Source organism: Stenotrophomonas sp. YJH_SMC_4 (assembly GCF_059371575.1).
The window spans coordinates 112,835-161,327 of the sequence record NZ_JCAFUR010000008.1; the positions used below are offsets into that span (position 1 = coordinate 112,835).

General features: G+C 67.1%; 46 protein-coding genes and 1 riboswitch (1 of these 47 only partly in view). Of the genes, 23 read left to right on the forward strand and 23 right to left on the reverse strand.

Translation table 11 applies throughout. The features are described 5' to 3' along the window. Together AC5P9F_RS13665 and AC5P9F_RS13670 are read right to left on the reverse strand one after the other, a co-directional pair. Nucleotides 1–43: the 5' end (the start) of a hypothetical protein gene (locus AC5P9F_RS13665; protein ID WP_005407606.1), read on the reverse strand. It extends 230 nt beyond the left edge of the window; the window shows 43 of its 273 coding nt (coding positions 1–43); its start codon is at nucleotides 41–43; its stop codon lies beyond the left edge, outside the window. Nucleotides 44–257: 214 nt separating this feature from the next. Next, a complete protein-coding gene (locus AC5P9F_RS13670) occupies nucleotides 258–1,208 on the reverse strand; it encodes a DUF2268 domain-containing putative Zn-dependent protease (protein WP_212561431.1) in 951 nt (316 codons plus the stop codon). Between the two features lie 206 nt (nucleotides 1,209–1,414). Between AC5P9F_RS13670 and AC5P9F_RS13675 the strand changes: the two genes are divergently transcribed. The 5 genes from AC5P9F_RS13675 (at nucleotide 1,415) to AC5P9F_RS13695 (ending at nucleotide 4,916) form a co-directional block, all read left to right on the forward strand. Beyond that, nucleotides 1,415–1,990, forward strand: a complete 576-nt coding sequence (locus tag AC5P9F_RS13675) for an OmpO family porin (RefSeq protein ID WP_005411880.1) — start codon at nucleotides 1,415–1,417, stop codon at nucleotides 1,988–1,990. Nucleotides 1,991–2,113: 123 nt separating this feature from the next. Next, nucleotides 2,114–2,881: a helix-turn-helix transcriptional regulator gene (locus tag AC5P9F_RS13680; RefSeq protein WP_329755562.1), complete on the forward strand. Its 768-nt coding sequence runs from the start codon at nucleotides 2,114–2,116 to the stop codon at nucleotides 2,879–2,881. Between the two features lie 67 nt (nucleotides 2,882–2,948). Further along, nucleotides 2,949–3,317: a VOC family protein gene (locus tag AC5P9F_RS13685; RefSeq protein ID WP_012478754.1), complete on the forward strand. Its 369-nt coding sequence runs from the start codon at nucleotides 2,949–2,951 to the stop codon at nucleotides 3,315–3,317. A gap of 123 nt (nucleotides 3,318–3,440) precedes the next feature. Further along, complete coding sequence (locus AC5P9F_RS13690) at nucleotides 3,441–4,415, forward strand: Dyp-type peroxidase (protein ID WP_012478755.1); 975 nt, start codon at nucleotides 3,441–3,443, stop codon at nucleotides 4,413–4,415. Nucleotides 4,416–4,499: 84 nt separating this feature from the next. Beyond that, nucleotides 4,500–4,916, forward strand: coding sequence for an energy transducer TonB (locus AC5P9F_RS13695; RefSeq protein ID WP_012478756.1), 417 nt, complete (start codon nucleotides 4,500–4,502; stop codon nucleotides 4,914–4,916). A gap of 104 nt (nucleotides 4,917–5,020) precedes the next feature. Here the strand turns inward: AC5P9F_RS13695 and pnuC are convergent, their stop codons facing one another. The 7 genes from pnuC to AC5P9F_RS13730 all read right to left on the reverse strand — a co-directional run bounded on the left by pnuC (nucleotide 5,021) and on the right by AC5P9F_RS13730 (nucleotide 13,873). Next, nucleotides 5,021–5,590, reverse strand: coding sequence for a nicotinamide riboside transporter PnuC (gene pnuC, locus AC5P9F_RS13700; protein WP_024956293.1), 570 nt, complete (start codon nucleotides 5,588–5,590; stop codon nucleotides 5,021–5,023). Nucleotides 5,591–5,598: 8 nt separating this feature from the next. Further along, nucleotides 5,599–7,788: a TonB-dependent receptor gene (locus AC5P9F_RS13705; protein ID WP_012478758.1), complete on the reverse strand. Its 2,190-nt coding sequence runs from the start codon at nucleotides 7,786–7,788 to the stop codon at nucleotides 5,599–5,601. Between the two features lie 71 nt (nucleotides 7,789–7,859). After that, a riboswitch (TPP riboswitch) is annotated at nucleotides 7,860–7,955 on the reverse strand. Nucleotides 7,956–8,078: 123 nt separating this feature from the next. Then, a complete protein-coding gene (locus AC5P9F_RS13710) occupies nucleotides 8,079–9,203 on the reverse strand; it encodes a phosphotransferase enzyme family protein (protein WP_154329132.1) in 1,125 nt (374 codons plus the stop codon). Nucleotides 9,204–9,328: 125 nt separating this feature from the next. Further along, nucleotides 9,329–9,736, reverse strand: coding sequence for a glycine zipper 2TM domain-containing protein (locus tag AC5P9F_RS13715; RefSeq protein WP_060380664.1), 408 nt, complete (start codon nucleotides 9,734–9,736; stop codon nucleotides 9,329–9,331). 245 nt (nucleotides 9,737–9,981) lie between these two features. Next, nucleotides 9,982–11,973, reverse strand: a complete 1,992-nt coding sequence (locus tag AC5P9F_RS13720; protein WP_495231988.1) for an XVIPCD domain-containing protein — start codon at nucleotides 11,971–11,973, stop codon at nucleotides 9,982–9,984. Between the two features lie 112 nt (nucleotides 11,974–12,085). Then, complete coding sequence (locus AC5P9F_RS13725; RefSeq protein WP_495231987.1) at nucleotides 12,086–12,856, reverse strand: hypothetical protein; 771 nt, start codon at nucleotides 12,854–12,856, stop codon at nucleotides 12,086–12,088. Nucleotides 12,857–13,234: 378 nt separating this feature from the next. Beyond that, nucleotides 13,235–13,873 carry a response regulator gene (locus AC5P9F_RS13730; protein WP_005407620.1) on the reverse strand — a complete coding sequence of 213 codons (639 nt, stop codon included), beginning with the start codon at nucleotides 13,871–13,873 and terminating at the stop codon, nucleotides 13,235–13,237. Nucleotides 13,874–13,948: 75 nt separating this feature from the next. Here AC5P9F_RS13730 and AC5P9F_RS13735 point away from each other — a divergent pair, with 75 nt between their 5' ends. Next, nucleotides 13,949–17,548, forward strand: a complete 3,600-nt coding sequence (locus tag AC5P9F_RS13735; RefSeq protein ID WP_274850008.1) for an ATP-binding protein — start codon at nucleotides 13,949–13,951, stop codon at nucleotides 17,546–17,548. On the opposite strand, the gene AC5P9F_RS13740 is transcribed toward AC5P9F_RS13735, so the two are convergent. Both AC5P9F_RS13740 and AC5P9F_RS13745 read right to left on the reverse strand, forming a co-directional pair. Next, entirely contained in the window at nucleotides 17,542–17,943 is a 402-nt protein-coding gene (locus tag AC5P9F_RS13740; protein ID WP_012478764.1) for a c-type cytochrome, read from the reverse strand. The two genes, AC5P9F_RS13735 and AC5P9F_RS13740, sit on opposite strands and share 7 nt — an antisense overlap. 65 nt (nucleotides 17,944–18,008) lie before the next feature. Then, nucleotides 18,009–19,685: an electron transfer flavoprotein-ubiquinone oxidoreductase gene (locus AC5P9F_RS13745; RefSeq protein WP_043034974.1), complete on the reverse strand. Its 1,677-nt coding sequence runs from the start codon at nucleotides 19,683–19,685 to the stop codon at nucleotides 18,009–18,011. Nucleotides 19,686–19,942: 257 nt separating this feature from the next. On the opposite strand from AC5P9F_RS13745, the gene AC5P9F_RS13750 reads away from it, so the two are divergent. Continuing rightward, entirely contained in the window at nucleotides 19,943–21,106 is a 1,164-nt protein-coding gene (locus tag AC5P9F_RS13750) for an acyl-CoA dehydrogenase family protein (RefSeq protein ID WP_049459756.1), read from the forward strand. Between the two features lie 407 nt (nucleotides 21,107–21,513). Here the strand turns inward: AC5P9F_RS13750 and AC5P9F_RS13755 are convergent, their stop codons facing one another. Both AC5P9F_RS13755 and AC5P9F_RS13760 read right to left on the reverse strand, forming a co-directional pair. Further along, entirely contained in the window at nucleotides 21,514–21,993 is a 480-nt protein-coding gene (locus AC5P9F_RS13755) for a tRNA (cytidine(34)-2'-O)-methyltransferase (protein ID WP_005407625.1), read from the reverse strand. Nucleotides 21,994–22,062: 69 nt separating this feature from the next. Further along, on the reverse strand, nucleotides 22,063–22,539 hold the full coding sequence (locus AC5P9F_RS13760; protein WP_043034977.1) for an XAC0231 family protein: 477 nt from the start codon (nucleotides 22,537–22,539) through the stop codon (nucleotides 22,063–22,065). 415 nt (nucleotides 22,540–22,954) lie between these two features. Here AC5P9F_RS13760 and AC5P9F_RS13765 point away from each other — a divergent pair, with 415 nt between their 5' ends. The 4 genes from AC5P9F_RS13765 (at nucleotide 22,955) to AC5P9F_RS13780 (ending at nucleotide 28,439) form a co-directional block, all read left to right on the forward strand. Continuing rightward, nucleotides 22,955–25,804 (forward strand): M16 family metallopeptidase, encoded by a 2,850-nt coding sequence (locus AC5P9F_RS13765; RefSeq protein ID WP_274850009.1) that lies wholly within the window; start codon nucleotides 22,955–22,957, stop codon nucleotides 25,802–25,804. Nucleotides 25,805–26,016: 212 nt separating this feature from the next. Next, nucleotides 26,017–26,334, forward strand: a complete 318-nt coding sequence (locus AC5P9F_RS13770) for a DUF4156 domain-containing protein (protein WP_005407628.1) — start codon at nucleotides 26,017–26,019, stop codon at nucleotides 26,332–26,334. A 103-nt stretch (nucleotides 26,335–26,437) separates the two neighbouring features. Further along, a complete protein-coding gene (locus tag AC5P9F_RS13775; RefSeq protein WP_043034981.1) occupies nucleotides 26,438–27,454 on the forward strand; it encodes a 3-oxoacyl-ACP synthase III in 1,017 nt (338 codons plus the stop codon). A 94-nt stretch (nucleotides 27,455–27,548) separates the two neighbouring features. Then, the gene (locus AC5P9F_RS13780) at nucleotides 27,549–28,439 is read left to right on the forward strand and encodes an alpha/beta fold hydrolase (protein WP_033835519.1); all 891 of its coding nucleotides are present in this window, start codon (nucleotides 27,549–27,551) and stop codon (nucleotides 28,437–28,439) included. Nucleotides 28,440–28,553: 114 nt separating this feature from the next. Here AC5P9F_RS13780 and AC5P9F_RS13785 read toward each other — a convergent pair whose 3' ends face one another. Further along, nucleotides 28,554–28,985, reverse strand: coding sequence for a YkgJ family cysteine cluster protein (locus AC5P9F_RS13785; protein WP_005407630.1), 432 nt, complete (start codon nucleotides 28,983–28,985; stop codon nucleotides 28,554–28,556). Nucleotides 28,986–29,089: 104 nt separating this feature from the next. Here AC5P9F_RS13785 and oleC point away from each other — a divergent pair, with 104 nt between their 5' ends. The 3 genes from oleC to AC5P9F_RS13800 all read left to right on the forward strand — a co-directional run bounded on the left by oleC (nucleotide 29,090) and on the right by AC5P9F_RS13800 (nucleotide 31,974). Beyond that, entirely contained in the window at nucleotides 29,090–30,748 is a 1,659-nt protein-coding gene (gene oleC, locus AC5P9F_RS13790; RefSeq protein WP_076739806.1) for an olefin beta-lactone synthetase, read from the forward strand. Beyond that, nucleotides 30,745–31,737 carry a 2-alkyl-3-oxoalkanoate reductase gene (gene oleD, locus AC5P9F_RS13795; protein ID WP_274850010.1) on the forward strand — a complete coding sequence of 331 codons (993 nt, stop codon included), beginning with the start codon at nucleotides 30,745–30,747 and terminating at the stop codon, nucleotides 31,735–31,737. Before oleC ends, oleD begins: the two co-directional genes overlap by 4 nt. Nucleotides 31,738–31,818: 81 nt before the next feature. After that, nucleotides 31,819–31,974 carry a DUF1328 domain-containing protein gene (locus tag AC5P9F_RS13800; RefSeq protein WP_005407633.1) on the forward strand — a complete coding sequence of 52 codons (156 nt, stop codon included), beginning with the start codon at nucleotides 31,819–31,821 and terminating at the stop codon, nucleotides 31,972–31,974. 76 nt (nucleotides 31,975–32,050) lie between these two features. On the opposite strand, the gene ddlA is transcribed toward AC5P9F_RS13800, so the two are convergent. Next, entirely contained in the window at nucleotides 32,051–33,145 is a 1,095-nt protein-coding gene (gene ddlA / locus AC5P9F_RS13805; RefSeq protein WP_059034202.1) for a D-alanine--D-alanine ligase, read from the reverse strand. Between the two features lie 427 nt (nucleotides 33,146–33,572). On the opposite strand from ddlA, the gene AC5P9F_RS13810 reads away from it, so the two are divergent. Continuing rightward, nucleotides 33,573–34,208, forward strand: coding sequence for a ubiquinone biosynthesis accessory factor UbiJ (locus AC5P9F_RS13810; RefSeq protein ID WP_005411902.1), 636 nt, complete (start codon nucleotides 33,573–33,575; stop codon nucleotides 34,206–34,208). Beyond that, the gene (ubiB, locus tag AC5P9F_RS13815; protein ID WP_012478774.1) at nucleotides 34,205–35,860 is read left to right on the forward strand and encodes a ubiquinone biosynthesis regulatory protein kinase UbiB; all 1,656 of its coding nucleotides are present in this window, start codon (nucleotides 34,205–34,207) and stop codon (nucleotides 35,858–35,860) included. Before AC5P9F_RS13810 ends, ubiB begins: the two co-directional genes overlap by 4 nt. Before the next feature lie 52 nt (nucleotides 35,861–35,912). Here the strand turns inward: ubiB and AC5P9F_RS13820 are convergent, their stop codons facing one another. Genes AC5P9F_RS13820 through AC5P9F_RS13835 form a run of 4 tightly spaced genes read right to left on the reverse strand, consistent with a single transcriptional unit; the run spans nucleotide 35,913 to nucleotide 39,045 of the window. Next, the gene (locus AC5P9F_RS13820) at nucleotides 35,913–36,698 is read right to left on the reverse strand and encodes a YaiO family outer membrane beta-barrel protein (protein WP_012478775.1); all 786 of its coding nucleotides are present in this window, start codon (nucleotides 36,696–36,698) and stop codon (nucleotides 35,913–35,915) included. 4 nt (nucleotides 36,699–36,702) lie between these two features. Continuing rightward, the gene (locus tag AC5P9F_RS13825; RefSeq protein ID WP_043035695.1) at nucleotides 36,703–37,308 is read right to left on the reverse strand and encodes an LbetaH domain-containing protein; all 606 of its coding nucleotides are present in this window, start codon (nucleotides 37,306–37,308) and stop codon (nucleotides 36,703–36,705) included. Further along, a complete protein-coding gene (locus AC5P9F_RS13830) occupies nucleotides 37,295–38,434 on the reverse strand; it encodes a glycosyltransferase family 2 protein (RefSeq protein WP_165711177.1) in 1,140 nt (379 codons plus the stop codon). Before AC5P9F_RS13830 ends, AC5P9F_RS13825 begins: the two co-directional genes overlap by 14 nt. Next, nucleotides 38,434–39,045 carry a PIG-L deacetylase family protein gene (locus AC5P9F_RS13835; protein ID WP_123959371.1) on the reverse strand — a complete coding sequence of 204 codons (612 nt, stop codon included), beginning with the start codon at nucleotides 39,043–39,045 and terminating at the stop codon, nucleotides 38,434–38,436. Before AC5P9F_RS13835 ends, AC5P9F_RS13830 begins: the two co-directional genes overlap by 1 nt. A gap of 165 nt (nucleotides 39,046–39,210) precedes the next feature. Here AC5P9F_RS13835 and AC5P9F_RS13840 point away from each other — a divergent pair, with 165 nt between their 5' ends. Together AC5P9F_RS13840 and AC5P9F_RS13845 are read left to right on the forward strand one after the other, a co-directional pair. After that, the gene (locus tag AC5P9F_RS13840) at nucleotides 39,211–39,798 is read left to right on the forward strand and encodes an O-methyltransferase (protein WP_005411908.1); all 588 of its coding nucleotides are present in this window, start codon (nucleotides 39,211–39,213) and stop codon (nucleotides 39,796–39,798) included. Nucleotides 39,799–39,953: 155 nt separating this feature from the next. Beyond that, on the forward strand, nucleotides 39,954–40,694 hold the full coding sequence (locus tag AC5P9F_RS13845; protein WP_012478780.1) for a pseudouridine synthase: 741 nt from the start codon (nucleotides 39,954–39,956) through the stop codon (nucleotides 40,692–40,694). Between the two features lie 76 nt (nucleotides 40,695–40,770). On the opposite strand, the gene AC5P9F_RS13850 is transcribed toward AC5P9F_RS13845, so the two are convergent. Further along, entirely contained in the window at nucleotides 40,771–41,298 is a 528-nt protein-coding gene (locus AC5P9F_RS13850; protein ID WP_126928911.1) for a DUF2059 domain-containing protein, read from the reverse strand. A gap of 133 nt (nucleotides 41,299–41,431) precedes the next feature. Between AC5P9F_RS13850 and arfB the strand changes: the two genes are divergently transcribed. The 3 genes from arfB to dcp all read left to right on the forward strand — a co-directional run bounded on the left by arfB (nucleotide 41,432) and on the right by dcp (nucleotide 44,738). Beyond that, nucleotides 41,432–41,863, forward strand: a complete 432-nt coding sequence (arfB, locus tag AC5P9F_RS13855) for an alternative ribosome rescue aminoacyl-tRNA hydrolase ArfB (protein WP_005407644.1) — start codon at nucleotides 41,432–41,434, stop codon at nucleotides 41,861–41,863. A 4-nt stretch (nucleotides 41,864–41,867) separates the two neighbouring features. Then, a complete protein-coding gene (locus AC5P9F_RS13860) occupies nucleotides 41,868–42,470 on the forward strand; it encodes a lysophospholipid acyltransferase family protein (protein WP_005407645.1) in 603 nt (200 codons plus the stop codon). Nucleotides 42,471–42,581: 111 nt separating this feature from the next. Continuing rightward, nucleotides 42,582–44,738: a peptidyl-dipeptidase Dcp gene (gene dcp / locus AC5P9F_RS13865; RefSeq protein WP_012478784.1), complete on the forward strand. Its 2,157-nt coding sequence runs from the start codon at nucleotides 42,582–42,584 to the stop codon at nucleotides 44,736–44,738. Nucleotides 44,739–45,113: 375 nt separating this feature from the next. Here dcp and AC5P9F_RS13870 read toward each other — a convergent pair whose 3' ends face one another. Beyond that, nucleotides 45,114–45,560, reverse strand: a complete 447-nt coding sequence (locus tag AC5P9F_RS13870) for a 3-dehydroquinate dehydratase (protein ID WP_004153636.1) — start codon at nucleotides 45,558–45,560, stop codon at nucleotides 45,114–45,116. Nucleotides 45,561–45,563: 3 nt separating this feature from the next. Further along, nucleotides 45,564–45,965, reverse strand: a complete 402-nt coding sequence (locus AC5P9F_RS13875; RefSeq protein WP_061480257.1) for a hypothetical protein — start codon at nucleotides 45,963–45,965, stop codon at nucleotides 45,564–45,566. A 257-nt stretch (nucleotides 45,966–46,222) separates the two neighbouring features. Between AC5P9F_RS13875 and lepB the strand changes: the two genes are divergently transcribed. Together lepB and AC5P9F_RS13885 are read left to right on the forward strand one after the other, a co-directional pair. Beyond that, nucleotides 46,223–46,849 (forward strand): signal peptidase I, encoded by a 627-nt coding sequence (gene lepB, locus AC5P9F_RS13880; RefSeq protein ID WP_274850011.1) that lies wholly within the window; start codon nucleotides 46,223–46,225, stop codon nucleotides 46,847–46,849. Between the two features lie 123 nt (nucleotides 46,850–46,972). Continuing rightward, entirely contained in the window at nucleotides 46,973–48,229 is a 1,257-nt protein-coding gene (locus AC5P9F_RS13885; protein ID WP_274850012.1) for an MFS transporter, read from the forward strand. A gap of 129 nt (nucleotides 48,230–48,358) precedes the next feature. Here AC5P9F_RS13885 and AC5P9F_RS13890 read toward each other — a convergent pair. After that, on the reverse strand, nucleotides 48,359–48,493 hold a 135-nt coding region (locus tag AC5P9F_RS13890; RefSeq protein ID WP_224481892.1), incomplete at its 5' end, for an integrase core domain-containing protein.

Here is a 48,493-nt window from a genome sequence, read left to right on the forward strand (position 1 = left end):
TGATGGCGCGTGCTGCGTTGATGTGCTGCTTGGTCAGTTTCATTTCCAACTCCCTCCTTCGTCTGGGGAAGCTGGAATATAGCGGCGTTTGTTCCCGGCGCCAGCCCGTGCTTTCAGCTGGAATTTGAGTACGTGGATGGGCTGTGAAGGCCTGTAGATCAACAAACCTTAACAAGCGGGATCAAGCGAACTGATCTGCATCGGCGAAGCGCCTTGTGCCTGTTAAACGTTACCCATTCACCTGCATGAAGCCGGCATCACGGCATGCGCGTCTGCGTGCTTCCGCCTGCTCCGCACGCAGGTTGCCATCCACTTGCTTCCAGCAGCGCTGCAGCGTTCCCAGGCTGGACATCCAGCAGTTCGGCGACGCCGCTGCGCGTGTCGGCCGCGCGCGCAACATAGGCATGGGCGATGCGGTAGCCGATCCAGTAGCCGAGATCTCCGCGGCGCGCATCGTCGCCGGGACCGTTGTACAGCCACCTCGAAAGATCGGTACCCATGCTGTCCTGCAGGAACGCGCGCTCCAGCGCACACTCGCGACCCTGTGTCCAACGTTGCAGATGCGCGTTGGCCGGTTGCCCGGAGATCCGTTCGGCCACGTATTCGGCGCCCCCTTCCAGCAGGGTCTGATAGAGCAGGGTGGGCTGCTCGATGTCCACGCGTGCACCGGGCTGTTGCACGTGCACATACTCATGCGCGATCAGATGCACGAAGCGGTCACCTACGTCGGTCTGCATCCAGTCGGCGTTGCACAGTGCTTCCAGTCCGATGACCACACCTGCTTCGGTAGTCACGCCACCACTGTTGCCGCGGCCCACCAGTACGGTGACCGGGGGAAAGCGCGCAGACGGCAACAGGGCGCCAAGTCGATCGACGGCAGCGGCGACGCGCGTGCGGATCGATGGCAATGCGGTCGCGCAGGTTCTCGCTTTCGCAAACAATGCCGGCTTGTCCTGGATGGCCCTGGCCAGCCGCTCCATCGAGCCGATACGGCGGTCGGTGAAGCTGCGCAGGGCATCCGTACCCGCATCCAGATAGCCGTGTTGCAGATCATCGGCGCTTGGGCGCCCTTGGTTGGCGTCCAGCACCTTGAAGAAGCGCGTGACATCGTCTGTCTGTACGACGATGTGCCCGGTAGCAACGATGCGCTCAGCCGCCTGTGCCTGCGGCAGCGCAACCGGCGAGGCGATCAGGATCAGTGCCCGCATCAAGCATCGAGCGTGGTGCGCGTAAGAAGCCGACAGCGGTCCCATGCGGAGTTCCCTGAACGCCAGCCTTATTTATACACCAGTCAGTTCAATATTCAGGGTTGATTAGACCCCCTAACGGATAATTCACACCTGTCGACCGCCTCTTCTCTCTCCCCCTCCCGGGAGGCGGCCGACGAAACCAAAATAATTAAAGGTGTGTCCCGATGAACAAGAATTCGCTGCTTGCCCTGGGTCTTCTGGCTGCTCTGCCGTTCGCTGCATCGGCAACCGATGGCCTGTCGTACAACTACGTTGAAGGCGGCTACGTGAACACCGATGCCAAGGGCGGCGACGCCGACGGCTGGAAGGTGAAGGGTTCCGTGGCGGTGCACCCGAACTTCCACATCTTCGGCGACTACAGCGCGCAGGAGACCGACAAGTTCAAGAATGACGTCGACCAGTGGCGCATCGGCGCCGGCTACAACTACGGCATCGCACCGAACACCGACCTGGTGGCTCGCGTTGCGTACCAGAAGTTCGACATGAAGCATGGCCTGGACTTCAACGGCTACTCGACCGAAGTTGGCGTGCGCACCGCGTTCAACCCGTACGTGGAAGGCTACGTGATGGCCGGCTACGAGGACTACACCAAGAAGCACGGCATCAACCCGGACGGCGAGTTCTATGGCCGTGTCGGCGCCACCGCCAAGTTCAACCAGAACTGGGGCCTGAGTGGCGAAGTGAAGCTGGCCAAGGCCGGCGACCGCGAGTGGTTCGTGGGCCCGCGCTTCACCTGGTAACAAACGCCTGTCGTTAGTGCGTGTTGTGCTGGCGTGTGACTCTCTCTCTCTCCCACACGCCAACCGAAGCCCGGCCTCGCGCCGGGCTTCACTTTTATGGGCCCCGTGGCGCCACAATGCGGCATGGGCGACCCTTCCTCTCTTGCAGGCACCGGCACGACCTACCAGGAGCATCTGGCGCCTGCGCCGCTGCGCGGCCACTTTGGCCAGCTGTGGCAGAGCCAGCTTCCTGCCGATGCCGATGGACACATCACCGTATTGCCCGATGGCTGCGTGGATATCCTCTGGCGCGACGGTGCGCTGTTCGTCGTCGGCCCGGACCGCGTGGCCGCGCACCCGGCGCTGGCACCCGGTGCGCAGGTGCTGGGCGCACGCTTCCGTCCCGGCCAGGCATTGGCCGCGCTGGGCCTGCCCTTGGCCGGGATCATCGGCCAGGCCGTGCCACTGGCCGACCTGAAGGGCGCGTGGGTGAACAAGGCGGCGGCCTCCATTGGCGACACCGCGCCTGCACAGCGCCTGCAGCGAATGGCGCACTGCCTGCAACAGCACATGGGTGCGGCCGCGCTCGATACGCCGGCGCGGCGCGCCCATGTCCTGTTCCAGGCGCTCGCCGCGGGTAATGCCACGCTGGATACGCTGGCGGCGCATTTGGGCCTGAGCCCGCGCAGCCTGCGGCGTTTCAGCCAGTCGCAGTTCGGCTACGGCGCCAAGACGCTGGAGCGGATCCTGCGGCTGCAACGTTTCCTGCGCCACAGCCGTGCGCTGCCGCAGCACTCGCTGGCGATGCTGGCCGCTGATGCCGGCTATGCCGACCAGGCCCATCTCAGCCGCGAGGCGCGTGAACTGGCGGGCATGACCGCCAGCGAGCTGCGCCTGGAGTGGGGACAATGATGGCCGTTTTGTTCAAGACCACTGTGCTGCATTGATCGATGCTGGGCTCCCACCACGGAGCCTCGCCATGAATCCTGCCGCGCCCCACGATGCCGAACGCCGCATCGACAACATCGAATTCAACGTCGCCGACATTGCCCGTAGCAAGCGCTTCTACGGCGAGGTGTTCGGCTGGCATTTCACGGACTACGGCACGGCCTACACCGAGTTCGACGACGGCCGTCTGAAAGGTGGCTTCGTGGCCGACGCGCCGGTGCGTGCCCACGGGGGGCCGCTGGTGATCCTCTACTGCGCGGACCTGGCCGATGCGCAGCAACGCGTAGTGGCCGCCGGTGGCGAGGTAGTGCAGGCGGTGTTCGCCTTCCCGGGTGGTCGCCGCTTCCACTTCCGCGATCTGGATGGCTACGAACTGGCGGTCTGGAGTGATGTGGACTGAGGCCTTCGTAGCTTCGCCGGTGGACGGAACGAGAACCGCTCCGTCCCCGGTCAGGCGGTTCCGCTATGATCGCCCGCACATCGCCACACGCGATGCGTCCGCCTCAAGCCAGCAGGAACCGCCGTGAACTCCCAGCCCGCACCGATCACCGCCGTCAACCATACGCTCGACAACGAGCCGCAGCAGATCACCGCGCCACTGACCCATTCGGCGGCGTTTCTGGTGCTGAAGGTGAAGGATGACGAGGCGTCGATCGCCAAGGCACGCGAGGTGCTGGCCAGCACCGACGACCTGATCAAGAACACCGCCATCCGCGAGATCGAACGCACCTTCACCTGCAACGTGGCCATCGGCCACCGCGTGTGGCAGCCGCTGGTGGGCACCACGCCGCCGCGCGAGTTGCAGCCGTTCCGCGAGATCAAGGGCGCGACCCACACGGCCGTGTCCACGCCGGGCGACCTGCTGTACCACATCCGTGCACGCACGATGGATCTGATCGTGGCGTTCGAGCGCAACCTGCTGATGGCCTTTGGCGATGCGGTGGAGACGGTCGATGACGTGGCCGGCTTCCGCTATTTCGATGGCCGCGACCTGCTCGATTTCGTCGACGGCACCGCCAACCCGGAAGGGCTGTCACTGCCGGAAGCCACCATCGTGGGTGAAGAGGATCCGGAACATGCCGGCGGCAGTTACGTGGTGGTGCAGAAGTACCTGCACAACCTCGATGCCTGGCGCGCGCAGAAGACCGAGGCGCAGGAAGCAATCATCGGTCGTACCAAGCACGACAACATCGAGCTGGACGATGCGCCGGCCGATGCGCAGAAGTCGCACAAGACGCTGTGCACCATCGAGGATGCCGACGGCGAGCACGAGATCCTGCGCGACAACATGCCGTTCGCCAACCCGGGTCGCGGCGAGTACGGCACCTACTTCATCGGCTACACGCGCCGCCTGTGGGTGATCGAGAAGATGCTCGAGCGCATGTTCATCGGCAATCCCGCACCGCTGCACGACCGCATCCTCGACTTCTCCACCGCCACCACCGGCGTGACCTTCTTCGCGCCCTCGCGCAAGGTGCTGGCCGACCTGGGCGACTGATCGCGCCGAGTAGCAGCGGCCGCCATCTGCCTGTCATCTACCGCGCCGACCATCAGCCGTTGGATGAGAGCGCAGGGGCGGGCGATGGCGATGGCAAGGAACACAACCGGTGCACGCCGCTGGTGGCGGCCACTGGCCGCGTTGTTCGGTGCGCTGGCACTGGGGAGCGCCGGGGTGTCCGCGCAGGAAGCTCCTGCACACTGGATGGCCTATGCCGCCGCCGTGGGGGGGCAGCTGCAGCAGCGCCTGCAGCAGGAGCAGGACCCGCAGGCGCAGCGCGTGCTGGAATGGCTGCAGGCACATCCGGACGCGCCGACGCCGTTGCCGGTGAGCGTGTGGATCGCGGCGGATGGCCGCATTTCGAAGCTGGAATTCGACAGCCTGGGTGATACCCAGGTCGACGCCGCCCTGCGCGCGACCCTGCAGAGTGCACCCCTGCAGGCCGCGCCACCGGCCGACATGCGCCAGCCGCTGCGGCTGGGTTTGGTGCTTACCCAGTAGATCCACGCCATGCGTGGATGTTCTGGGTAGATGCCGACCTTGGTCGGCACGCACGCCAACCAAGGTTGGCGACTACCGGTAGCCCAGCCACGTATGGCGTGGCTCTACCGGGTTGCCACCTGTGGCTCGCGAGCGGCGGCGCTCCATGCGCGCAGGCCGAACACGGCCAGGCCGAGGAAGAACACGTACAGCGCGGCGGTCACGTGCAGCGACTTGAACAGGTACGCACCCACATAGACCACGTCCACTGCGATCCACACCCACCAGCAGGCCACGTGGCGGCGTGCCTGCCACCATTGCCCGACCAGGCTCAGACCGGTCAGCAGCGCATCCAACCACGGCAGGGCAGCGTCGGTGAAGCTGTGCATGGCCGCACCCAGCGCCACGCCACCGCACAGGCCGATGGACAGGTCGCGCAGCAGCGTGCCGCGCGCCAGCGGCACGATGCGGATGCTGCCCTCATCGGCGGCATGCTGTCGCCAGTTGAGCCAGCCATAGACCAGGAAACCACCGAAGGCGACCTGCAGCAGGGTGTCCGAGTACAGCTTGGCCTCGGCGAACACCAGGCCATACAGCGCCACCGACAGCAGGCCCACCGGCCACGCCGCCAGCCGGCGCCGGGCCATCAGCCAGACGCCGAGGATGCTGCACAGTGCGGCGGTCCACTCGAGCATCACGCCGCTCACAGCGCGAACGTCACCGACAGGCGGGCCTGTCGCGGTGCGCCGGGGAACAGGTAGTAGTCACCGCCGCTGCTGCCGGTATCGCGCCAGTAGAAGCGGTTGAACACGTTGTCCACCGACAGGTTCCAGGTCACTGCGCGCTCGCGCAGGCGATGCTGGAAACGCAGGCCAGCGTCGAACACTGAATAGTCGGGTGCGCGCACGCCACCGTCGGCGCGGGCCACGTTGGCACCGGCATAGCGCCAGCCGCCGGTCACGTCCAGGCCTTGCACGAACGGCAGCGCATAGGCCAGGTGCACGCTGGCGCGCACCTTCGGCACGTTCACCAGCTGATGGCCTTCATAGGCCGGCGTGCCGGTGTCGCGCGCGCGCGCCTGCAGCACGCTGGCGCTGGCCACGATCTGCAGCGCATCGGTCAGCTGGCCGTTGGCGGTCAGCTCCAGGCCGGTGTGGGTCTGCGTGCCTTCCTCGACGAAGGTGTAGCCGACGTCGCTGCTGTCGGGCTTGGCGTACTGGTACGGCTGCGAAATGCGGAACACGGCCGCGCCCAGGGTCAGCGCTTCGACCGGCACGTACTTCACGCCCACTTCCAGCTGCCGCGACTGCACCGACGGCAGGAAGGTGTCGGCGTTGCTGGTCCAGAACGGCGCTTCCTGGCCCAGCGAAATGCCGCGCACGTAGCTGGCATAGGCATTGAGCTGGTCGGTGGCCTTCCACACCACCGCAGTCTGCGGCAGGAAGCGCGACAGGCGGCTGTGCCGCTGCGGGGTGCCACGCTTGTCGTAGGCGCGCTCATCGAGGCGCACGAAGCGGCCACCGGCCAGCCACTGCCAGTCATCGCCGAAGCTGATCCGGTCCAGCGCGAAGAACGCGGTCTGGCGGCTGTCCAGGCGCTGTGCGGACGGTCCCGGCATCTTCGGCGACGGCGCGAATACCGGCACCGGTGCTTCGTGGATGTTGCTGGTGCCGACGTACTCGTTGACGCTCGGGCGCTTGTCCACGGTGCGCCGGAAGTAGTCGGCACCGACGGTCAGCTCATGGCCGACGCTGCCGGTCTCGAAGCGGCCACGCAGCTCGGCACGGGCCTGCTGGTTGCGACGGGTGTCGTCCGGGCTGCGGTAGTCGTAGACGTCATAGTCGCCGTTGGGCGCGAAGTAGTTGCCCGGCACGCTGCCATCGGCGCACAGCACGGCGTAGTAGCAGCCGTAGGCGAAGGCGACGTTGTCATCGATCACCGAACGGCTGTGGCCGACCGAGATGCGCGACTGCCAGGCCTCGTTGAAGTCGTAGGTATGCAGCGCGGTGATGTTGGTGCTGGCGATATCCACCGGGCGCTGCCACGGCTGGTAACCCAGCAGGTGTTCGCGGTCGACGCCACGCGGCAGGTCGCGTGCGCCCAGCAGTTGGTAGCCGGACACCGAACGCTGCGAGCTGGTCTGGTAATTGGCATCCACTTCCAGCTTGCCGCGCTCGCCAATGAGCCAGTCGGCGGCCAGCGAGTAGAAGTTGCGGCGACCGTCGGCGTGCTCGACATAGGAGTTGCTGGAATCCCATGCGGCATTCAGGCGCAGGCCGAAACGCGGGGTGATCCAGTGGCCGACATCGACGGCGACGTAGCGCGAGCCTTCCGAATCGGTACCGAGCGTGGCGGTGCGCACTTCGGCCGGGCGCTTGCCGATGTAGTTGATGATGCCGCCCGGCGCCATCACGCCTGCGGCCAGGCCGGCTTCGCCCTTGAGGATTTCAACCGACTGCACGTTCTCCAGCGCCAGGCGCTGTTCGCCGGCGATGGACAGGCCGTTGAAGCGGTAGCCGGTGGCGGCGTCCAGGGCAAAGCCACGGATGGCGACGTTCTGGTAGTAACCCACCGGCGCATACGCATCACCCAGCGAGGCATCGTTGCTGGCCAGCTCGGACAGCGAACGCACCTGGCGACGGTCCAGGTAATCGCGCTCAAGCACGTTCACCGAGGCCGGCGTGTCCTTCCAGCTGCCGCCACCGAAGGCGTTCACGCGTGAGGTATCGGCCTTCGGTTTGCCGGCCTGCACGCGTACCGCCGCCAGTTCGGTGGGCGAGCGCTCGGCGCCGGTGGCAGCCGCATCAGGGGACGCATCGGCCTCGCTGGCGTGCAGTGGCAGCGCAGCGCAGAGGGCGAGGGAGAGCAGGGTGGGGCGCAGGCAGCGGTTCATTCGGTTCGTCTTCGGACAACAAGGGAGACGAAGCGACGGCGCGCAGGTGCACAGGGCCCATGATGGGGGTGTGGCTGCGGCTCAAAGCTCCCTACGCCGGTGCAAACCGGATCAGGTTCCAAGGGACTCTCTCAGCCTGGCAGATCCAGGCACCCCCGCTTCAGGTGACCATTTCACTACAAATGGTACGGATTTGCGAGCCGGCGTCCTTCAGGCTGCGGGGTCCAGGCTGCGGGGTCAGATCCCTTTCCGCAGGAAAGGGATCTGACCCCAATGGTGCGCCAACCGGGTCACGCCGCCGCGTGCAGCGCCTGCAGCAGTGCCTGTCCCGGCGCGCTGTGGAACCACGCCGGATGCCCCAGCATGAAGGGCTGCCACGCGACGTCGGCATTGGCGGTCGAGCCGGTGACGCCTTCGAAGTACTCCACTTCGGACAGTGCGAAGTCGAAATGAACCATCGGCAGCAGGTCGGCCAGCAGGTGCACGCGTGCCGCCGACAGCGGCAGCACCTGGCGATAGCCGTCGAGCAGGGCCAGCGCGATATCGATGCGCACCGTCTCCATGCCGCGCTCCAGTTCCAGCCACGCCACCGCGTTGCGCTCGATCGCCGTGGCGAGGTCGAACAGCGCACTGGTGGGCGAGGCCAGGCCAAAATCCAGCACGGTACTGATCTGCCCATCGCGCCACAGCAGGTTGGAAACGTGCCAGTCGTTGTGCGCCCACAATCGTGGCTCATCGCGCAGGCGCTCGGCCAGGCCGGCATGCCACGGCAGCACGTCGCGCTGCAGCTGCGCTTCCCATGGAATGCGCGCGAGATAGCGGGCCAGCCCGGGACGCTCGTGCAGCCCTGCCTTGATGGCCGCGATCGGATCGTCGGCACGGATCAGATCGTCGCGCGCGACCAGCACATGGGTGCTGCGTTGGGGCGCGTGGTAGCTGGCGGCGGCCCGGTGCAGCTGCGCGAGTGTGCGCCCGGCTCCGCGGGCCTGCGCGACATCGGTCAGCAGCGACCACGACACGGCGTCGCGGTACAGGTCCTCGCCGACGCCGATCGCATGCAGCTCGAACGTCCATTCGCCATGTTCGGCCGCAGTGTGGCCATCGGCCGCTGGCAGCACCTGCACCACCGGTACGCCCGCTGCGGCGAGATGGGCGATGAAGTGGTGCTCTTCTTCCAGGCAGGCCGCACTGCGCACGCTGTGGTGATGGCGCTTGACGAACACCGCGCCGTTCGCGCCGTTGACGATGGCGGCAGCCGACAGCGGCCGCGGGCTGTGCCAGCGCGGTTCGCTGCCGATGTGCAGCTGCGGGTAGCGCTGGCGCAGCCACGCGATGTCCGCCGCGCTGATCGGTGGCCAGTCGGCAGCGACCTCGTCGTTGTTGAGGCCCTGCACGCGGTGGGAGGAAGAAGTCATGCCGCAGCCCCAGTGGGGAAAGTCACATCCAAGGCTGCGCATTCAACGCCATGCACGCGGCCAACGCAAACGGGCGGGTCATCGACCCGCCCGTCCGTGCATCGGCATGGAAGATGCCGCGCTGCTTACCAGCCGCGATGGCGACCGCGGTCGTGGTAGTAGCGGTTGTCGTAGTAGCGCTCGCGTTGCCAGCGACGGTCATCACCGCGGTCGTAGTAGCCGCTGCGGTAGTAGCCACGGTCGTAACGGCGATCGTAGCGGTCGTCGTAACGGTGATTGTCGTAGTAACGGCGGTCGCGGCGGTCGGAGGTGGTCAGGTTGCCGATCGCGCCGCCGGCCACGGCGCCGCCGACGGTGGCAGCCGGATCACCGTTGGAGAGCAGGTTGCCGGCCACGCCACCGACCACGGCGCCGACCAGGGTGCGCTTGTCCTTCCTCGACATCGCGCTGGCATCGCTGACCACGGCGATACCGGCCACCAGTGCCAGGGCCATCGCCAGACCACGGAAGCTGAGTGTGGAAGTACTGAGCATGTTCGTTCTCCTGTGAGGTGCATGCCACGCTGGGCAGGGAGGGCGCGGGCGCCCCGGCTGCCGTGGAGACCACGCTGGCGTTCCAACATTGCCGGAACATTGCCTGGTCCACCGTGCGGCTTGCGCATTCATCTAGCGGCAGGCGGCATGAAGCAAGGCTGAAAGCGGCCTCGGCCGCTCAGCTGGCAGAATGGGAAAAGGCCACGCGGACGTGGCCCTCCCTTCTCTGCCAAGGCGTTGCGGGCTTAGACGCCCATCGCCTTCTGTGCCTGCCGGGCCTGCTCCTGCTGGGCGTCCTGCTGCTGGTGCAGCACGTTAGGCGCGCCCTGCACGGCACCGCTGCTGAGCGCGATGCTCTGCTCGCTGGCGGCTCGGGCCTCCACCGCCACGCGGCTGGCCGCCGGGTCACCGATCGTGCCCTGCACGGCAAACAGGCGTTCACCGTTCGGGCTGGGCACCACCGTGTCGATGCGCTGCAGGCCGGCGGCATGCGCCTCCTTGGTCAGGGCCGCCGCGGCGCTTTCCAGCGCGTGGCGATCCTTGAAGGTGCCGGCCGGCAACAGTTCCAGACCCTTGCTGGCCTGGATGAAGAGCGGATTGCGCGGGTGCCGTTCGTCGTTCAGCAGCGGGCGCTCGCGGGCTTCCTTGATGGCCTCCAGCGTCTTCGCCCCGACAATGCCGTCGGCCACCAGGCCGTTGTCCTTCTGCAGCTGGCGCACCGCCGCGTCGGTGTTGCGGCCGAAGCGGCCATCCTCGACCAGCGGCTTGCCGTCGGCACCGACGTAGCCCAGGTGGCCCAGCTGTTCCTGCACTTTGCGCACGCCTTCGCTGTGCGCGCCCTGCTTGTACAGTTCGGCGTGCGGCGTGGCAGCGGCCTTGTGCTCGGCGGCAGGCTTGCCCTGGGTCTGCTCGTGCGACGGGGTGCGGTTTTCCAGCAGGTCGCGCGCCTTGGACAGCGGATCGGAGGCGTACAGCTTCCAGTTCGGGTGGTCCTTCACCTGCTTGAGGTAGTCCTCGACCGGCATGGTGTGCACGCCCTTGCTGCCGGAGGACTGGCTGATCAGCAGCTTGTCGGTGTTGGGGTCGCGCACCACCATCACGATGTGGTCGATGCCGTTCCAGTGCTCGTGGCGGGTCCTGGCCGTATCCAGACCGATGATCATGCCTTCCTTCAGCGCACCGGGCTTGAGGATCGCGTCGCGGTCAAGCAGCACGCCGGACTGGTCGAATGCCTTGCGCACGATGCCGCCGGAACCGAGGTTGCCCAGGTCGATGCGATCGGCCTTGCTGAAGACCGCATGCCCGGCCTTCTGGTTGATCTCGTCCATGGTGCGGTTCTGCAGCGTGCCGACCCAGCCGGAGCAGTCGATGTAACCCTGCTCCACGTTCTTGCCGGTCTTGCCCGGTACGTACAGCGCGTGACCCGGAATGTTGATGGCGTACTTCACGTGGTCGTACTTCACGCCGGCCTCGTAGGCGGCGTGCAGTTCGATGCCCGGCTTCGGCGCGGTAGCCGCCGCTGTGGTTGCCGCCAGCGTGGCTGCACCCGCCGCCACGGCTGCGCTGGCCTGTGCAGGCGCTGCCGGGGCCTGGCTTTGGCCCGGCGCCACTGTCTGCGGGGCGATGTTCTTTTCCGGAATGCTGATCGCCGCGTACTTGTGGATGTAGTAGCTGGAGAACGCCCGCGCCAGTTCGCCATCGTTCATGCCGCGCATCTCGGCCAGGGTGTGGCCGGTCAGCGCCTTCGCGTCGGAACCGATCTGGTTCAGCACGTTGCGGCGCATGTTGATCTCTTCGCCGTGGCCGTTGCGGACCACGCCGAAGGTGCCGGTGGCAATCGCGGTCTGCACCGAGCCATAGCCGGCGCTGCCCTGCTGGTGGGCCAGGTACAGGTCCAGGCCGGTCGGCGTACTGCCTCCGGACAGGTACGGGTGGCCGGTGCGCTCGTTGCGGCGTGCCATCGAGTCCAGGTTGTCCTGGTACATCTTTGCGGCCGCTTCGGTGTTGCGGGTCGGGTCGAACTCGTGGCCGGTCAGGTGGTACTGGCGCGCGGAGCCGGGCACGAACTGGAACAGGCCCTTGGCGCCGGACGAGGTGTTGTGGGCGCGCTCGTTGAAGGTGCCGCCGGTCTCGATGTGCGCGAAGCGCATGAAGTCATCGACCGGAAGGCCTTTCTGCCGGGCGACCTGCTCGACGATGTCCAGGACTTCCTTTCTGCTGTAGTCATGCTGTGCCATGACGTTTTCCTCGGGGTTGATGGAGCGGCGCATGCCGCGAATCGCCAACCGGACTCATCCGTGAGTCAAGAACATGTCGGTCAACAGGAAACCCGCGCGTGGGCGGGTGCTATCAGGGCGCGACGTACTGCTGGGTCGCGCTGTCGAAGGTGTAGTGCACGGCGTCGCCGGCACCCAGCGCACGGGTCTTGCCGGGGCCTTCGATGGTGGTGCCCTTGAAGGTCACGGTCAGTCGCGGCAGGCCGTTGCCGTCGGCAGCGAAGGCCAGTTCGCCATCGCGGTCGGTGCAGGGCATTACGTTGCCTTCGTCGCAGGCGGCGCTGTTGTCCTCGCCCGTACGCACCGAGCCGACATAGCGCCAGACCTTGCTGTCCACGTCGTCTTCGCTGCGCTTGGGGTTGAACAGCAGCAGTGCATAGCCGGTGCTGCTGATGCCGCGGTCGAAGCTGCTGGTCGGCACCGCCAGCAGCAGGCGACCGTCGGCGGTGCGATGTTCAAGCGGCTTGCGCCGGGTATCGACATCGTCGGCCTTGTCGTACGCGCCCAGCGCGCCGATGGTCCATTCCTGGCCGCGGAACTTCCATGGCTTCTTCGCGTCGGCGCCGGCCAGCACGAAAGTGGCCTCGGCGAGGTTGGCGCGATCATCCGGACCGGCCGGCGACTGCTCGCCCGGCTTGCCGTAGTGCTCGCGGGTATCCCAGGAGAAACCCGTGTAATACGTGGTGCCATCGAGGGTGAAGGTGTGGCCGAACCAGAAGGTCGCCACGCTGCCGTTCTGGACCTCGTAGGAGGTCGCGCCATCACCGTCCACCTGGTAGGTGAAATACATCACGGTCGGCGCGTCGGGCGGGGTGACGGCGGTGTCGGGAGAGGTGTTCTGCATCGGGGCAACATCCTGTCGGGGCGCATCGGCAGCCTGCACGGGGGCGCCAGGCTGGGAGGACGAGGGGGCCGGATCGGCGGCGCTGCAGGCCGCAGCGGAAAGAGAGACGAGCAGGCACGCCGCGAATGCGCGCAGGGGCCGCAACGGCAGGGTCCAACATGGCTCGGGGGGGTGATGCATGCGCCTCTCCATGGTCAGCGTTGCCGGGCCAGACGGCCGGCAGGAAACCGCACCCCATCCACCTGGGACGGGAGCGAGGACATGAGCCGGTCGATTCCTTCGACCTCGCATTGAAAACCCATGCCGGGTCATCTTGGCACAGAACGGCGGCCGGTCAAAGAGGGCGGTGACAGATGCCCTTACAGTGTGATCTGGTTCTCAGATCTTGCCGTCGCGCAGGTAGTCGAACAATTCGGCGTCGCCCTTCAGGCCCAGTTTGAGCATGGCGTCGCCTTTCTGCCGGCTGATGGTGCTGACGCTCTTGTGCAGCTGCAGCGAGATCTCCTTCACCGTCATGCCGGTGCCGAGCAGCCGCAGCACTTCCACCTCGCGTGGCGACAACGGCTTGCCGTCGCCCTCGCGCATGCGCCAGCTGCCCGCAGCCTCGACCCGCTCACGCAGGCTCCGGCTGATGTAGGGCTGGCCCCGATAGACCGCCTGGATGGCCTGCGGCAGTTCGTCCATCGACGAGCTCTTGTCGACCAGGCCGAGCACGCCGCTGTCGAGCACCATGCGCAGGATCGCCAGGTTGTTGGAGACGCTGAGCATCAGCACCGGCAGGTCGGGGAAGCGGCGGCGGATCATGCCGATCATGGCGAAGCCGTCGGCCTGTGGGCTGCCCGGCATGGAATAGTCGGTCACCAGCAGGTCGCAGGGTTGGCTGCCGAGCAGGGCCATCAGCGCCTGCGCGCTGTCAGCCTCGCCGACCACGCGGCCGACCCCGCTCGATTCGATGACGGCGCGGGTACCGATACGGACCACAGGGTGGTCGTCTGCGATGATGATGCGCAAGCTCATTGCTCTAGTATGGCCACCGGGCAAGCCGGGCCGCGACCATCGCGGCCCTGTCAGGATTCTAGGAGATCGACGCCGATGCGTAGCTGGGCTGTTCGCGGGCTGGTCCTGCTGCTGGCCGTGCTGGTGCTGCCCGTGGCGCTGGCACAGGCAGTGCCCGGGCTGTTGCCGCTCAGTCCCCTGCAGCGCGAGTACCTCGCCGCCCATCCAAGCATCGTCGTGGGCCAGTATGACAGCGGCTGGCCGCCGTTCGAGTCCCTCCGTGATGGCCAGCAGGTTGGCCTGGGGCCGGATTATCTGTCGCTTCTCGCCCGTCAGCTGGGTGTGAAGGTCGAGGCGAGGCGTTATTCCGACTGGACATCCGTGCTGGATGCGGCCTGTCGTGGCGAGATCGACGTGGTAATGAATGTCGGTCTCAGTGCCGACCGCACCCGGTGCATGGTCTATACCGCTGCCTATGGCGAGGCGCCGTTGGCGCTGGTGGGGAGGCCGGGCGATCTGCGTGCTTCGAACATGCCCGACCTGGACGGATTGCGGGTGGTCATCGAGCAGGATTTCCTGACCGGACCGCAGGTGCGGGCACGTTTCCCGCGTGCGGTGCAGCTTGTCGCAAACAGCTCATTGGCTGCGCTGCAGATGGTCAGAGACGACAAAGCTGATGTCTACATAGGCAATGCCTACGTTGCCACCGAACTGATCGTACGCCAGCACCTGCAGGGTGTCGTCCTGCTGCGTCCGAGCGACCTGCCTCCCGAACGGATGCACTTCGGCGTTCCCAACAGCAAGCAACCGCTGGCCGAAGCGCTGGACCTGGCGCTGGCCGCGACCAGCCAGGCCCAGCGCGATGCACTGGCACAACGCTGGCTGCCCCTGCCGCAGTGGTCGGCATCGGCGCAGCTGGCGCTCAGCCAGGCCGAGAAGCGGGTTCTGCAACAGCCGTTGAAGATCGGCTTCGCGCCAAACGCCGCCCCACTGTCGTTCGCCGACGAGGATGGCAGGCCCAGCGGCCTGGCCAGCGAGTACCTGGCGCGGCTGATGCAGGCCGGTGCCAACCTGCAGGCGCAGAACAGCCATGACTGGTACGAGGTGCGCGAGAAGGCGCGCCGCGGCGAGCTGCAGGCGGTGATGGGCATTCCGGTCGATTCGCACTATCTGGGCCCGGACTGGGTGTACAGCCAACCCTTCATCAGCGTGCCGAACGTGATCGTCAGCCGCCACGACAGCCCGGCGCTGCTGGGCCTGTCCGACCTCCAGGACAAGCGCGTACTGCTGTCGGATCCGGAGCGCGTACGCGGTTACGTGCTGCAGCAGGCGCCGCAGGCCAGGATCGTCGCCGCGCGCAGCGCCGAACAGGCCATGCAACGCCTGATCGATGGCGAGGCCGACGCCTACGTGGGCAATCTGGCCCTGGTCGACCACCTGCTGCGCACGCGTTTCCCGGGGCGCCTGCAGGTTGCCGCGCCCGCGGGCTTCAACGACCAGCTGGCACTGGCCGTGGAGCGCCGGCATGCGGCGCTCGCCACGACCTTCGATCGCTTGCTGCTGCAGATGACGCCACGCGAGCGCGAAGCGCTGCGCGGCGACTGGCTGGCGGTGGAGTACCACAACGGCATCGACTGGCGAAGCACGCTGCGCTGGGGTGTACCGCTGCTGCTGGTGCTGCTGACCGCGCTGCTGGTGCATGGCATCGGCTACTGGCGCCTGCGCCGCGAGGTGGCCGGGCGCCGCCAGCTGGAGCAGCGCCTGGCCGAAGTGACCGACAACCTGCCTGCCGTGGTCTACCAGGCCCGTCGCGAGGTTGATGGCACGCTCCGCTTCCCGTTCATTGCCGGTGACCTCCAGGCGCTGTTCGGGATCACCCGACAGCAGGCTGAGCAGGACGCCACGATGTTGCTGGAGCGCGTCGAAGAGGACGATCGCGCGCGCATCCTGCAGGCGGTCGAACAGGCCGCGCACCAGTTCGCACCGCTCATGCTGGAATTCCGCCTGCGGGGCAATGGAGCAGGCCCGCGTTGGGTGCGCACCCAGGCGCAACCCTATGCCGCCGAAGCCGGTGTGGTGACCTGGAGTGGCTACTGGGTGGATGCCAGCGAGGCTCGTGCACAAGCGGATGCCCTGACCGCAGCCAAGGCCGAGGCCGAGCAGGCGGCCGAGGCGAAATCCCGCTTCCTGGCCACCATGAGCCATGAGATCCGCACGCCGATGAGTGGCGTGCTGGGGATGCTGGAAGTGCTGGCGCACTCACCGCTGGATGCAGAACAGAAACGCATCCTTGGCGTGATCGAGGATTCGGCGCAGATGCTCCGGCAGATCCTTGACGACATCCTTGACTACTCGCGGCTGGAGGCCAACGCATTGCGGCTGGAGCCGGTACCGCAGCCGCTGCGGCCGTTGCTGGAAAGCGTGTGCCGGTTGTTGTCGGCGCAGGCCAGTGCACGTGGGCTGGACCTGCACGTGCAGATTGATCCGCAGCTGGCAGCCGCGCACGAAGTGGATGGCGTGCGCCTGCGCCAGATCGTGTTCAACCTGCTCAGCAACGCCATCAAGTTCACCGTGCGCGGCGAAGTGCGGCTGCAGCTGGAAGTGCTGGGGCCGACCGCCGAAGACGGCAGCCAGCCGCTGTGCCTGAGCGTCACCGATACCGGCATCGGCATCGCACCGGAACAGCTGCAGCACCTGTTTGCGCCGTTTGCCCAGGCCGGTGCGTACATCCAGCGCGACCATGGTGGAACCGGCCTGGGCCTGAGCATCTGCCAGCGCTTGGTGCAGATGATGGACGGCGAGCTGGAACTGCACAGCACGCTGGGCGAGGGCACCCGCGCCGAGGTGCGGCTGTCGCTGGTGGAAGCCGGCAGCAGTGATGTTGAAGCGCTGGTCGCCGAGCAGGAACAGGCGGCGCTGCTGCCGCCGGCGCTGCGCCAGGCACGCGTGCTGGTGATCGAAGATCATCCGACCAACCAGGCGATGATGGCCTGGCGGCTGCAGCAGCTGGGTGTACCGCATGTGCTGGTCGGCGATGGCCAGCAGGGGCTGGATCGCCTGGCATCGGAGCACTTTGATCTGGTCATTACCGATTGCCGGATGCCGGTACTGGATGGTTTCGCCTTCACCCGCCTGCTGCGCGAACGCGAAGGCCGCAACGGCCAGCCGCGGCTGACCGTACTGGCGCTGACCGCCAGCGTGCTGGACGACGATGCACGTCGTTGCCGTGAAGCCGGGATGGATGAGGTGCTGGCCAAGCCATTGTCATTGGCGACACTGCGCGCGGCACTGCTGCGCTGGTTGCCGCAGGCGCAGGGGCAACGGTTCGAGGAGCCGCTGGCCGAGTCCGCTGCCGTCGATGACAGGACGCTGCCCGATCTGGACAGCCTGCAGCGGCGCTTCGGCTCACGCGCGGTCGCCGAGCAGTTGCGCGACAGCCTGCTGCAGGCCAGTGCAGGTGACCTGGCCGCTGTGCAGCGCGCGCTGGAGGCCGGCGACCGTGAGGCTGCCGCGCTGCACCTGCATCGCCAGGCCGGTGGCTTGGGCGCGGTGGGAGCGACGGTGCTGGCTGCGCAGGCCAATGCCCTGGTCGAGCGCCTGCAGGATGCGGCCGAGACCGATCCGGTGCCGTTGTTCACCGCGGTGGCGGCATTCGTGGCGCGGCTGCAACAGCAGTTGCAGCGCCTGGCTCACTGAGCCGACTGCTGCTGCAGGTAGGCGATCACCAGCGCACGGCGTTCGGCGCTGGGGAAGGCGTTGTACATGCGTGTGCCCGGTACAACATGGGTGGGTGACTGCAGGAACGCATCCAGGGTCTGCGCGGACCAGGTGATGTCGGCGCGGCGCATGCCGTCGGAATAGCCGTAGTCGGGCAGGCTGCCGGCGCGACGGCCGATCACGCCGTGCAGGTTCGGGCCGAAGCGGTGGATGCCGCCAGGCTGCACGGTGTGGCAGCCGGCACACAACTCGAACGCGCGTTGCATGGCCTGCTGCTGCGCCTGTTCCGGCGGGGCGGGCGCTGCAGGCGGGCGCTGGCAGGCCGTGGCGGCCAGGGCCACGGCAACAGCGATGAGCAGGAATGATGCACGCATGGGCGGGCAGGATAGCGGTGTGTGGCAAGCGACGGGCTGCGACGCTCGGTCGCAGCCTGTGGCGTTCACATGCCCGAGTAGTTCGGGCCGCCGCCGCCCTGCGGGGTCACCCACACGATGTTCTGGCTGGGGTCCTTGATGTCGCAGGTCTTGCAGTGCACGCAGTTCTGCGCGTTGATCTGCAGGCGCGCGCTGTCGGCTTCGCCGACGAACTCGTACACGCCGGCCGGGCAGTAGCGCGCTTCCGGGCCTGCGTACTCGGCCAGGTTCACCTTCACCGGAATGCTCGGGTCCTTCAGCGTCAGGTGGCTGGGCTGGTTCTCGTCGTGGTTGGTGCTGCTCAGGAACACCGAGCTGAGCCGGTCGAAGGTCAGCACGCCATCCGGCTTCGGGTAGGCGATGCGGGTGTGCTTGGCGGCCGGTTCCAGGCAGGCGTGGTCGGGCTGGGTGCGGTGCAGGGTCCACGGCGGGTTGCGCACGCCCAGCTTGGGAAGCAGCCACTGCTCCACGCCGGTCATCAGCGTGGCCACGGTCTGGCCCTTCTTGAACCACTGCTTGAAGTTCTTGGCCTGCTGCAGTTCGGTGAACAGCCAGCTGGCTTCGAACGCCGTCGGGTAGGCACTCAGTTCATCGTGCTGGCGGTCGGCGGCCAGTGCATCGAACGCGGCGTCGGCGCACAGCATGCCGGTCTTGATCGCGGCGTGGCTGCCCTTGATGCGGCTGGCGTTGAGGTAGCCGGCCTCGCAGCCGACCAGCGCGCCACCGGGGAACACCGTCTTCGGCAGCGACAACAGGCCACCGGCGGTGATCGCACGCGCGCCGTAACCGATGCGGGTGCCACCCTCCAGGTGCTTGCGGATGGACGGATGGGTCTTGAAACGCTGGAACTCTTCAAACGGGCTCAGCCACGGGTTCCTGTAGTCCAGGCCGACCACGTAGCCGATGGCGACCTTGCCGCCGTCGGCGTGGTACAGGAACGCGCCGCCGTAGGTGTCGCTGTCCAGCGGCCAGCCAGCAGCATGCACCACCAGGCCCGGCTCATGCTTGGCCGGGTCGATCTGCCACAGTTCCTTGATGCCGATGCCGTAGGCCTGCGGGTCCTTGCCTTCGTCAAGTTTGTAGCGAGCGATCAGCTGGCGGCCCAGGTGGCCGCGTGCGCCTTCGGCGAAGATTGTGTACCTGGCGTGCAGCGCCATGCCGCGCTCGAAGGCCGGGCCGATGCTGCCGTCCTTCTCGATGCCCATGTCGCCGGTCGCCACGCCGATCACTTCACCGTTGTCGCCATACAGCACTTCGGCGGCGGCGAAGCCCGGGAAGATCGCCACTTCCAGCGCCTCGGCCTGCTGCGCCAGCCAGCGGGTCACTTCGCCCAGGCTGATGATGTAGTTGCCTTCGTTGTGGAAGCACTCCGGCAGCAGCGCGTTGGGCGTGCTGCGTGCGCCGGTTTCGCTGAGGAACAGGAATTCGTCGCGGGTGACCTTCTGCTTCAGCGGTGCGCCACGCTCGGCCCAGTCCGGGAACAGTTCGGTCAGCGCGCGCGGATCCATCACCGCGCCGGACAGCACGTGCGCGCCTGGTTCGGACCCCTTCTCCAGCACGCACACCGACAACTCGCGGCCGGCTTCGATCGCGCGCTGGCGCAGGCGGATCGCGGTGGCCAGGCCGGCGGGGCCGGCGCCGACGATCACCACGTCGAATTCCATTACTTCACGCGGGGGCAGGGCGTTGGCTTCAGCGCTCATCGATTGCATGACTCGTGGGTAGGGCCGGCATCGGGGCCACCGGCGGTGCCTGGGAATCGCGCGTGCAGCCACGGGCGAAACGGTTGTTTGAATGTGTCAGGGTACCGGGACGCGCGTGATCGAGCTAGATCGCCGATGTTCACACCCGGATTGCTGCAATGCAGCGTAGGGCCGCGGCTCTGGTGGGTGCCGACCTTGGTCGGCACGCTCTGCCCGGATGACCGACAATGGCCCGGTCCTGACTGCGCGTGAGTGCCATGGCTTTGCATCCGTACGATCTGTTCGATGTCCGTTCCCTGCTCAACGAGGAAGAGCGCGCGGTGCAGGAGAGCGTCGCCCGTTTCACCAACGAGTGCGTGCTGCCGATCATCGGCGATGCCTTCGACCAGGCCCGCTTCCCCGATGAACTGGTGCCGGAGATCGCGTCACTGGGCCTGCTCGGTGCCACCCTGCCGACCGAGTACGGCGGTGGTGGCCTCGGCGCGGTCAGCTACGGCCTGATCTGCCAGGAGCTGGAGCGCGGCGATTCGGGCCTGCGCAGCTTCGTCTCGGTGCAGAGCTCGCTGTGCATGTACCCGATCTACGCCTATGGCAGCGAGGAACAGCGCCAGCAGTGGCTGCCGGCGATGGCGCGCGGCGAACTGATCGGCTGCTTCGGCCTGACCGAGGCGCATGGGGGTTCCGATCCGGCCAGCATGAAGACCCGCGCGGTGCGCGACGGCAGCGACTGGCGCATCAGCGGCAGCAAGATGTGGATCACCAGCGGCCCGGTGGCCGACCTGGCCATCGTCTGGGCGCAGACCGAGGACGGCATCCAGGGTTTCGTGCTGGAAAAGGGCATGGCCGGCTTCACCACGCAGGAGATCAAGCACAAGATGAGCCTGCGCGCATCGCTGACCGGGGCGCTGTTCTTCGATGACGTGCGCGTGCCTGACAGCCACCGGCTGCCGAACGTGAAGGGCCTGAAGGGGCCGCTGGGCTGCCTGACCCAGGCCCGCTATGGCATCAGCTGGGGCCCCATCGGTGCGGCGATTGCCTGCCTGGATGAAGCACTGGGTTATGCCAAGGAGCGCGTATTGTTCGGTCGCCCGCTGGCGGCCACGCAGAGCGCGCAGATCAAGCTGGCCGAGATGGCCCGCCGCATCACCACCGCGCAGCTGCTGGCCCTGCAGCTGGGCCGCCTGAAGGAAGCCGGCCAGCTGCAGCCGCAGCAGGTCAGCCTGGCCAAGTGGAACAACTGCCGCATGGCGATCGACATCGCCCGCGAATGCCGTGACCTGCTGGGTGGCGCCGGCATCACCACCGAACACGTGGCGATCCGCCACGCGCTGAACCTCGAATCGGTGATCACGTATGAAGGCACCGAGACCGTGCACCAGCTGGTGATCGGCCGCGAACTGACCGGCATCAACGCGTTCTGAGTGCACCGGTAGTGCCGGCCGCTGGCCGGCATTGAGTTGGTAGTGCCGGCCGCTGGCCGGCATTGCCCAGTAGCGTATTCGCAGGCGAGCGATCGGTGTACCGAACCGCGCACCGTACCGAGATGGGTTCAAGGACAGCCTGTACCGCGCGGCTGTTGGGTCCGCCTTGAAGCGAGCCGAGCACCGCAGGTCCGGCGGGGGCGAAGAGGCGCGGGTGTCTGAGCGCAGCGAGTTCCGCGCCGTCCCCCGGCGGGCCGAGGAGCGCAGGGCACCGGTGCGCAGCACCGGCTCGCGGATGGCGGCGCGTTTCTTTTGGTTACTTTTCTTTCCGCGCGGAAAGAAAAGTAACGCCCATGAACGCATGCGCCCGCCACAGCAACGACCAGGCAGAAGAGAGACGCGTGGCGTTACGCCCCGCCGGCAAACCCGTGCTGCCGCCACGCCTCGTACATCACCACGGCAACGGTGTTGGAAAGGTTGAGACTGCGGTTGTCCGGCCGCATCGGCAGGCGCAGGCGGCGGCCATCGGGCAAGGCATCGAGCACGTCCTGCGGCAGGCCGCGGCTTTCCGGGCCGAACAGGAAGGCATCCCCGTCTTCGAACGCCACGCTGTCATAGCGGACGCTGGCACGCGTACTGAGGGCGAACAACCGCTTCGGTGCGATCCGCGCCAGCGCGGTGTCCAGGTCGGGGTGCACCTGCAGGCGCGAATACTCGTGGTAGTCCAGGCCGGCGCGCTTGAGCTGCTTGTCTTCCAGTGCGAAGCCGAGCGGCTCGACCAGGTGCAGCTGCGCGCCGGTGTTGGCGCAGAGCCGGATCACATTGCCCGTGTTGGGCGGGATTTCCGGTTGGAACAGGATCACGTGGAACTGGGGCGCGGCATTCATCGGCGCAGTGTACCTGCGACGACCGCCGCCTTTACGGCGCACGCCCTGCGCGAGGCAGGGCGGCACCGCTTACGGGCGCAGCAGGACCTGGGCGGTTTCGGTGGCCAGGGCCTGCAGGTCTGCAGTGCTCGGACGCACCTGCAGGGCCGGCAGGTTGACGATCACCTGGTTGGCGACGCTGGTGGCGGCGGCAGCCAGGGTCGCGGCGTAGCGCTGGGCTTCCAGCTCGGCGGCCAGGGCGACGCGCTGCTCCAGGCTCGGGCGCACTTCCACCGAGGCCAGGGTGGTGATCGGCATCGCGGCGGCGACCGGGGCGGCGACGTAGCCGCTGCGCTCGGCCAGCTGGTCGGCACTTGGGCGCACTTCCACGGTGGCCAGGGTCGGGATGCCGCTGGCCTGTTCCCAGGCCTGCTGGGCCAGCTGGTCGGCGGCCGGGCGAACCTGCACGGTGGCCAGGGTCTTGATGGATTCGGAGGCCTGCACCGACGAAACAACCGCGGTGCCGGCGATCAGGGCGATGGCGATGGCAATGGTCTTGGCGTTCATGACGGGGCCTGTTTAGTGTTGGTGATCAGTGGTGTGGTAGTAAGGTAGTACACCAATTCTGGGCTTGCAAGGAAAATTTTCGATTTCCTGCGTTTGTTCAGTCTTCAGTCAGCTTTTGTCTGAAGCCCTTCCTGGTGCAGGAACTACCAAGCAATCCCCGTGCCAACTTTTAATTATTGATTTGCAAGGGTTTTATGGTCATCGAAAAGTGTCCGGCGGGCGGACACCTGTCCATTCGATGTGTTGCGGACACTGTCCGGACGTTGCTGGCGGGTGCTTGTGACGGCTCGGACAGGGCAGATCGGCGCTGCGGATGGCGCACAGGGGCAAACACCCCCAGTGACTGGCGACCGATTCCTGCCGTTGCGCGCGCACGCTAGGATCGGGGTTCACCTATGTGACCAAGGATCCGGATATGTATCTCGCCCTTCGCCCGCGCACTGCGCTGCTGGCCGTTGCCCTCAGCACCGCCCTGGGCACGCTTGTGCCTTCCCATGCGTTGGCGGCAAAGCCGGCCGCACCGGCCAAGGTCGATATCCCGTATGAGCAGTTCACCCTGCCCAACGGCCTGCGCGTGATCGTGCACACCGATCGCAAGGCGCCGATCGTCGCGGTCAACGTCTGGTATCACGTCGGCAGCAAGGACGAACCGGCCGGCCGCACCGGCTTCGCGCACCTGTTCGAACACCTGATGTTCCAGGGCAGCGAAAACCACGACGGCGAATTCTTCGAGCCGTTCAAGCAGGTCGGCGCCACCAACCAGAACGGCACCACCAATACCGATCGCACCAACTACTTCGAGAACGTGCCCACCACTGCGCTGGACATGGCGCTGTGGATGGAATCGGACCGCATGGGCCATCTGGTCGGTGCGATCGACCAGGCGGCGCTGGACGAGCAGCGTGGCGTGGTGCAGAACGAGAAGCGCCAGGGCGAGAACCAGCCCTACGGCCAGGCCTGGGACCAGCTCAACAAGGCGCTGTATCCAGTTGGCCACCCGTACCACCACGGCGTGATCGGTTCGATGAACGATCTGAACGCGGCGTCGCTGGATGACGTGAAGACCTGGTTCCGCACCTGGTACGGCCCGAACAACGCCGTGCTGGTACTGGCTGGCGACATCGACCTGGCCACCGCCAAGGAAAAGGTTGGCAAGTACTTCGGCAGCATCCCGGCCGGCCCGACCATGGCGCAGCCGGCGGTGAACGTGGCCAAGCGCAGCGCCGACACGCGCGAGACGATGACCGACAAGGTGCCGCAGGCGCGTATCTACCGCGCCTGGAACGTGCCGCAGGTCGGTACCACCGAGGTCGATCAGCTGCAGCTGTTCGCGCAGGTACTGGGCGGTGCCAAGTCCTCGCGGCTGAGCCAGCGCCTGCAGCACCAGGACAAGCTGGTGGACAGCATCGCGGCAGGCCTGTCGACGTCGCAGCTGGGTTCGAACTTCGTGATCATGGCGACGGTCAAGCAGGGCCAGGACCCTGCCAAGGTCGAGAAGATCATCGACGAGGAACTGGACCGGCTGATCAAGCAGGGCCCGACCGCGGCCGAGCTGGAACGCGCCAAGACCGGTGCCCGCGCCGGTTTCATCCGCGGCATCGAACGCATCGGCGGCTTCGGCGGCAAGGCCGACGCACTGGCCGAGTGCGCGGTGTTCACCGGCGACCCGGGCTGCTTCCGCACCTCGCTGGCCAACATCGAGAAGGCCAGTGCTGCTGATCTGAGCCGTCTGGGCGCGCAGTGGCTGGACAAGGGCAGCCACACCCTGGTGATTGCACCGGGTGAGCGCGTGGCGCTGAAGGAAGACCCGAGCCAGGCGCCGAAGCCGTTCAGCGTGCCGGCGGTGGATCCCAAGTACAGCACGCTGCCCGAGCAGGTCGACCGCAAGGCCGGCGTACCGCAGACCCGCGAGTTCCCGCAGCTGAAGTTCCCTGCGCTGCAGCGCGCCACGCTGAAGAACGGCACCCAGGTGATCCTGGCCGAGCGCCACGAGATTCCGGTGGTGCAGTTCAGCTACCAGTTCCCGGGTGGCTTCAGCGCCGACCAGGGCCGCAAGCCGGGCACCGCCAACTTCACCATGAGCCTGATGACCGAAGGCGCCGGCAAGCTCGGCTCGCTGGCATTCGCCGATGCTGCTGACGCACTGGGCGCCAGCCTGGATGCCTCGGCCGGCCTGGACTCCATGAGCGTGGACCTGTCGGCGCTGAAGGAAAACCTGGCACCGTCGCTGGCGCTGTATCGGGACCTGCTGCGCGAACCGCGCTTCGAGCAGGGTGAGATCGACCGGGTCAAGGCGAGCTGGATTGCCGGCATCCAGCAGGAGAAGGTCAACCCGGGTGCGGTGGCGATGCGCGTGCTGCCGCCGCTGCTGTACGGCAAGGGCCACCCGTATGCCATTCCGTTCACCGGCAGCGGTGACGAAGCAGCGATCAACGGCCTGACCCGCGAAGACCTGGTCGACTTCCACCGCGACTGGCTGCGCCCGCAGAACGGAACCCTGATCGTAGTCGGTGACACCACCCTGGCCGAGATCGTGCCGCTGCTGGACAAGCAGCTGGGCGACTGGAAGGCTGCGGGCGACGCCCCGCAGGTGAAGGCCGCCACCGACGTGGCATTGCCGAAGGGCCCGCGCGTGTTCCTGATCGACCAGCCGGGTGCGGTGCAGGCCAACCTGTTCGCAGGGCAGGTGGTGGCGCCGTCCAGCGCCACCAGCTCGACCCGCTTCGATATTGCCAACGGCGTAATCGGCGGCGACTTCACCTCGCGCCTGAACATGAACCTGCGTGAGGACAAGCACTGGTCGTACGGTGCGCGCAGCAGCGCGATCAACTCGGTGGGCCAGCGCCCGTGGATGGCCAGCGCGCCGGTGCAGATCGACAAGACCGGCCCGGCGATGGCGGAAATGCGCAAGGAAATCGCCGCGTTCGCCGATGGCAGCAAGCCGGCCACCGCCGCCGAGGTCAACCGCATCCGCAACATCCAGACCCTGAGCCTGCCCGGTGCCTACGAGACCGCCAGCGCGGTCGCCTCGACCATCGGTTCGATCGTGCAGTTCAAGCGTCCGGACGACTACGTGCTGCGTCGCAAGGCCGAGATCGAGGCGATGACCCCGGCGCAGGTGCAGCAGGCCGCCGCCGAGATCAAGCCACAGGCGCTGACCTGGGTGGTGGTGGGTGATCTCAAGCAGACCGAAGCGGCCGTGCGTGCGCTGAACCTGGGCGAGGTGACGGTGATCGACGCCGAAGGCAACCCGGTCAAGAAATAAGGGATGCGCCTGCCCGCCCCCGCGGGCAGGCCTCCCCAGGTAGTGCCGGCCGCTGGCCGGCAACCTTGCCGTGGTAGTGCCGGCCGCTGGCCGGCAACGCCGTGACCCGAAGGCGGGGTCACAACCCCCTGCGGGGGATCCGTCCCCCCACCGGCTACCCCCGATTCAGGCGGTTCAGGCAGAATCCCTCCATACCCTTCCAGGATCTGCCCATGCGCGTTCTGCTGCTTTCCTCCCTGCTGCTCACCGTCACCGCCTGTACCTGGGTGCCGATCGAACCGGCCGGCAAGGCGACCCGCGTGCTGCCGGCAGGCCCGGTTCCCGCAGGCTGCATCGCCAAGGGCGAGGTGGTGGTGACCGTGAAGAGCAAGGTCGGCTTCTACAACCGCAACCCGCTGCGCGTGCAGGAAGAGCTGGAAACCCTGGCCCGCAACGAGGCCCCGAGCGCCGGCGCCAATGCCGTGCAGGCCGCCGCGGCCCCGGCCGATGGCAGCCAGCGCTTCGCCGCATTCCAGTGCCCGCCGCGCTGAACGCTTCACCATACGGCCAAGGCTGAATTCGTAAAGATGCGGTGAAGGCCCCGGGGGTTATAGAATAGCGCCCCCTTTTGCCTGAGCCTTGGCGCTAACCTCGATGCTCTTCAAGAATGTCTCGATCGCCGGCCTGGCACACGTCGACGCGCCGCATACGCTGACCACCAAGGAAATCAACGAACGCCTGCAGCCGACGTTGGATCGCCTGGGTATCCGCACCGACGTGCTCGGCGACATCGCCGGCATCCACGCGCGCCGCCTGTGGGACAACGGCGTGCTGGCGTCCGACGCTGCCACCATGGCAGGCAGCAAGGCACTGGAAGACGCAGGCATCAATGCGACGCAGGTTGGCCTGCTGGTCAACACCTCGGTCAGCCGCGACTACCTGGAGCCGTCCACGGCTTCCATCGTCTCGGGCAACCTCGGCGTCAGCGACGAGTGCATGACCTTCGACGTCGCCAATGCCTGCCTGGCCTTCATCAACGGCATGGACATCGCCGCGCGCATGATCGAGCGCGGTGACATCGACTACGCGCTGGTGGTGGACGGCGAGACCGCCAACCTGGTGTACGAGAAGACCCTGGAGCGCATGACCGCCCCGGACGTCACCGCCGACGATTTCCGCAACGAGCTGGCCGCCCTGACCACCGGTTCGGGTGCCGCGGCGATGGTGATGGCGCGCTCGGAGCTGGTGCCGGACGCGCCGCGCTACAAGGGCGGCGTGACGCGCTCGGCCACCGAGTGGAACCAGCTGTGCCTGGGCAACCTGGACCGCATGGTCACCGACACCCGCCTGCTGCTGATCGAAGGCATCAAGCTGGCCCAGAAGACCTTCAGCGCCGCCAAGATCGCCCTGGGCTGGGCCGTGGAAGAGCTGGACCAGTTCGTGATCCACCAGGTCAGCCAGCCGCACACCGCCGCGTTCATCAAGAACTTCGGCATCGACCCGAAGAAGGTCATGACCATCTTCGGCGAGCACGGCAACATCGGCCCGGCCTCGGTGCCGATCGTGCTGAGCAAGCTCAAGCAGCTGGGCAAGCTGAAGAAGGGCGATCGCATCGCGCTTCTGGGTATCGGCTCGGGCCTGAACTGCTCGATGGCTGAAGTGGTCTGGTAAAAGAGTCACCGCTGACCTGCTGCACGACGGGCAGCGATGATTTTTCCAAGTGTTCAAGGGCCGGTTTACCGGCCCTTTCTACAGGTGCGATCCGATGTCCCAGCTTCCCGGTTACCCCGCCCACCCGCAGCGCTTCGAGGTACGCCCCGGCCTGTCGATGAACTATCTCGACGAAGGCCCGCGCGACGGCGAAGTGGTGGTGATGGTGCACGGCAACCCGTCGTGGAGCTATTACTGGCGCACGCTTGTCGCCGGCCTGTCGGACACGTACCGCTGCATCGTGCCGGACCACATCGGCATGGGCCTGTCGGACAAGCCCGATGACAGCCGCTACGAGTACACGCTGCAGTCGCGCGTTGACGACCTCGATGCGCTGCTCAAGCATCTGGGCATCACCGGCCCGGTGACCCTGGCGGTGCACGACTGGGGCGGCATGATCGGTTTCGGCTGGGCGCTGTCGCATCACGACCAGGTGAAGCGCCTGGTGGTGCTCAACACCGCCGCGTTCCCGATGCCGGCGGCGAAGAAGATGCCGTGGCAGATCGCGCTGGGCCGCCACTGGAAGATCGGCGAGTGGATCATCCGCACCTTCAACGCGTTCTCGTCAGGTGCCTCGTGGCTGGGCGTGGAGCGGAAGATGCCGGCCGACGTGCGCCGCGCCTACGTGTCGCCGTACAACAGCTACGCCAACCGCATCAGCACCATCCGCTTCATGCAGGACATCCCGCTGTCGCCGGCCGACAAGGCGTGGTCGCTGCTGGAACGTGCCGGCAAGGCGCTGCCGTCGTTCGCCGACCGGCCGGCCTTCCTCGGCTGGGGCCTGCGCGACTTCGTGTTCGACCACCACTTCCTGAAGGGCTTCCAGGCCGCGCTGCCGCAGGCCCAGGTACATGCGTTCGAGGACGCCGGCCACTACGTGCTGGAAGACAAGCACGAAGTGCTGGTGCCGGAGATCCGCGCCTTTCTGGACAAGAACCCGATCTGATCGGTGTGCCGACCAACGGTCGGCATCCACCCCTTCCTCTTCCGGTGGGTGCCGACCGTTGGTCGGCACACCCGAAGGGTTGATGAGGTTGCCGGCCAGCGGCCGGCACTACCATTACGCGGCGACCGGCGCCTGCGGCGGCGAGGAAGGGCTGTTGCCGTTGTCGTCCGGATGGTCGTCGTCATTGTCGGCGTCATCGCGCCAGCGCCAGTCGGCCGGCGTCAACGGATCCAGGCCATAGGCGATGCGCGCCTTGTCGCACTGCGGGCTGGCCTTGCCGTACTCCCACGATGCATCCACCTCGCGGCACACGCTGGGCCGGTTGGGATGGATGGTGCAGCGTGAATACACGCCGATCTGCGCATCCAGCGCCACGCAGCGCACCGGCTTGGAATGGGTGCCGCGCATGCACAGGCGGTGCGGGTCCAGCACCTCGGTGAGCTGGTGCGGCACGCCGCCGGGGGTGACCTCGTCTGATTCCATCCAGTGGAAGGCCACGCGGTACTGGGTGCAGCAGGCGCCGCAGGTCATGCAGGGATGTTGCATGGGCAAGCCGCCTCGGGCGGCAGTCGGAATCAGGAACGAGGGTGCGGATTTTCCACGAAGTGGGCCGCCGCGCAAGAAATTCCGTAAGCGGCGACAATGAACGGATGAACCGACCCTGCAATATTGCCGCCCGCTTGCCTGAACTGGCGCGTGAACGGCCTGATCAGATCGCCATCCGCTGCCCTGGCCGCCGTGGCGCCGGCAACGGCATGGCCGCCTACGACGTGACCCTGGATTACCGCCAGCTGGACGCCCGCAGCAACGCCATGGCGGCCGGCCTGGCCGGCTACGGGATCGGCCGTGGAGTGCGCACGGTGGTGATGGTGCGGCCGTCGCCGGAGTTCTTCCTGCTGATGTTTGCCCTGTTCAAGCTGGGCGCGGTGCCGGTGCTGGTCGACCCGGGCATCGACAGGCGCGCGCTGAAGCAGTGCTTGGACGAGGCGCAGCCGGAGGCCTTCATCGGCATTCCGCTGGCGCATGTGGCGCGGCTGGTGCTGCGCTGGGCCCCCTCGGCGGCGCGCCTGGTGACCGTGGGCCGCCGCCTCGGCTGGGGCGGGACCACGCTGGCCGCGCTGGAGCGCGCCGGCGCCAAGGGTGGGCCGATGCTGGCCGCCACCGACGGCGAGGACATGGCCGCGATCCTGTTCACCAGCGGCTCCACCGGCGTGCCCAAGGGCGTGGTCTACCGCCATCGCCACTTCGTCGGCCAGATCCAGCTGCTGGGCAGCGCCTTCGGCATGGAAGCGGGCGGGGTGGACCTGCCGACCTTCCCGCCGTTTGCCCTGTTCGATCCTGCGCTGGGCCTGACCTCGGTCATCCCGGACATGGACCCGACCCGGCCGGCACAGGCCGACCCGGCCCGCCTGCATGACGCCATCCAGCGCTTCGGCGTGACCCAGCTGTTCGGCTCGCCGGCGCTGATGCGGGTGCTGGCGAAGCATGGCCGGCCGCTGCCGACGGTGACCCGGGTGACCTCGGCGGGTGCGCCGGTGCCGCCGGACGTAGTCGCCACCATCCGCAGCCTGCTGCCGGCCGACGCGCAGTTCTGGACGCCGTATGGCGCTACCGAGTGCCTGCCGGTAGCGGTGGTCGAAGGCCGCGAGCTGGAACGCACGCGCGCCGCCACCGAGGCCGGCGCCGGCACCTGCGTGGGCAGCGTGGTGGCGCCGAACGAAGTGCGCATCATCGCCATCGATGACGCGCCGCTGGCCGACTGGTCGCAGGCGCGCGTGCTGGCGGTCGGCGAAGTGGGTGAAATCACGGTGGCTGGCCCGACCGCCACCGACAGCTACTTCAACCGCCCGCAGGCCACGGCCGCAGCGAAGATCCGCGAGACGCTGGCCGATGGCAGCACCCGCGTGGTGCATCGCATGGGCGACGTCGGTTACTTCGATGCGCAGGGTCGCCTGTGGTTCTGCGGGCGCAAGACGCAGCGCGTGGAAACCGCGCGCGGACCGCTGTACACCGAACAGGTCGAGCCGGTGTTCAACACCGTCGCAGGCGTGGCGCGCACCGCGCTGGTCGGTGTCGGCGCCGCCGGTGCGCAGGTGCCGGTGCTGTGCGTGGAACTGCTGCGCGGCCAGTCCGACAGCCCGGCGCTGCAGGAAGCGCTGCGTGCGCATGCCGCAGCGCGCACGCCTGAGGCCGGCCTGCAGCACTTCCTGGTGCATCCGGCGTTCCCCGTCGATATCCGTCACAACGCCAAGATCGGCCGCGAGAAGCTCGCCGTCTGGGCCAGCGCCGAACTGGAGAAGCGCGCATGAAGATCCTGGTCACCGGTGGTGGTGGGTTCCTTGGCCAGGCGCTGTGCCGCGGGCTGGTCGAACGTGGCCACCAGGTACTGGCGTTCAACCGCAGCCATTACCCGGAGCTGCAGGTGATGGGCGTGGGCCAGATCCGTGGCGACCTGGCCGACCCGCAGGCGGTCCTGCATGCGGTGGCCGGCGTCGATGCGGTATTCCACAACGGTGCCAAGGCCGGTGCGTGGGGCAGCTATGACAGCTACCACCAGGCCAATGTGGTCGGCACCGACAACGTCATCGCAGCCTGTCGCGTGCACGGTATCGGCCGGCTGGTCTACACCTCCACGCCCAGCGTGACGCACCGGGCCACCCACCCGGTGGAAGGCCTCGGCGCCGACGAAGTGCCGTACGGCGAAGATTTCCAGGCGCCCTATGCGGCCACCAAGGCGATTGCCGAACAGCGCGTGCTGGCGGCCAATGACGCGTCGCTGGCGACGGTGGCGCTGCGTCCGCGCCTGATCTGGGGCCCTGGCGACCAGCAGCTGGTACCGCGCCTGGCCGAACGTGCACGACAGGGCCGCCTGCGCCTGGTGGGCGATGGCAGCAACAAGGTCGATACCACCTACATCGACAACGCCGCGCTTGCCCACTTCCTCGCCTTCGAGGCACTGGCGCCCGGTGCCGCATGTGCAGGCAAGGCCTACTTCATTTCCAACGGCGAACCGCTGCCGATGCGCGAGCTGGTCAACAAGCTGCTGCAGGCGGTGGGTGCACCGACCGTGGACAAGGCGATCAGCTTCAAGATCGCGTACCGTATCGGCGCCATCTGCGAGCGGCTGTGGCCGCTGCTGCGCCTGCGCGGCGAACCGCCGTTGACCCGGTTCCTGGCCGAACAGCTGTGCACGCCGCACTGGTACAGCATGGAGCCGGCCCGCCGTGACTTCGGCTATGTGCCGCAGGTCAGCATCGAAGAAGGGCTGCGCAGGCTGAAGGCTTCATCTGCTGCATAGATCGCCATCACTGGTTGCACACCGCAGGATCGGGAGGATGGACCCACGCCATCCAAGGCTCGACCACCCGCGAGGAGCGCCATGCTGCATTACGCCATCATTTTCTTTGTCATCGCCATCATCGCCGCCGTTCTGGGTTTCTCCGGTATCGCCGGCGCCGCAACGAACATCGCCTGGATCCTGTTCGTGGTGTTCCTGATCCTTGCGGTGATCTCGATGTTCCGCAAGCGAGGCTAGCCGGTAGTGCCGGCCGCTGGCCGGCATCGCTTTCCGCAGAGTCGAGCCATGCTCGACTCTGCGGGCGATCACCACGTTACACAGCGCTCTGCAGCCCGCGATCGGCCTCATGGCGTTCCAGCGCCAGTTCGATCAGGCGCGTGATCAGCGTGGTGTAGTCAACACCGCTGGCGCCCCAAAGCTTCGGGTACATGCTGATGCGGGTGAAGCCCGGCAGCGTGTTGACCTCGTTGATGACGATCTCGCCGTCTGCGGTGAGGAACACATCCACGCGCGCCATGCCCGCACACTCCAGCGCCTGGTAGGCCTGCCGCGCGATCTGCTGGATGCGCGCCTGGGTGGCGGCGTCGATGTCGGCCGGCACCACCACGTCAGCGCCATTGGCATTGATGTACTTGGTGTCGTAGGCGTAGAACTCGTCGTGCACCACCACCTCGCCGCATACGCTGGCCTGCGGGTGCTCGTTGCCCAGCACCGCGCATTCGATCTCGCGGCCGACCACCGCCGATTCCACCAGCACCTTGTGGTCGTAGCGCAGCGCCAATGCCAGTGCCTCGGCAAAGCCCGCCGCATCCTTGACCTTGCTCACACCCACCGACGAACCCTGGTTGGCCGGCTTCACGAACAGCGGCAGGCCGAGCTGGGCGATCACCGCATCGGCATCGACCTCCGCGGCCTGATGGCGACGGATGCACAGCCACGGCGCCACCTGCAGCCCCGCGTCGCGCAGCAGGCGCTTGGTCACGTCCTTGTCCATCGCCACCGCCGAGCCCAGTACCGGCGAACCGACGAAGGGCAGGTTCGCCATGCGCAGCAGGCCCTGCAGCGCACCGTCCTCGCCCAGTGGCCCGTGCACGATCGGAAGCACCACATCGATCTGGCCCAGCGCACTGGCCGTATCGGACGGCTGCAGCTGCGCCTGCTCGGCGCCCGGGCGCACCGCCAGCGACTGGCCCGAGCGATGCAGCGCGATGCGCGATGGATCATCGGCATTGATCAGGAAGGTATCCGGCTGGCTCAGATGCCACTGGCCCTGCTTGTCGATGCCGACCAGCACCGGCTCGAAGCGCTCGCGATCAAGCGCATCGAGGATGTTCTTCGCCGACTGCAGCGAAACTTCGTGCTCGGAAGACTTGCCCCCGAAAATGATGCCAACCCGGGTCCGTGCCATGGGGAATGCGATGTCCTGTGCGTTGCGTGGCCCCATAGCATGAACCTTCATCGGCCCTCCGCGTGAGGCACAGATGAACCAGAAATCCATCCACGCATGGCGTGGATCTACCGTCCTCATGGCCCATCAACAGGGGTCGGAGCCCGTTGCGCTACAACGGGATCCGACCCCACGGACGACAGGAAACTGTCGAAGGCGGGGTGGGTCCGGTTGTGGGGGCGTGAGCCGCATGGATGCGGCGACCGAGCTTACATGGACGTACTTGCAGCGTCCCCCGCAACCGGACCCACCCCGCCATCCCACGGATAGCCAGCTTTTGATGTTGATCTTGCCGGCCAGCGGCCGGCACTACCACGGGTGCCGGGCGGCAGCCCGGCAGCCCGGCAGCCCGGCCCAAGCTCCCCACCCACGCAGGTAGAATGCGCACATGGCTCTCTCCCTGCTCAAGTCCCTCAAGCCGGTCGCTGGCCGCGCCCTGCAGATCGCCCTGAACCGCGCGCTGGCGCTGGATCCGGATACCCGCCATGCATTGGCCAGCCTCGACGGCCGGCATATCGACCTGACCCTGGAAGCGCCGTCGCTGGCGATGCGCATCAGCGTCGACGGCGACCAGCTGCGGGTCGGCCCGGTGGATGCACAGGAAGCCGACCTGGCCGTGCGCAGCAGCCTGGCCGGCGTGCTGGCGCAGCTGCCGCTGCTGGCCAACGCGCGGCGCGGCGACAACAACGGCAAGGGCCGTGTGCGCGTGGCCGGCGATGCCGAGCTGGCGCGCCGCCTGCAGCAGCTGGCCAAGGGCTTCGATCCGGACTGGCAGCAGCCTTTCGTCAGCGTATTCGGCGAAGTACTGGGCGTGCAGGTCGCCAACACCCTGCGCAGCGCCCTGCAGCACGCGCGCCAGGGGGCGATCGATCTGGCCCACAGCGCCGCTGAGTTCATCACCGAGGAGTCGCGCGATGTGGTGCCGCGCGCCGAGCTGGATGCCTTCCACGACGACGTGGATGTGCTGCGCGATGACGTGGAGCGCCTTGGTGCACGCGTGCAGCGCCTGCGGGGTGCCGCATGAAGGCCGTGCTGCGGGCCAGCCGCATTGGCCGGGTGATCCTGCGTTACCGCCTCGACGATCTGCTGCAGGGCACGCCGGCCGAACGCTGGCTGCGCCTGGCCAAGCCGTTCGTGCCGCGCGCCTCGGCCAGCATCGCCTCGCAGTCGCGCGGTGCGCGCCTGCGCCTGGCGCTGCAGGACCTCGGCCCGATCTTCGTCAAGTTCGGCCAGATCCTGTCCACCCGCCGCGACCTGGTGCCGCCGGACGTGGCCAACGAGCTGACCCTGCTGCAGGACCGGGTCAAGCCGTTCGATGGCGAGACCGCGCGCCGCATCGTCGAGGACGCGCTCGGCCTGCCGGTCAGCGAGGCCTTCGCCAGCTTCGACACCGAACCGCTGGCCTCGGCCTCGATCGCGCAGGTGCATGCGGCCACGCTGGCCGATGGCCGCCAGGTGGTGGTCAAGGTACTTCGCCCGGGCATCGAGAAGCAGATCGACGCCGACATCGCCCTGCTCAATTCGCTGGCCGCCCTGGTCGAGCGCACCCATCCGCGCGCCGACAAGATCCGGCCGCGCGAAGTGGTGGCCGAGGTCGAGAACACCCTGGCCGCCGAGCTGGACCTGCAGCGCGAAGGCGCCAATGCCAGCGTGCTGCGCCGCTTCTGGGAAAACAGCGACGACCTGTACGTGCCGGAAGTGATCTGGAGCCATACCGCCGAGCGCGCGCTGACCCTGGAGCGCGTTTGGGGCATTCCGTCCGATGACATCGCTGCACTGGACAAGGCCGGCATCGACCGCAAGGCGCTGGCCGCCAAGGGCGTGCGGGTGTTCTATACCCAGGTGTTCCGCGACAACTTCTTCCACGCCGATGCGCACGCCGGCAACATCTGGGTCGACACCGATCCGGCGCGCCGTGCCAATCCGCGCTTCATCGCGCTGGACTTCGGCATCATGGGCCAGCTCTCGCAGGAAGATCAGTACTACCTGGCCGAGAACTTCATGGCCATCTTCAACCGCGATTACCGCCGCATCGCCGAACTGCACGTGCAGGCACGCTGGATGCCCGACCACGTACGCATCGACGATCTGGAAGCGGCCGTGCGTTCAGTGTGCGAGCCGTACTTCACCCGTCCGCTGTCGCAGATCTCGCTGGCCGAAGTGCTGATGAAGCTGTTCCGGGTGGCGCAGCGCTACCAGCTGACGCTGCAGCCGCAGCTGATCCTGCTGCAGAAGACCCTGCTGAACATCGAGGGCGTCGGCCGCCAGCTGGACCCGCAGATCGACATCTGGGCGGTGGCCAAGCCGGTGCTGGCGAAGATCCTGCGCGAGCGCTACAGCCCGCGCCGGGTGGTGCGCGAGCTGGGCAAGCGCCTGCCGGAAATCATGACCCATGCGCCGGACATGCCGCGGCTGGTGCACGCCTGGCTGACCCAGCAGGTGGAAGGCCGCCACGAACTGGCGATGCGTTCGCGCGATCTGGTCGCGCTCGATGCCAGCCTGCAGCGCCTGCAGAAGCGCGCCGTGGGCGCGATCACCGGTGTGGGCCTGCTCGCCATCGCTGCACTGATGTATGTGCTGCAGCCGCCGGGCTGGTACTGGGGCGACGTGCCGGCGTGGAGCTGGCTGTCCGGTGCGGTCGGCGTGGTGGCGCTGGCGCGCGCGTGGTGGCGCTGACCCCGGCAGATTGAAGATCGGCGGCACGGTACGCCGCCGATCAATTACAGGCTCACCAGTGGTAGCCCAGGCCCAGGTGCGATTGCACACTCTGGAAGCTGTCCAGGCGCGTCCTGTGCCAGGTCTTGCCGATACCCACGTCCAGCACCAGATGCTCACCCAATGGCTGGCTGCGGCGCAGGAAGGCACGCCGTGCATCGTGCTCGCGCAGCAGCAGCGGATCGGACTCGGCGGTATAGCCGGACGTGCCGCTGCCCAGCCACAGCTGGGTCGAGCCACGGCCTTGCCCATCCTTCAGCCGCAGCGACAGTGTGGTGCCATGCCCATCCGGTCCATTGGACTGGCGGTGCCGCTCGTGGCGCAGTGAGGCAGTCACGCGCGGAAAGTAATGCGAGGCACCCACCGACCAGCCGCTCACATGGGCGCCGGCATGGTACTGGGCGTATTTGCCGCCCACGCTCAGTACGGTCTGCGGTGTCACTTTCCACTGGATGTCCTGGTTGACCTGGCGGTTGACGAACACCGGATCATCGTTGGATGCCGTGACAGCGGTGCGGGTGGACAGGCGCGGGCTCCAGCGATGGTGCAGCGAGCCCTGCATGCGGTTGCCGCTGAATCGCCTGCTGCCGTAGTCACGCTCGCCATGGGCCAACCCCAGGTGCCAGCGGCTGCCGCCACTGCGGCCGGCCACGTCCACGGTCTGTACGTCGCGCTTGCCGAAGCCATCGCTGTAGTCGGCATGGTCCAGCTGCACCGTGACACGGTCGACGCCGGCGTGGGCGCTGCAGACAGCCAGCAGCAGGGCGCATGGCAGTGCGCCACGGATGATCAATCGCATGGGGTTACTCCAGGGGTTGGGAATGCAATGACTGCAGCAGCCGGTAGCGGCCGGGCGGCAGGTTTCGTTCCACGGTGATGCGCGGCCCGAACTGGCTTCCCGGCGCGACGATGCGGCCGGGCAGGATGATCACGGCGACGCCCAGCGCGGCACCTTCGCCGATCCAGGCGCCGAGCTTGTCGCGCTGGCTGTCGATGACGGTGTCGCCGATGTGGACGGTGACCATTGCCCCATCCAGGCGATGGTTGCTGGTACGCACCAGGGCGCCGAGATAGACCCGGTCATCGATGCGGCTGTCGGCGATGAAGCACTGCGGGCCGATGCTGACCTGGTTGCCCAACCGTGCGTTCTTCAGTTCGCTGGCAAAGCCGATACGCGTGCCGTCACCGATGCACAGCGGGCCGCGCAGCAGTGCGTTGTTGCCGATCAGGCAGTCGCGGCCGATCGACACCGGACCCTGGACATGGGCGCCGTCGCAGATGCGACTGCCGGCACCGATCCGTACGGCGCCCTGCAGGGTGGCCCGTGGCGAGACCCTTGCGTCGGGATCAGTGTGGGGCGCAAGTGTCGACAGTGCCTCGGCCATCGCGGCGAGGTCATTCCACCACATGCGGGTACCTCGTCGGCTTGTCGCGCACGGGTTCGCGGCCGGTGAACAGCCCCGCCAGGCCATGAAACAGCCAGATCGCATAGGCGAGCAGTACATACAGCATCGAGAAGGCCGCCGCCGGCACCAGCCACGCGCGTCGGTGGTGGATGGCACTGATCACTGCCAGCAGCATGACGATGCCGGTCCAGAACAGCGGCATCACCGACAGGGCAAGGCCACCCGGTCCGTGCAGCCGGGCCGCGCCGAACCATACCTGCAGCGACAGCATGATGCCGGCCAGGGCGAGCAGCATCATCGGCAGGATGCTGAAAATGCCGAAGCGTGTCAGCAGCAGGCGGCGATGCAGGCGCATGCATACCGCATAGCCGACGATCCAGCGTCGCCAGCGCCGCCATTCCTCCACCAGCGTGTTGCATTCCTGCGGGTAGACCACGCAGCGGATGCTCTGGCGAACCCGATAGCCCTGCGCAACCAGCGACCAGGACATGTCGAGGTCTTCCACGCGGGTGCGATCGGAAAATCCGACCTTGCGCAGCACCGAAGTACGGAACAGGCCACATGAGCCGGAAACGATGAACGGTGCGCCGCCCAGCCATTGCTGGAAGCTGCGCTTGATCACGATCATCGGCAGTTTCAGGCTGGCGCGTACATGGGGGAGGAAGCCGGCGCCCTGCAGGCTGGACGAGGGGACCCCGCCAACCGCATCGGCGCCGCGCTCGATCTCGGCCAGCAGATAACCCAGGCCATGGCTGCGCGGATCGATATGGGTATCTGCATCGGTCAGGAACACCTGCTCGGCGGTTGCGTGCTGCAGCCCGTGCATCAGCGCACCGCCCTTGCCGGTGTTGGTCTGGTGCACGGCCACCAGGCGCCCGGGCCAGCGCGCCTGCAGCGCATCAAGCACCTGAGCCGTGTTGTCGGTGGAACCATCGTTGACACAGATCACCCGCGCCACGTACGGGTTTTCCAGCAGGCTGGCCAGCGAGCGCTCCAGGCATGGGGCTTCGTTGTAGGCCGGCACGATCGCGTCGATGCTGTACAGGCGGGTGCTGGGCCGGCGCGAGGCCTGCACGCAGATTCGTACCAGGATGAAAGCGCACATGGCCAGGAACAACAGCGTCTTCATCAAAGCACCAGACGGTAGGGCAGGAAGCCCTCGCTGGGACCGATGCCGATCTGCTGGCCACGGAACTGCGCATGGCAGCGGAGGTGGCTTTCCTGCATGTAGTGGCGATCGCCCTGGCTGGCATGCTCGCGCAGCGCGTGGATCTTCAGCTCCAGCTGCGCGCTGATGTCCTCGAACACCTGCGGCGCGAACTGCGGCAGGGTGCTGGGGCTCTCATAACAGAGGATCTGCGGAATGTGGCGGCAGGCGATGATCGACGCTTCGTGAACGGTGCGATGGTCCTGGTGATGATCCTCACCACACATCGTGTAGATGCGGCCTGGTTCGATCAGCGTGCAGACCTGTTCGATCGACGCAATGATGTCGTTGCGGCAGGTGGGGAATCGTGTGTCCGGGAAATCCTGCTGGATCACCTCGGCCACCCCGAGCCGGTGCAGGGCGCGATGCGATTCATCGCTGCGGTCGATGCCGGCGTGGCAGCCCCGGCCGCCACGGCTGAGTACCAGTGCATGGATGCGTGAGCCGGCGCGGGCGAGCTTTGCCAGGCTGCCACCGCAACCGAGTTCGATGTCATCTGGATGGGCACCGATTGCCAGAATGTTCAATGTCATGGCCGTGTCCTAGCGGAAGCCGGGTGCGCGGCGGCCAGGCATGCTGTCCCCGCGCGAAGGAGGCGGGAACTATCTCAGCGTGAAAATGCAGCGGCTCTAGGATTCATACGAAATTCCGGAATTCGGGTAAGAATGGACGCTGCGTCATGGCGAGCTCAGCGGAAAATGGCCCTGGAACTGTCGGAACTGAAGAACGAACTGGCCCACTTCGGTGCCGAAAACGACGCCCGTGAAGTCGAACGCGGCCGCCGCATGCTCAACATCACGCCAGATACGGGCGAATTCCTCGCGGTGCTGGTGCGCTTCGGCACTGCGCGCCGCGTACTGGAGATCGGCACCTCCAACGGCTATTCGACGCTGTGGCTGGCCGAGGCCGCCGCCGCCATCGACGGCCACGTGACTACGCTGGAATACGCCGAGGACAAGGCGGCGATGGCGCGTGACACCTTCGCGCGCAGTGGCCTGGCCGATCGCATCACGCTGGTCCACGACGATGCCGGGCCGTGGCTTGCAGAGGCCGCCGATGCCAGCATTGACCTGCTGTTCCTCGATTCGGACCGCGGGCAATACGCCGGCTGGTGGCCGCAGCTGCGCCGCGTGCTGCGGCCGGGTGGCCTGCTGGTGGTGGACAACGCCACCTCGCATGCGGGAGAGATGGAACCGCTGCGGACGCTGCTGGAGTCTGACGCGAACTTCAGCACCAGCCTGGTGCCGGTAGGCAACGGCGAGCTGCTGGCCGTACGCAACGCCTGACCGCCGTGCTGCCCGCGCCTGATCCGGTAGTGCCGGCCGCGCCTGATCTGGTAGTGCCGGTCGCTGGCCGGCAACCCCAGCAGCCAGACGATCCGCAGGCAGCCGGCCAGCGACCGGCTCTACCGCATTCAGTGCCCAGCCTCGATAATCCCGCCGTGAGCACCGAACCCGATACCCTCGCCGCGGTCGAGACTGAAACCGCGCCCCTGCAGCTGCTGCACCTGGATGAGCGCCTGGCCGTGGTCAACAAGCCTGCCGGGCTGATGGTCCACGACAGCAAGCTGGCCCGTGGCGAAGACGACTTCCTGGCCGACCGCCTGCGCGAGCAGCTGGGCCGCCCGATCTTCCTCGTGCATCGCCTGGACCGGGCCACCAGTGGCTGCCTGCTGCTGGCCTTTGACCGCGAGACCGCCAGTGCGCTGGGCAAGGCGCTGATGGGTGGCGAGGTGCTGAAGGACTACCTGACCGTCTGCCGGGGCTGGCCGGCCGAACTCGCCTGGCAGGTCGATCATGATCTGGACGGCGGCCCGGGCAAACCGGTGAAAAAGCCGGCGGTCACCGACTTCCAGCGCCTGGCCACCGGCGAGCTGTCGGTGCCGGTCGGCGAGTTCACCCGCTCGCGTTATGCGTTGCTGCGCTGCCAGCCCCAGACCGGGCGCTTCCGGCAGATCCGCCGGCACCTCAAGCACCTGTCGCATCACATGATCGGCGACACCAGCCACGGTGATGGCCGCCACAACCGCATCTTCCGCATGCAGGGCGTGCACCGCATGCTGCTGCACGCCGAGCGCCTGCGGTTCCCGCATCCTGAGGGCGGCAACGTGGATGTCAGTGCGCCGCTGGATCGTGAGTTCCAGAAGGCGCTGGACCTGTTCGGCTGGCAGGTGGACCTATAGACGGTAGCGCCGGCCGCTGGCCGGCATCTGCCTGATCCCAACCATACGAGGTTGCCGGCCAGCGGCCGGCACGACCTCACTTCTTTTCCGGCTCGTTGACGATCGCTTCCAGGTCCTTCTGCAGGTCCGCGAACAGCGGCTGCATGCGCGCCTGGATCGCCACCATCACGTTTTGCATCAGGGCCGGGGTCTTGTCCAGCAGGCTCTGGCCGGCCGCGCTCTCGTAGAACTCGGCCATCGCCAGCACGTCTTCCTTGCTGAAAGTCTTCTTGTACAGGTCCACGTACATCGGCCGCAGCTGCTGCCAGGACAGTGCCTGGCGCAGGGTCTGGCTGGTCCGTGCCTGGATCCGCTTCAGCTGCTCCTGCTGCTGGGCATTGAGCTGGCGCTGTGCGGCCACCTGCTGGAACTGCTGCTGCTGCATCGCCTCGATCTGCGGCAGCATGGTGTCGATCATGCTCTGCGCACGTGACGCGGACAGCAGACGGTTGATGTCGCCATCGGTCGGCGGCGCGGCCAGGGCGGGGACACTGGCCACGGCCAGCGCCAGCAGCAGGGCGGCGCGGCGCAGCAGGGACGGCAGGGCGGGTACGAAGCGGGTCATGCGGGGCTTCCTGCAGTACATGGGATGGCCAGCATACCCGCAGCCAAGGCGAAGGCGGCGTGTTCGGTACCTGATCGGCGGCATACGGCGCGCGATGCGCACTCCGACACGTGGCTGCCGCTACAATGCGCGGATGGGCAGTGGACCGGTCACCATCAACGCGCAGCTTGAAATCCCCGACGGCGAGATCGTCGAGCGGTTCGTGCGTGCCAGCGGTGCCGGTGGCCAGAACGTCAACAAGGTCTCCACTGCGGTGGAACTGCGTTTCGACGTGGCCAACTCGCCCTCGTTGCCCGAACCGTTGCGCACGCGCCTGCTGGCGCGGCGTGACCGGCGCATGACCGGCGAAGGCGTGCTGGTCATCGACGCGCAACGTTTCCGTACCCAGGATCGCAATCGCGAGGATGCGCGCGAGCGGCTGGCGGCCTTCATCCAGGCCGGGCTGAGCGTGCCCAAACCGCGCAAGGCCACCAAGCCGACCCTCGGGTCGAAACTGCGTCGTCTGGACGCCAAACGCGGGCGCGCGCAGATCAAGCGCGGGCGCTCATCACGTGACTGGGAGTGATTGCTTGAACAACCCGACTCCGCTGCTGCCGGCCGTGCCGCCGCAGATGCCACAGGTCAAACCCAACGCCTTCCTGCGCTGGCTGGCGCGCTGCACCTTGCGCATGGGCGGCTGGAAGGTGACCGGCACCCTGCCTGACATCCCGCGCCTGGTGTTCATCATCGCGCCGCATTCGTCCAACTGGGACGGCCTGTGGGGCATGGCGGCCAAGATCGCGCTGGGCATGAAGGTGAAGGTGCTGGGCAAGGCCTCGCTGTTCTGGTGGCCGCTGGGGCCGCTGCTGCACAAGCTGGGCGTGATCCCGCTGGACCGCAGCTCGCCGCAGGGCACGGTGGGCCAGGCGGTGGACCTGCTGCGCAACAACGAGAAGATGTGGTTCGCCATCACCCCCGAAGGCACCCGCAAGGCGGTGAAGGAGTGGAAGGCCGGCTTCCTGAAGATCGCCCGGATGGCCGACGTGCCGATCCTGGCCGCCTATTTCCATTATCCGGAAAAGACCATCGGCATCGGCCCGCTGTTCCAGCCGACCGGCGACGATGCTGCCGACATGGCCGCCATCCGCGAGTTCTACCGGCCGTGGATCGGCAAGACCCGCGGCACGGTCTGAGCCGGCCACAGGCCGTCGCATAGACGCCACGTCCGGCACATGCCGGGCGAGCGCGACAGGAGTAGGGTGGAGGGCTGGTATTCCATACCGTCTGCCCAAGGAGCGTTTTACATGTCGCGTACCGTAGTCCTGGCCGCCGCCATCAGCCTGGCGCTGGCGGCCTGTTCCGGCAAGGAGTCCACCCCCGTGTCCGATGCCCAGAAAGCCCCGGCCCAGCAGCCGGCCGAAGCCTCCACCAATCCGCTGCTGAGCGCCAGCACGCTGCCGTTCCAGGCGCCGCAGTTCGACAAGATCAAGGACAGCGACTACCTGCCGGCCTTCGAAGAAGGCATGCGCCAGCACCTGGCCGACGTTCGCAAGATCGCCGACAGCAGCGAGCCGGCCACCTTCGACAACACCATCGTGGCGATGGAGCGCAGCGGCGAGACCCTGACCCGCGTGTCGCGCATCTTCTTCGGTCTGGTCCAGGCCGATACCAACGATGCGCGCCAGAAGATCCAGGAAGAAGTGGCGCCGAAGCTGGCTGCGCACCAGGACGAGATCAACCTCGATCCGAAGCTGTTCGCGCGCGTGAAGTCGATCTATGACCAGCGCGACACGCTTGAACTGGATCCGGTGCAGAAGCGCCTGGTCGAGCACTACTACGATGGCCTGGTGCGCGCCGGCGCACAGCTGTCCGACGCCGACAAGGCATCGCTGCGCAAGCTCAACGTGGAAGAGACCACGCTCTCCACCCAGTTCCATACCCGCCTGGTGGCTGCCACCGCGGCCGCCGCCGTGGTCGTCGACGACAAGGCCAAGCTGGCCGGCCTGGACGAGGATGCGATCAACAACGCCGCCAACGCAGCGAAGGAGCGCAAGCTGGATGGCAAGTTCCTGCTGCCGCTGCAGAACACCACCCAGCAGCCGGTGCTCGGCTCGCTGAGTGACCGCGACCAGCGTGCCGCCGTGCTGAAGGCTTCGGAAACCCGCGCCGAGCGTGGCGATGCCAACGACACCCGGCAGACCGTGCAGCGCCTGGCCCAGCTGCGTGCGCAAAAGGCCAAGCTGCTTGGCTTCGACACCTTCGCCGACTACCAGCTGGGCGACCAGATGGCCAAGACCCCGGCTGCCGCGCTGAAGCTGCTGACCGACACCGTGCCGGCCGCTACCGCCAAGGCGCGCGCCGAAGCCGGCGAGATCCAGAAGGTGATCGACGCGCAGAAGGGCGGCTTCCAGGTCGCCGCCTCGGACTGGGATTTCTACGCCGAGCAGGTGCGCAAGGCCAAGTACGATCTGGACGAGTCGCAGATCAAGCCGTACTTCGAACTGGACAACGTGCTGCAGAACGGCGTCTTCTACGCCGCCACCCAGCTGTACGGCATCACCTTCAAGCCGCGTACCGACATTCCGACCTACAACCCGGACATGAAGGTGTACGAAGTGTTCGACAAGGACGGCACCTCGCTGGCCCTGTTCTACACCGACTACTTCAAGCGTGACAGCAAGTCTGGCGGCGCCTGGATGGACGTGTTCGTCGAGCAGGACGGCCTGACCGGCGCCAAGCCGGTGGTCTACAACGTCTGCAACTTCACCAAGCCGGCCGCCGGCCAGCCTGCGCTGATCAGCTTCGACGACGTCACCACCATGTTCCATGAGTTCGGCCATGCACTGCATGGCATGTTCTCGAACGTGAAGTATCCGTCGATTGCCGGCACCGCCACCTCGCGCGACTTCGTCGAGTTCCCGTCGCAGTTCAACGAGCACTGGGCGCTGGACCCGAAGGTGTTCGCCAACTACGCCAAGCACTACAAGACCGGCGAGGCGATGCCGCAGGAGCTGGTCGACAAGATCCTCAAGGCACGCAGCTTCAACCAGGGCTATGCGACCACCGAGTACCTGTCGGCCGCACTGCTGGACCTGGCCTGGCACACGCAGAAGGCCGACGCGCCGCTGCAGGACGTCGGCGCCTTTGAAGCCAGCGCGCTGAAGAAGTTCAAGGTCGACCTGCCGCAGGTGCCGCCGCGTTACCGCACCACCTACTTCGACCACATCTGGGGTGGCGGTTACTCGGCCGGCTACTACGCCTACTTCTGGGCCGAAGTGCTGGATCATGACGCCTACCAGTGGTTCACCGAACACGGTGGCCTGACCGCCGCCAATGGCCAGGAATTCCGCGACAAGATCCTCTCGCGCGGCAACAGCGTGGAGCTGTCGACCCTGTACCGCGATTTCCGCGGCAAGGACCCGTCGGTGGAACCGCTGCTGAAGTTCCGCGGACTGAAATAAGCGCGACCTGAAGTACGAAAGAAATAACGGCGGGGGAAACCCCGCCGTTTTTCGTTGAATCGATACCATCGACAGATTCCGCAGTTTGCCGCTCATCCACGCATGGCGTGGATCCATGCATCGACCAAGGTCGACACCCACCAGAAGCAGGCCATGCTGTTCCGACAGTTCGCGGAGATCTGTCGAAGGCGGGGTGGGTCCGGTTGCGGGGGTGTCCGCGGCATGGATGCCGCGGCCAAGCTTACAGGCACGTACTTGCAGCGTCCCCCGCAACCGGACCCACCCCGCCATCCCCCAGGAAAACGGCTTTGGCTGTTGCTGTTGAGGTTGCCGGCCAGCGGCCGGCACTACCGGGTGCCGGGCACAGCCCGGCCATCACGTCCCCACGTGTACCCGGTTGGCCTGTTCGGCCAATCCCAGGTGATCCAGCGCGATGTCCAGCGCCAGCACATAGCTCTGCGCACCGTACCCGGCGGCGATGCCCAGGCGCTGGCCGACACCGGCCGGCAGGCACGGCTCGGCCACCGCGCCGTCGTCATGTACTTCCACGTAGGCGTTGTGCAGGTAGGGCAGCAGGCGCTGAAGACGCAGGCTGTTGGCACAGGCACCCGGATCGAGCAGCGTCACCTCGCCGCGGCTGTGGTCGGCCACGCGCAGGGCGTCCAGCAGTTCCTGTTCCGAGCCGCAGGCGCGTATCGCCACGCTGGTGCCGGCGTCGATCGCGCGATGCACCAGCGACTTCAGGACCGGTGCCGGCAGCGGCATCGCGGTGCGGATCAGGGCGCCGGCCGCTTCCGGGCCGCGGATGATGAAGATCGACATGACTCAGCTCTCCTGCGCCAGGCGGCGGCCGACAATGGCCAGCGACAACGGGTAACCGGCCTGCTGGCTGCGCTGGTCGACCACCACGGCGGCGGGGCCGTGCTGCAGGCGCAGGCGTGCATCCAGACCAGGTTCGCTGGGCGCCTGCAACTCGATGTACTGCGCCGGTAGCCGTTCCAGCGCCGCCTGCAGCGCGCCACCTTCGGCCTGCCATTGCGCCTCGTCGGCGGCACCGACATCCAGCAGTACCCAGTCGGCCGAGCGCGCCTGCGGCTGGCACAGGCACTGGCGTACCTCGGACAGGCTGGCACAGTCACTGCAGAGCACGCGATGGCCGGCCAGCTGTGCCGGCAGTTGGGGACGCGGTGCCGACGAAGAGGCGTGGCGGATCACCAGGAGGGTCATACAACACCTTGCGGAATGCGCCGTGTGGCGCGGTGGGCACACGATGCGCGTGCTGCCCGTAAAGGTGCGATGCCGGCGGCCGGACCGGGGCGTAAAACCTGCGTAACCCTTCATGTAGAGCCGAGCCTACGCTCGGCTGGCGTGCGCCGACGCTCAAAGAGCAGCCGAGCGCGGGCTCGGCTCTACAACAAGCCGGCGCGGGAACCTCTTCGGCCCGGATGTGGTCTGATGCATCTACCACCTACCCGGAGCCTGCCATGGATGCTGTTGCCCGCCCTCCCTTTTCCGAACGGGCGCTGGCCTGGCTGAAGAAGGAGGCGTTGCCGCTGCTGGTGATGCTCGGCCTGCTGGCCGCCGCCCGCGATACCCTGGCCAACCACTACGTAGTGCCCAGCGGCTCGATGCAGCCGACCCTGCAGCCCGGCGACCGGGTGGTGGTGGACATGCGTGCCTACGGCCTGCGCCTGCCGTTCACCAACAAGGAACTGATGTCCACCGGCACGCCGCAACGCGGTGAGGTGGCGGTGTTCGATTCGCCGGCCGATGGCACCCGGTTGATCAAGCGCGTGGCGGCGGTGGCGGGGGACCACGTGCAGATGCGCGAGGGACACCTGAGCATCAACGGCCAGCCGCTGCAGATCGCCGACCTGCAGGACGTGGAAGCCTTCGGTGAGCGTCGCGCCCGCCTCGACCTGGACATGGGCGGCGGTCCGGACATCGCCGATCTGGTGGTGCCGGCCGGCAAGGTGCTGGTGCTGGGCGACCACCGCGGCAACAGCTTCGATGGCCGCTTCTTCGGCTTCGTCGACGCCGACAAGGTCTACGGCAGGGCGGTGGCGGTGTACTACCGCCGTGGCGACGGCTTCGAGTGGCAGCGCCTGTAAGCTGAATTGATATTTTTCGCGTATCAATCCTGACCTATCAGGTTATGGATCGACTGGATGGGCGGGCCTAGTCTAGGCCCGTTCCCTCCCACGCCCGGCCGTCCCCACCGGCCCATCGATCCCATGACTGGCGAAACTGCGGCGGCCGTCGAACGCCGCCCCCACACTGCCGATTCCGGTGCCGAGACCCGCATCCAGCAGGGCACGCCGGCCTTCCGCCGCACCGCGTTGGCGCTGTTCCTGGCTGGCTTCTCCACCTTCGGCCTGCTGTACACGGTGCAGCCGCTGCTGCCCGAGTTCAGCCGCCACTTCGGCGTGTCCGCCGCCGGCAGCGCGATGTCGCTGTCGCTGACCACCGGCACGTTGGCGGTGGCGATGCTGCTGGCCGGCCTGTTGTCCGATGCGATCGGGCGCCGCCCGCTGATGATCGCCGCGCTGCTGGCATCGGCCACCTTGTCGCTGTGCACCGCACTGGTGGACGACTGGACCACGCTGCTGGTGCTGCGCACCCTGCTCGGCCTGGCGCTGAGCGGCGTACCGGCAGTGGCGATGACCTACCTGGTCGAGGAAATGGACAGCCGCGCGCTGGGCCTGGCGATGGGCCTGTACATCGGCGGCAACGCCATCGGTGGCATGAGCGGGCGCCTGCTGGCCGGCATCATCGCCGACCACTGGGGCTGGCGCTGGGGTATAGGCGTGGTCTCGATCATCGCCATCGCCAGCACCGTGCTGCTGTGGCTGCAGCTGCCGCCGTCGCGCCATTTCAGCGCGCGACGCGATGGCCTGCGCCAGTTGCCGTCGCGCTGGCGCACGCTGTTTGCCGACCCGGGCCTGCCGTGGCTGTTCGCCACCTCGTTCGTGCTGATGGGCGTGTTCGTCACCCTCTACAACTACCTCGGCTACCACCTGCTGGCACCGCCCTACCATCTCAGCCAGACCGTGGTCGGGCTGATCTTCAGCGTCTATCTGGTGGGCACCTTCAGTTCGGCGTGGATGGGCCAGCAGGCCACGCGCTACGGCCGCGGCCGCATCCTGTCGATCTCGTTCGCGCTGATCGGCGCCGGCATCGTGCTGCTGGCGATGCCGTGGCTGAGCACGATGGCGCTGGGTATCGCGCTGGTGACGTTTGGCTTCTTCGGTGGCCACTCGGTCGCCAGCAGCTGGGTTGGCAGCCGTGCCGGTACGATGCGTGCGGAAGCCTCGGCGCTGTACCTGTTCGCCTACTACCTGGGGTCCAGCGTGCTGGGCGGTGTGGGTGGCCTGGCCTATGCAGCCTGGGACTGGCTTGGCGTGTGTGCGTTCGCCGCCGCGCTGACCCTGATCGGCGGTGGCATCGTCTGGACGCTGCAGCAGCGCGCGCCACAGCCGGTCACGGCGTGACCCAACGCACGGTAGTGCCGGCCGCTGGCCGGCAACCACGGTGTGGCGGGTCTGCCGAGGTAGAGTCGACTGTTAGTCGACTGCTCTTCCATCAGATCGCGAAAACCCCGCGCTGCGCGCGATAGTCGACTAACTGTGTAAACCCACCACGTTGTTCAGCAGGACTCTGGAAATAGGTGGCTGGCCACCGATCCCCATGTGAGGGCGGTGCCAGTTGTAGTGGTGCAGCCATTGGGTCAGCACGGAATTGCGCTGGTCCGAGGA

Coding starts and splice junctions, on each gene's coding strand:
- AC5P9F_RS13670 (WP_212561431.1), bottom strand. CDS start 1,208: ATGCGGGCACTGATCCTGATCGCCTCGCCGGTTGCGCTGCCGCAGGCA.
- AC5P9F_RS13675 (WP_005411880.1), top strand. CDS start 1,415: ATGAACAAGAATTCGCTGCTTGCCCTGGGTCTTCTGGCTGCTCTGCCG.
- AC5P9F_RS13680 (WP_329755562.1), top strand. CDS start 2,114: ATGGGCGACCCTTCCTCTCTTGCAGGCACCGGCACGACCTACCAGGAG.
- AC5P9F_RS13685 (WP_012478754.1), top strand. CDS start 2,949: ATGAATCCTGCCGCGCCCCACGATGCCGAACGCCGCATCGACAACATC.
- AC5P9F_RS13695 (WP_012478756.1), top strand. CDS start 4,500: ATGGCGATGGCAAGGAACACAACCGGTGCACGCCGCTGGTGGCGGCCA.
- pnuC (WP_024956293.1), bottom strand. CDS start 5,590: ATGCTCGAGTGGACCGCCGCACTGTGCAGCATCCTCGGCGTCTGGCTG.
- AC5P9F_RS13705 (WP_012478758.1), bottom strand. CDS start 7,788: ATGAACCGCTGCCTGCGCCCCACCCTGCTCTCCCTCGCCCTCTGCGCT.
- AC5P9F_RS13710 (WP_154329132.1), bottom strand. CDS start 9,203: ATGACTTCTTCCTCCCACCGCGTGCAGGGCCTCAACAACGACGAGGTC.
- AC5P9F_RS13715 (WP_060380664.1), bottom strand. CDS start 9,736: ATGCTCAGTACTTCCACACTCAGCTTCCGTGGTCTGGCGATGGCCCTG.
- AC5P9F_RS13720 (WP_495231988.1), bottom strand. CDS start 11,973: ATGGCACAGCATGACTACAGCAGAAAGGAAGTCCTGGACATCGTCGAG.
- AC5P9F_RS13725 (WP_495231987.1), bottom strand. CDS start 12,856: ATGCAGAACACCTCTCCCGACACCGCCGTCACCCCGCCCGACGCGCCG.
- AC5P9F_RS13730 (WP_005407620.1), bottom strand. CDS start 13,873: ATGAGCTTGCGCATCATCATCGCAGACGACCACCCTGTGGTCCGTATC.
- AC5P9F_RS13735 (WP_274850008.1), top strand. CDS start 13,949: ATGCGTAGCTGGGCTGTTCGCGGGCTGGTCCTGCTGCTGGCCGTGCTG.
- AC5P9F_RS13740 (WP_012478764.1), bottom strand. CDS start 17,943: ATGCGTGCATCATTCCTGCTCATCGCTGTTGCCGTGGCCCTGGCCGCC.
- AC5P9F_RS13745 (WP_043034974.1), bottom strand. CDS start 19,685: ATGAGCGCTGAAGCCAACGCCCTGCCCCCGCGTGAAGTAATGGAATTC.
- AC5P9F_RS13750 (WP_049459756.1), top strand. CDS start 19,943: ATGGCTTTGCATCCGTACGATCTGTTCGATGTCCGTTCCCTGCTCAAC.
- AC5P9F_RS13755 (WP_005407625.1), bottom strand. CDS start 21,993: ATGAATGCCGCGCCCCAGTTCCACGTGATCCTGTTCCAACCGGAAATC.
- AC5P9F_RS13760 (WP_043034977.1), bottom strand. CDS start 22,539: ATGAACGCCAAGACCATTGCCATCGCCATCGCCCTGATCGCCGGCACC.
- AC5P9F_RS13765 (WP_274850009.1), top strand. CDS start 22,955: ATGTATCTCGCCCTTCGCCCGCGCACTGCGCTGCTGGCCGTTGCCCTC.
- AC5P9F_RS13770 (WP_005407628.1), top strand. CDS start 26,017: ATGCGCGTTCTGCTGCTTTCCTCCCTGCTGCTCACCGTCACCGCCTGT.
- AC5P9F_RS13775 (WP_043034981.1), top strand. CDS start 26,438: ATGCTCTTCAAGAATGTCTCGATCGCCGGCCTGGCACACGTCGACGCG.
- AC5P9F_RS13780 (WP_033835519.1), top strand. CDS start 27,549: ATGTCCCAGCTTCCCGGTTACCCCGCCCACCCGCAGCGCTTCGAGGTA.
- AC5P9F_RS13785 (WP_005407630.1), bottom strand. CDS start 28,985: ATGCAACATCCCTGCATGACCTGCGGCGCCTGCTGCACCCAGTACCGC.
- oleC (WP_076739806.1), top strand. CDS start 29,090: ATGAACCGACCCTGCAATATTGCCGCCCGCTTGCCTGAACTGGCGCGT.
- oleD (WP_274850010.1), top strand. CDS start 30,745: ATGAAGATCCTGGTCACCGGTGGTGGTGGGTTCCTTGGCCAGGCGCTG.
- AC5P9F_RS13800 (WP_005407633.1), top strand. CDS start 31,819: ATGCTGCATTACGCCATCATTTTCTTTGTCATCGCCATCATCGCCGCC.
- ddlA (WP_059034202.1), bottom strand. CDS start 33,145: ATGGCACGGACCCGGGTTGGCATCATTTTCGGGGGCAAGTCTTCCGAG.
- AC5P9F_RS13810 (WP_005411902.1), top strand. CDS start 33,573: ATGGCTCTCTCCCTGCTCAAGTCCCTCAAGCCGGTCGCTGGCCGCGCC.
- ubiB (WP_012478774.1), top strand. CDS start 34,205: ATGAAGGCCGTGCTGCGGGCCAGCCGCATTGGCCGGGTGATCCTGCGT.
- AC5P9F_RS13820 (WP_012478775.1), bottom strand. CDS start 36,698: ATGCGATTGATCATCCGTGGCGCACTGCCATGCGCCCTGCTGCTGGCT.
- AC5P9F_RS13825 (WP_043035695.1), bottom strand. CDS start 37,308: ATGTGGTGGAATGACCTCGCCGCGATGGCCGAGGCACTGTCGACACTT.
- AC5P9F_RS13830 (WP_165711177.1), bottom strand. CDS start 38,434: ATGAAGACGCTGTTGTTCCTGGCCATGTGCGCTTTCATCCTGGTACGA.
- AC5P9F_RS13835 (WP_123959371.1), bottom strand. CDS start 39,045: ATGACATTGAACATTCTGGCAATCGGTGCCCATCCAGATGACATCGAA.
- AC5P9F_RS13840 (WP_005411908.1), top strand. CDS start 39,211: ATGGCCCTGGAACTGTCGGAACTGAAGAACGAACTGGCCCACTTCGGT.
- AC5P9F_RS13850 (WP_126928911.1), bottom strand. CDS start 41,298: ATGACCCGCTTCGTACCCGCCCTGCCGTCCCTGCTGCGCCGCGCCGCC.
- arfB (WP_005407644.1), top strand. CDS start 41,432: ATGGGCAGTGGACCGGTCACCATCAACGCGCAGCTTGAAATCCCCGAC.
- dcp (WP_012478784.1), top strand. CDS start 42,582: ATGTCGCGTACCGTAGTCCTGGCCGCCGCCATCAGCCTGGCGCTGGCG.
- AC5P9F_RS13870 (WP_004153636.1), bottom strand. CDS start 45,560: ATGTCGATCTTCATCATCCGCGGCCCGGAAGCGGCCGGCGCCCTGATC.
- AC5P9F_RS13875 (WP_061480257.1), bottom strand. CDS start 45,965: ATGACCCTCCTGGTGATCCGCCACGCCTCTTCGTCGGCACCGCGTCCC.
- lepB (WP_274850011.1), top strand. CDS start 46,223: ATGGATGCTGTTGCCCGCCCTCCCTTTTCCGAACGGGCGCTGGCCTGG.
- AC5P9F_RS13885 (WP_274850012.1), top strand. CDS start 46,973: ATGACTGGCGAAACTGCGGCGGCCGTCGAACGCCGCCCCCACACTGCC.